The 57671-nt window shown below is 47.1% G+C and carries 50 protein-coding genes (2 of these 50 cut by a window edge); 9 read left to right on the plus strand and 41 right to left on the minus strand.

From position 1 onward, the window contains the following. The 4 genes from ABIE50_RS01500 to ABIE50_RS01515 all read right to left on the minus strand — a co-directional run. Positions 1-1179 carry the 5' portion of a glycoside hydrolase family 125 protein gene (locus ABIE50_RS01500; RefSeq protein WP_209856674.1) on the minus strand. The gene continues 252 nt to the left of window position 1, outside the view, so only the first 1179 of its 1431 coding nucleotides appear in the window; the start codon lies at positions 1177-1179; its stop codon lies off the left edge, out of view. A gap of 63 nt (positions 1180-1242) precedes the next feature. Continuing rightward, positions 1243-3672, minus strand: a complete 2430-nt coding sequence (locus tag ABIE50_RS01505; protein ID WP_209856672.1) for a beta-propeller fold lactonase family protein — start codon at positions 3670-3672, stop codon at positions 1243-1245. Positions 3673-3990: 318 nt separating this feature from the next. Then, positions 3991-7386 carry a methylmalonyl-CoA mutase family protein gene (locus tag ABIE50_RS01510; RefSeq protein ID WP_209856670.1) on the minus strand — a complete coding sequence of 1132 codons (3396 nt, stop codon included), beginning with the start codon at positions 7384-7386 and terminating at the stop codon, positions 3991-3993. 639 nt (positions 7387-8025) lie between these two features. Next, positions 8026-8745 (minus strand): NUDIX hydrolase, encoded by a 720-nt coding sequence (locus tag ABIE50_RS01515; protein ID WP_209856668.1) that lies wholly within the window; start codon positions 8743-8745, stop codon positions 8026-8028. Between the two features lie 165 nt (positions 8746-8910). Here ABIE50_RS01515 and ligA point away from each other — a divergent pair, with 165 nt between their 5' ends. Together ligA and ABIE50_RS01525 are read left to right on the plus strand one after the other, a co-directional pair. Further along, complete coding sequence (gene ligA / locus ABIE50_RS01520) at positions 8911-11019, plus strand: NAD-dependent DNA ligase LigA (RefSeq protein WP_209856666.1); 2109 nt, start codon at positions 8911-8913, stop codon at positions 11017-11019. A gap of 48 nt (positions 11020-11067) precedes the next feature. After that, positions 11068-11505 (plus strand): nucleoside deaminase, encoded by a 438-nt coding sequence (locus tag ABIE50_RS01525; RefSeq protein WP_142684835.1) that lies wholly within the window; start codon positions 11068-11070, stop codon positions 11503-11505. Here ABIE50_RS01525 and ABIE50_RS01530 read toward each other — a convergent pair whose 3' ends face one another. From ABIE50_RS01530 to ABIE50_RS01540, 3 genes are all read right to left on the minus strand, one after another. Beyond that, a complete protein-coding gene (locus ABIE50_RS01530) occupies positions 11506-12435 on the minus strand; it encodes an SPFH domain-containing protein (RefSeq protein ID WP_142684834.1) in 930 nt (309 codons plus the stop codon). A 182-nt stretch (positions 12436-12617) separates the two neighbouring features. Further along, a complete protein-coding gene (locus ABIE50_RS01535; RefSeq protein ID WP_142684833.1) occupies positions 12618-12833 on the minus strand; it encodes a hypothetical protein in 216 nt (71 codons plus the stop codon). A 191-nt stretch (positions 12834-13024) separates the two neighbouring features. After that, positions 13025-13729, minus strand: coding sequence for a LuxR C-terminal-related transcriptional regulator (locus ABIE50_RS01540; RefSeq protein ID WP_142684832.1), 705 nt, complete (start codon positions 13727-13729; stop codon positions 13025-13027). Positions 13730-14002: 273 nt separating this feature from the next. Here ABIE50_RS01540 and ABIE50_RS01545 point away from each other — a divergent pair, with 273 nt between their 5' ends. Further along, positions 14003-14608, plus strand: coding sequence for a superoxide dismutase (locus ABIE50_RS01545; protein WP_142684831.1), 606 nt, complete (start codon positions 14003-14005; stop codon positions 14606-14608). An 82-nt stretch (positions 14609-14690) separates the two neighbouring features. On the opposite strand, the gene ABIE50_RS01550 is transcribed toward ABIE50_RS01545, so the two are convergent. From ABIE50_RS01550 to ABIE50_RS01660, 23 genes are all read right to left on the minus strand, one after another. Next, positions 14691-15473, minus strand: a complete 783-nt coding sequence (locus tag ABIE50_RS01550) for a 3-keto-disaccharide hydrolase (protein WP_209856663.1) — start codon at positions 15471-15473, stop codon at positions 14691-14693. Between the two features lie 17 nt (positions 15474-15490). Further along, positions 15491-16882, minus strand: coding sequence for a Gfo/Idh/MocA family protein (locus ABIE50_RS01555; RefSeq protein ID WP_209856661.1), 1392 nt, complete (start codon positions 16880-16882; stop codon positions 15491-15493). A 197-nt stretch (positions 16883-17079) separates the two neighbouring features. Continuing rightward, a complete protein-coding gene (locus tag ABIE50_RS01560) occupies positions 17080-18753 on the minus strand; it encodes a S41 family peptidase (RefSeq protein WP_209856659.1) in 1674 nt (557 codons plus the stop codon). A gap of 46 nt (positions 18754-18799) precedes the next feature. Continuing rightward, positions 18800-19030 carry a membrane protein insertion efficiency factor YidD gene (gene yidD, locus ABIE50_RS01565; RefSeq protein ID WP_079471177.1) on the minus strand — a complete coding sequence of 77 codons (231 nt, stop codon included), beginning with the start codon at positions 19028-19030 and terminating at the stop codon, positions 18800-18802. A gap of 102 nt (positions 19031-19132) precedes the next feature. Beyond that, positions 19133-19525 (minus strand): ribonuclease P protein component, encoded by a 393-nt coding sequence (locus tag ABIE50_RS01570; protein ID WP_332004983.1) that lies wholly within the window; start codon positions 19523-19525, stop codon positions 19133-19135. Positions 19526-19536: 11 nt separating this feature from the next. Beyond that, on the minus strand, positions 19537-19692 hold the full coding sequence (gene rpmH, locus ABIE50_RS01575) for a 50S ribosomal protein L34 (protein WP_012788729.1): 156 nt from the start codon (positions 19690-19692) through the stop codon (positions 19537-19539). A gap of 180 nt (positions 19693-19872) precedes the next feature. Then, complete coding sequence (locus ABIE50_RS01580) at positions 19873-20382, minus strand: OmpH/Skp family outer membrane protein (protein ID WP_209856657.1); 510 nt, start codon at positions 20380-20382, stop codon at positions 19873-19875. 57 nt (positions 20383-20439) lie between these two features. Further along, positions 20440-20955: an OmpH/Skp family outer membrane protein gene (locus ABIE50_RS01585; protein ID WP_142684825.1), complete on the minus strand. Its 516-nt coding sequence runs from the start codon at positions 20953-20955 to the stop codon at positions 20440-20442. Positions 20956-21020: 65 nt separating this feature from the next. Continuing rightward, entirely contained in the window at positions 21021-23777 is a 2757-nt protein-coding gene (locus ABIE50_RS01590) for a BamA/OMP85 family outer membrane protein (protein WP_209856655.1), read from the minus strand. After that, complete coding sequence (uppS, locus tag ABIE50_RS01595; RefSeq protein WP_142684823.1) at positions 23758-24519, minus strand: undecaprenyl pyrophosphate synthase; 762 nt, start codon at positions 24517-24519, stop codon at positions 23758-23760. Before uppS ends, ABIE50_RS01590 begins: the two co-directional genes overlap by 20 nt. A 215-nt stretch (positions 24520-24734) precedes the next feature. Next, positions 24735-25598: a type IX secretion system protein PorG gene (gene porG, locus ABIE50_RS01600; RefSeq protein WP_209856653.1), complete on the minus strand. Its 864-nt coding sequence runs from the start codon at positions 25596-25598 to the stop codon at positions 24735-24737. 156 nt (positions 25599-25754) lie between these two features. Continuing rightward, on the minus strand, positions 25755-26645 hold the full coding sequence (locus ABIE50_RS01605; protein WP_142684821.1) for an NAD kinase: 891 nt from the start codon (positions 26643-26645) through the stop codon (positions 25755-25757). Between the two features lie 35 nt (positions 26646-26680). Then, complete coding sequence (locus ABIE50_RS01610; protein ID WP_142684820.1) at positions 26681-28093, minus strand: POTRA domain-containing protein; 1413 nt, start codon at positions 28091-28093, stop codon at positions 26681-26683. A gap of 225 nt (positions 28094-28318) precedes the next feature. Beyond that, the gene (locus tag ABIE50_RS01615) at positions 28319-28978 is read right to left on the minus strand and encodes a CBS domain-containing protein (RefSeq protein ID WP_209856651.1); all 660 of its coding nucleotides are present in this window, start codon (positions 28976-28978) and stop codon (positions 28319-28321) included. A gap of 117 nt (positions 28979-29095) precedes the next feature. Then, a complete protein-coding gene (locus ABIE50_RS01620) occupies positions 29096-29872 on the minus strand; it encodes an alpha/beta fold hydrolase (protein WP_142684818.1) in 777 nt (258 codons plus the stop codon). Positions 29873-29943: 71 nt separating this feature from the next. Next, complete coding sequence (locus ABIE50_RS01625; protein WP_209856644.1) at positions 29944-30486, minus strand: CvpA family protein; 543 nt, start codon at positions 30484-30486, stop codon at positions 29944-29946. Between the two features lie 107 nt (positions 30487-30593). After that, a complete protein-coding gene (locus tag ABIE50_RS01630; RefSeq protein ID WP_209856642.1) occupies positions 30594-31046 on the minus strand; it encodes a GatB/YqeY domain-containing protein in 453 nt (150 codons plus the stop codon). Between the two features lie 18 nt (positions 31047-31064). Further along, the gene (gene gldC, locus ABIE50_RS01635; protein ID WP_142684815.1) at positions 31065-31418 is read right to left on the minus strand and encodes a gliding motility protein GldC; all 354 of its coding nucleotides are present in this window, start codon (positions 31416-31418) and stop codon (positions 31065-31067) included. Between the two features lie 29 nt (positions 31419-31447). Continuing rightward, positions 31448-32587, minus strand: coding sequence for a glycosyltransferase family 4 protein (locus tag ABIE50_RS01640; protein WP_209856640.1), 1140 nt, complete (start codon positions 32585-32587; stop codon positions 31448-31450). A gap of 75 nt (positions 32588-32662) precedes the next feature. Continuing rightward, positions 32663-33094: a hypothetical protein gene (locus ABIE50_RS01645; RefSeq protein ID WP_209856638.1), complete on the minus strand. Its 432-nt coding sequence runs from the start codon at positions 33092-33094 to the stop codon at positions 32663-32665. Between the two features lie 46 nt (positions 33095-33140). Continuing rightward, positions 33141-34262, minus strand: coding sequence for an ABC transporter permease (locus ABIE50_RS01650; protein WP_209857136.1), 1122 nt, complete (start codon positions 34260-34262; stop codon positions 33141-33143). A 21-nt stretch (positions 34263-34283) separates the two neighbouring features. Next, positions 34284-35426 (minus strand): glycosyltransferase, encoded by a 1143-nt coding sequence (locus ABIE50_RS01655; protein WP_209856637.1) that lies wholly within the window; start codon positions 35424-35426, stop codon positions 34284-34286. Between the two features lie 5 nt (positions 35427-35431). Beyond that, a complete protein-coding gene (locus ABIE50_RS01660; protein WP_209856635.1) occupies positions 35432-36208 on the minus strand; it encodes an alpha/beta fold hydrolase in 777 nt (258 codons plus the stop codon). Between the two features lie 480 nt (positions 36209-36688). Between ABIE50_RS01660 and ABIE50_RS01665 the strand changes: the two genes are divergently transcribed. Next, entirely contained in the window at positions 36689-38482 is a 1794-nt protein-coding gene (locus ABIE50_RS01665) for an acyl-CoA dehydrogenase FadE (protein ID WP_209856634.1), read from the plus strand. Positions 38483-38610: 128 nt separating this feature from the next. Then, complete coding sequence (locus ABIE50_RS01670) at positions 38611-40359, plus strand: N-acetylmuramoyl-L-alanine amidase (protein ID WP_209856633.1); 1749 nt, start codon at positions 38611-38613, stop codon at positions 40357-40359. A 233-nt stretch (positions 40360-40592) separates the two neighbouring features. Here ABIE50_RS01670 and ABIE50_RS01675 read toward each other — a convergent pair whose 3' ends face one another. Beyond that, the gene (locus ABIE50_RS01675; RefSeq protein WP_354027838.1) at positions 40593-42797 is read right to left on the minus strand and encodes a M28 family metallopeptidase; all 2205 of its coding nucleotides are present in this window, start codon (positions 42795-42797) and stop codon (positions 40593-40595) included. A gap of 236 nt (positions 42798-43033) precedes the next feature. Here ABIE50_RS01675 and ABIE50_RS01680 point away from each other — a divergent pair, with 236 nt between their 5' ends. Further along, a complete protein-coding gene (locus ABIE50_RS01680) occupies positions 43034-43378 on the plus strand; it encodes a carboxymuconolactone decarboxylase family protein (protein ID WP_209856631.1) in 345 nt (114 codons plus the stop codon). A 67-nt stretch (positions 43379-43445) separates the two neighbouring features. Continuing rightward, positions 43446-44486, plus strand: a complete 1041-nt coding sequence (locus ABIE50_RS01685) for a 2-oxoacid:ferredoxin oxidoreductase subunit beta (RefSeq protein ID WP_209856629.1) — start codon at positions 43446-43448, stop codon at positions 44484-44486. A gap of 69 nt (positions 44487-44555) precedes the next feature. Here ABIE50_RS01685 and ABIE50_RS01690 read toward each other — a convergent pair whose 3' ends face one another. Further along, positions 44556-45194 (minus strand): LysE family translocator, encoded by a 639-nt coding sequence (locus ABIE50_RS01690; RefSeq protein ID WP_209856627.1) that lies wholly within the window; start codon positions 45192-45194, stop codon positions 44556-44558. A gap of 29 nt (positions 45195-45223) precedes the next feature. Further along, the gene (locus ABIE50_RS01695; RefSeq protein ID WP_142684804.1) at positions 45224-46762 is read right to left on the minus strand and encodes a GH3 family acyl-acid amido synthetase; all 1539 of its coding nucleotides are present in this window, start codon (positions 46760-46762) and stop codon (positions 45224-45226) included. A gap of 179 nt (positions 46763-46941) precedes the next feature. On the opposite strand from ABIE50_RS01695, the gene ABIE50_RS01700 reads away from it, so the two are divergent. Beyond that, positions 46942-47712: an inositol monophosphatase family protein gene (locus ABIE50_RS01700; protein ID WP_209856625.1), complete on the plus strand. Its 771-nt coding sequence runs from the start codon at positions 46942-46944 to the stop codon at positions 47710-47712. Between the two features lie 10 nt (positions 47713-47722). Beyond that, positions 47723-48757, plus strand: coding sequence for a thiamine-phosphate kinase (gene thiL / locus ABIE50_RS01705; protein WP_142684802.1), 1035 nt, complete (start codon positions 47723-47725; stop codon positions 48755-48757). Between the two features lie 204 nt (positions 48758-48961). Here thiL and ABIE50_RS01710 read toward each other — a convergent pair whose 3' ends face one another. The 8 genes from ABIE50_RS01710 to ABIE50_RS01745 form a co-directional block, all read right to left on the minus strand. Then, the gene (locus tag ABIE50_RS01710) at positions 48962-50641 is read right to left on the minus strand and encodes an ArnT family glycosyltransferase (RefSeq protein WP_209856623.1); all 1680 of its coding nucleotides are present in this window, start codon (positions 50639-50641) and stop codon (positions 48962-48964) included. Between the two features lie 40 nt (positions 50642-50681). Further along, on the minus strand, positions 50682-51779 hold the full coding sequence (gene nagA, locus ABIE50_RS01715) for an N-acetylglucosamine-6-phosphate deacetylase (RefSeq protein ID WP_209856621.1): 1098 nt from the start codon (positions 51777-51779) through the stop codon (positions 50682-50684). A 20-nt stretch (positions 51780-51799) separates the two neighbouring features. Beyond that, positions 51800-52189, minus strand: a complete 390-nt coding sequence (gene gloA2 / locus ABIE50_RS01720; protein WP_185937163.1) for an SMU1112c/YaeR family gloxylase I-like metalloprotein — start codon at positions 52187-52189, stop codon at positions 51800-51802. 35 nt (positions 52190-52224) lie between these two features. Continuing rightward, positions 52225-53028 carry an amidohydrolase gene (locus ABIE50_RS01725; protein WP_142684798.1) on the minus strand — a complete coding sequence of 268 codons (804 nt, stop codon included), beginning with the start codon at positions 53026-53028 and terminating at the stop codon, positions 52225-52227. 65 nt (positions 53029-53093) lie between these two features. Next, entirely contained in the window at positions 53094-53552 is a 459-nt protein-coding gene (locus ABIE50_RS01730; RefSeq protein WP_209856619.1) for a regulatory protein RecX, read from the minus strand. A gap of 5 nt (positions 53553-53557) precedes the next feature. Next, positions 53558-55885, minus strand: coding sequence for an ATP-dependent helicase (locus ABIE50_RS01735; protein WP_209856618.1), 2328 nt, complete (start codon positions 55883-55885; stop codon positions 53558-53560). A 285-nt stretch (positions 55886-56170) separates the two neighbouring features. Continuing rightward, positions 56171-57241 carry a fatty acid desaturase family protein gene (locus ABIE50_RS01740; RefSeq protein WP_209856616.1) on the minus strand — a complete coding sequence of 357 codons (1071 nt, stop codon included), beginning with the start codon at positions 57239-57241 and terminating at the stop codon, positions 56171-56173. Positions 57242-57627: 386 nt separating this feature from the next. After that, positions 57628-57671 carry the final stretch of an RNA polymerase sigma factor gene (locus ABIE50_RS01745; protein ID WP_209856614.1) on the minus strand. It continues 457 nt past the right edge of the window, so the window shows 44 of its 501 coding nt (coding positions 458-501); its start codon lies off the right edge, out of view; the stop codon is at positions 57628-57630.

Raw genomic sequence — 57671 nt, forward strand, 5'->3', positions numbered from 1 at the left:
ACCGGTATGCGGGCTGCCTACGCCATCGCCATACTTGCCACGGTAGAACCAGGGCTGGAAATTGCTCCATACAAAGTGACGGGAAGCCTGGTACAAAGGATCATCAATGCCGGTATATCCCAGGTAAGGAATAGACAGCAGGCTGGGCACATTGGTATCATCAAGGAACAAACGGTTGCCGAAGCCGTCCACTTCAAAGCCATACATCATACCCAGTTTTGGATGTTCCACAATAGCATGCGCTTTAATAGCGCGGTCTACCTCGTCTGCCAGTTGTGTGCACTCGTGCGCAAAGGCCGTATCCTTATAGATCACCTCACTGATTTCTGCCAGCTGACGCAGGGATACCACGGCAAACATATTGGAAGGGATCAGGAAAGGAAACACCGTGGCGTCATCAGAAGGACGGAAGATAGATACGATCAGGCCTACCGGTGAAATGGGATTACCCCAGCCTCCGTTGGCAACGGTATCGGACTGTATGGGGGAATTCCGCTGAAATTTGTAAGGACCGTGGCCATCTTTACGTTGCTGTTCCTTAAATGTTTTCACGATCAGCTGGGCTGCCTGCCTGTATTTATCATCAAAAGGCGTGTTATCGCCGCTGATCTTCCAGTAATTATAGGATAAACGTACGGGGTAGCACAGCGAATCAATTTCCCATTTACGCTCATGCAGCTCAGGCTTCATGGTGGTCAGATCCTTATCCCATTCGCTACCGGTAGGACCTTCATTAAAGGCGTTGGCATACGGATCAATGAGGATGCATTTCGTTTGCCGGTTGATAACACCTACCACCATTTCTTTCAGTTTGGCATCATCCTTTACCAGTGGCAGATAAGGCCATACCTGGGCTGAGGAATCGCGCAGCCACATGGCATTGATATCACCGGTGATCACGAACGTATCGGGCCGGCCGTTTTCTTTTTTAAAGTTAACCGTTGTATCGAGCGTATTAGGGAAACAGTTTTCGAACAGCCATCCCAGTTTGGTATCAGCGATCTGGGATTTCACCTTTACAATTGTTTTTTCCACCGCTTCGCTGGTAAATTTCCGCTTTGCCAGGGGCGGGCGTTGGGAGGTATACCCATTCCAGCCAAATACTGTTTTGGGCAATCCAAGCCCAACTACGCCTGCTACCAGGGCGCTGTTCTTAAGAAAATCTCTCCTTGCAACCATAACGTTTTTGAATTTAGGAAACCCTAAAATAGAAAAGTTTTATGGATTTGCTTAAACGATTTATCAATCATCGTCATCTTCCCCGGCAGACAGCTTCACAAAAGCGCTTCTCCTGGGCGCGGGCATCACCGCCTGTTCACCATGAATGGCTTTCCATACTACTTCGTTCAGCTCCAGGTCCGGTACCCGGTCTTCATGCGCCAGGTCAAAATTTGCCGAACGCCGGGCGCTTTCATTCCAGGCGGTATTTCTTTCATTAATATCTGTATTCGCAGGCAAAGTCTCGTAAGGCCGCAGATCCGGTGTAGCAGAAAATAATTCCCACATAGGAGTGGCTGCAGCATCGTACTGGCTCATTGGCGGTAACCCCAGGATGAGCTCCATGGTACGCAGCATCCCGGAAGTGGAATACATGTTATGATTCACTGTATTTCTTTTCACATACGGACTGATCACATAAGCGGGGGAACGGTGTGCGTCCACATGATCAGGTCCGTTTTGGGCATCATCTTCCAGAATAAAAATAGCGCTCTCTTTCCATATCCTGCTGTGGGTGATATATTCTACCAGCCGGCCTACAGCCAGGTCGTTATCGGCCACAGCTGCATAGGGGGAGTAAGCTCCCTTCCGCATACCGCTGGTATGATCATTTCCCAAACGGATAGTGTTAAAATGCGGCACTGCATCAATGGCCAGCAATGAATCAAAATCGCGCTGCCAGATCTCCTGCCGCTTTACGTCCTGTATAGACAGGTCGAACGAAGGATAGCCGGCACAGAAATTATTCTCCAGCGATTTCAGCGTGGCCTTTCCCTTACCGGCAAATTCACCATAGGTGCGGTAACTCACGCCTGCACGCTGGCAGTAATCCCATATAAAACCCTTTGCCGGGTAAGCTACTTTACGGCTTCCCTCATAATCATAAGTGCCTCCACGGCCGCCATAACTGGTAGGCCAGGTCTTTTCCACGTAATCAGTGGCATAGGCTGCCATGCTCCAGTTATGTCCGTCGGCGCTTACTTCAGCATCTACATAAAAATTATCCAACAACACAAAATCATTGGCTAAACGATGCTGGTTAGGAGTAATGCGCGCGGGAAAAATACATAAACTACTGTCGCCATTACCTCCCGGCATATCGCCCAATACCTGGTCGTAGGTGCGGTTTTCCTTGATAATATAAAATACATACCTGATAGGCGATGCCTGACCCATAACCTGCGGAATGGGGTTGCCTGCTTCTCCCGGTGCATGTTGCTCTTTCTCTTTGGTATAGGGTGTATTCTCATACACCTGTTTGGACCAGCGACCCAACAGCTCTTCACCGGGCTCATTGAATACCGATAACGTTCCCCTGAACAAACCGGCAATATACTGTACCGGCCTGTCTTTACGCGTATTCGCTTCATGGGAGCCACTTTCATCTTTCCGGCTTACCGGGTTTGGGCCCTCAGGATTAGCCATAGATGTGAAGCCTTTACCATTGGCCACAAATATTTTTTTGCCGGTCGTTCTAACACAGGTAGGATACCATCCTACGGGAATAAACCCTTCCGACCGGCTCTTACCAGGTACTTCCACATCAAAAACAGCCAGGCAGTTGTTATCGGCGTTGGCAATGTAAAGTGTTTTGTTATTGGCAGACAATGCAAGCCCATTGGTAGTGGAGCCGGTCGGCGCGCCAGGATACAGGGCCGTTTGCAGCGATTCGATCACCCGCTGCCGTGCAGTGCTGATAACAGATACCGAATTGTCGTTGGCATTGGCCACATATAAATATTTCCCGTTGGCAGACAAAATCATTTCGTTAGGATGACTACCCGTTTTAATGGTGTTTATAATTTTATTTGATGCAATATCAAACACGGCTACCGCATCGCCTCCCCAAAGCGAAATATATAATGTATTCCGGTCCTTAGACAGGGCCACCGTATATGCTTCCGCACCCAGTGCTACTTTGCTGACAACTTTATTGGTGCGCAGATCAATAATATATAAACTGTTATCTTCCTTTGTAGCTACGTATAGCCGGTTACGTGAGTAATCGATGGTCATCCCGGTAGGACAAATCTTTTCTTTGGGCCAGGCCAATCCCAGCCGGATACTGTCTGTTACCTTTAATTTATTATTGATGACAGCATACTGCCATATCACGTTATCGTTAGCACCGGAAGCATACAGTTTCTTTTCATCTTTACTGAAGGCCAGTCCCAACCAGGATTTGGGGATGCTCACTTCATCCAGCACCGTCTCTTTCCCGGCGTCTATCAGCTGTATCGTTTGTTTGCTTTGCCCGTTATTGGTAACCGCGATCAATTTCTGCGATGGAGACACCACCATATTCAATGGTAAATCGCCTAATGGCAACGAATGCCCCACCGGTGTTAACGCCCAGCCGTTAGGCAATAACACCCGCCTGGACATCGTATCTGTGGTTTGGGCATTTGCCCGCAAAATGCCCAGCAAGGCCAAACCAATTAATATTTTTCTCATAGTAATTCCGGTAAGTGAAGCTATAAAAATAAGGCGGACATCTCCCGGCAGGTAGCCATATTCAAATGGTAATACTAAAATAATACAAAAGCCTGTACCGGTTGTGGAGTTTTTATACGCTGCGCCTTCGGCGCGCGGGTTTTGTCTTGGGACACTGATTACGCTGATTTTGATGATTTCATTGATGTTTTTTTTAAAATATTTAAGGGAGATAAAAACGAATTCGTTTCTATCTCCCTTAATTTTTAAACACTTAAAAAAACATCAATGAAATCATCAAAATCAGCGTAATCAGTGTCCCAAGACAAAATCCGCGTACTACATATTCCTCCTGTACTGCCCGCCTACTTCATACAACGCGTGCGTGATCTGTCCTAATGAACAATGCTTCACTGTTTCCATCAGCTCCGCAAAGAGATTGCCGTTGCTTACCGCCACCTGCTGCAGCTGACGAAGGGCTGCCGCGCTCTTCTGCTGGTGCCTTTGCTGGAAGGCTTCGAGGGTATGTATCTGGAATTCTTTTTCTTCAGCGGTGGAGCGGATCACTTCTGCCGGGATAATGGTAGGCGATCCGTTTTTATTCAGGAAAGTATTTACACCTACAATAGGGAATTCGCCGGTATGCTTCAACGATTCGTAGTAAAGGCTCTCCTCCTGTATCTTATTACGCTGGTACATCCTTTCCATAGCGCCCAATACTCCTCCGCGTTCGGTGATGCGGTTGAATTCAGCCAATACGGCTTCTTCTACCAGGTCGGTAAGCTCTTCTATGAAGAATGAGCCCTGCACCGGGTTTTCATTTTTAGCAGTGCCCAGTTCCCGGTTAATGATCAGCTGTATAGCCATGGCCCTTCTCACGCTTTCTTCGGTGGGCGTGGTAATGGCTTCATCATAAGCGTTGGTGTGCAGGGAATTGCAGTTATCATAGATCGCGTACAGCGCCTGCAGCGTGGTACGGATATCATTGAAATCAATTTCCTGCGCATGTAAACTGCGGCCGGAAGTCTGAATATGATATTTAAGTTTCTGAGAGCGGTCGTTCCCTTTGTATTTATACTTGATGGCCTTGGCCCATATACGGCGGGCAACACGTCCTATCACCGCATATTCAGGGTCCATGCCGTTGCTGAAGAAAAAAGACAGGTTAGGTGCAAAATCATCGATGTTCATACCACGGCTCAGGTAATACTCTACATAGGTAAAACCATTGGCCAGTGTAAACGCCAGCTGCGTAATAGGATTGGCGCCGGCTTCCGCGATATGGTAACCGGAAATACTTACAGAATAGAAATTGCGGACCTTTTGTGTAATGAAATATTCCTGTACATCGCCCATCAGTTTTAATGCAAATTCTGTAGAGAAGATACAGGTGTTCTGCGCCTGGTCTTCCTTCAGGATATCCGCCTGCACAGTGCCCCGCACCGTACTGAGGGCATGTGCCTTGATCTTTTCATATACGTCTTTATCCAGTACCTCTTCTCCCGAAATTCCCAGCAGCTCCAAACCCAGGCCATCATTCCCTGCAGGCAGGCTGCCGTTATAATGCGGCAACGGATGATCTTTAAATTTGGTACTGATAAGCGCCTTTACTTTTTCTGTAAGTCCCTGCTCCCTGATATATTTCTCACATTGCTGATCAATGGCAGCGTTCATGAAAAACGCCAGTAATATTGGCGCAGGACCATTAATGGTCATAGATACCGATGTTTTCGGATCACAGAGATCAAACCCGCTGTATAACTTCTTGGCATCATCCACGGTGGCGATGCTTACACCGGAGTTACCTACTTTACCGTATATGTCCGGGCGCAGCGCAGGATCTTCCCCATAGAGGGTAACGCTGTCGAATGCGGTAGACAGGCGCTTTGCCGGCTGATCGAGCGATACGTAGTGAAAGCGTTTGTTGGTCCGTTCAGGGCCGCCTTCACCGGCAAACATACGGGTGGGATCTTCTCCTTCCCGTTTCAGCGGGAACACACCTGCTGCATACGGAAATTCACCGGGCAGGTTTTCGGTGAGCTGCCAGCGGAGAATATCGCCCCAGTCTTTGTACTTAGGCAGCGACACCTTCGGAATACGGCTATGGCTGAGGCTCTCGCTGTACAGTGGCAGTTTAATTACTTTGTCCCTCACCTGGAACTCGTAAAAATCCGCCGTATATTTTTTCACCAGTGCAGGCCAGTCTTCCACCAGTTTTTTACATTCAGGATGCAATGATTTTTCCAGGTGGGCCTTTATATCGGACAATGCGGCGGCCGATGCCGGCTGCAGCGCCATTACGCCTTCCACCTGGTACAATTGCGTTGCCAGCTTACATTGTTCATCTACCCATTTGCTGTAATCAGTAATGGCTTCTGCAATTTCCGCGAGGTAGCGTACCCTGGCGGGAGGAATGATCTGTGATTTGGTGGAAGTGGACTTAACGCTTTCATGGCCCATAGGTCCGAAACTGGCGCCGGTTTTCTCTTCCACTTTTTCCATCACCTTTTCAAACAGCAGGTTAATACCGGCATCATTGAACTGGGAAGCAATGGAGCCTACTACAGGCAATTCTTCTTCCTTAGCGTTCCAGAGATTATGGTTACGCTTATACTGTTTGCGTACATCATGCAGGGCATCCAGGGCGCCGGCTTTGTCAAACTTATTGATGGCGATCACATCTGCATAATCGAGCATGTTGATCTTTTCCAGCTGGGAAGCCGCACCATATTCCGGTGTCATCACATACAGCGATACATCACAATAGTCGGTGATAGCGGTATCGCTCTGGCCTATCCCGGATGTTTCCAGGATAATAAAATCATACGCTGCCAGTTTACAGATGTCGATAGCTTCCTGGATATGTTCGCTGATGGCTTTATCACTTTCGCGGGTAGCCAGTGAGCGCATGTATGCACGCGGATGATGAATGGAGTTCATCCGGATCCTGTCGCCCAGCAAGGCGCCGCCGGTCTTCTTTTTGGAGGGGTCTACCGAAATTACGGCCACGGTTTTATCGGTGGTATGATTCAGGTAGCGGCGCACCAGTTCATCGGTTACACTGCTTTTACCCGCGCCCCCTGTTCCGGTAATGCCCAGTACGGGAGATCTTTCCGGGTCTGCTGCCGTATGGGTAATACGGGCGCCGGCAGTTTCATCTACGGCAACAGCGGTCCTTGTCTTCTGCCCGCTGAGAAGGGATACCGGCATATCGTTTTCAGCCAAACTGATAGCCCTGGCAATCACCTTTGGGTTTTTATCTGCCTGCAGCCGGGAAATATTCTCCTCACCGGCAGATAATGGTTTAACCGCTGTATCACATTGGCGGATGAGGTCTTCGATCATTCCTTCCAGGCCCATTTGCCGGCCGTCGTCCGGGGAATAGAGGCGCGCAATGCCGTAAGCATGCAGTTCTGCTATTTCCACCGGGAGAATAGTTCCACCGCCCCCGCCGAATATCCTGATATGGCCGCAGCCTTTCTCCTGGAGCAGGTCGTACATATACTTAAAGAATTCCACATGGCCTCCCTGGTAGGAGGTAACGGCAATACCCTGCGCATCTTCCTGGATGGCACAGTCTACAATTTCTGCCGCAGAGCGGTTATGCCCCAGGTGAATCACTTCGGCGCCTTTTGCCTGCATAATGCGCCGCATAATATTGATGGCGGCATCATGCCCGTCGAACAAAGCTGCTGCTGTTACAATGCGAACCTTATGTTGTGGTGTATAAGACATATCAATTACCGGATTTTGACCAGGGCTCCATGCTTCCTGCATGAAAACCACGAAGAATGCAAGTTACGGAAAAACCAGCTGAAATGCCGGCATAGCGCGGGTTTAAACAGAATTAGAATTGATTGAACAGGTTCCTGATCTTATTGCAAATTTTTTAACTGATCCCCAATCGGGTTAGTATTTCCTTAAAACGACTTTCCCCTGTGCATCACCTGCACAAGGGAAAGCGTAAAGTAAGACACAAGGCATTAATGCTTAGCAGTCTTATGATTCATAACGTGGAACTATAAAATCAAACGAGTGATAAATGATTTATAGTTTTTCAAGCTTGTTAAATGGAATTTTCTACATACGGTAATAAAACAAACGAAAAATGTTTTTGGCGAACGAGTTAAATTTTGGTTTTATAACTGGTAATAGTTTGCTTCTTAGGATGTGTATATCTTACACAATCTTACTTAAATTTTTGTTAAAAAAAAACTTTTTTTTCTTTTTAGATAGAAAATTAACACAGCCATTTTCCGGTATACATACATCTTCGCAAATCCTTCTTGGTAAAGGATTTCCGTCTCATTTAAATTAACAGGAACAGGGGAGATTTAAAAAGTAAGGGAGAAAAAAATATTATACTGACCATTTCTAAAAGCCTATCCCGAGATACCGCTTCTTTCTCTGATCATATTTATCAAAATTAAATTTATAGAGCTTTGCCGGACGATGTGGTACATCTTCTTCCTCTTCATTCAGATCCATCAGCAGATCCATCGACAAAAACTTCTTCCTGAAATTACGACGGTCCAGCTCCATATCCAGGATAGCTTCATACAGGTTCTGCAATTCGCGCAGCGAAAACTTGCGGGGCAACAGGTTGAAACCAATAGGCTGTACCAGCACCTGCTGCTTTAGCCGCTCATGACAGGTGTCCAGGATCTGCTTATGGTCAAACGCCATTTCATGCAGCTCCTTTACGCTATGCCAGTGCAGCTCATTATTACTCATCTTCAGTTCCACATGTTCAATGTTCACCAGTGAATAATAAGCTACGGTGATCACTCTCCCCGCAGGGTGGCGCTCTACTGCACCGAAAGTCTGCACCTGCTCCATATACACATTGTCGAGCCCCGTACGAGCTTTCAGCACCCGGTAGGCTGCTTCATCCAGCTCTTCCTCCGGCCTTACTATATCGCCCAGCAGCGACCATTTGCCCTTGAATTCCTTGAGATCTGATTCTATCAGCAGTACTTTCAGCTCATCATTGTTGAAGCCGAAAATAACACAGTCGACCGATATGGCTACCTTGAAATAGTCCTGTATTTCAACAAGGTGTGTGTTGAGGTTCTTGGTGTACATAGACATCATAAAGACGTGGAATTACAGTAAACGTCAGTTTTTCGAATAACGCGCGGAACTATATTCAAATGAAAGAAAAAAATATCACATTTAAAACAAAGTGACCGGATTTTTTTGAAGACATATCCCTAACCTGAAAGATAAGTTTAAATTTACGGCTCAGTTATATCAATTATGTACACAAAGGAGATAGAAATAGCCCTGGCACAGCTGGCCAAACAATTGCTCAGCCACCTGCAGCAGCAGAAACTGCTGCAATCCATTGATGAAACCCTGGATGCCCTTCGCCGTGTAATCAGCTATAACGACTGGCGCTACTACGTGGAAAGTGAGCCCGTGATCAGCGACTATGAATACGACCAGTTATTTGCCTGGCTGAAAAAACTGGAACAGGAACATCCCGACCTCGTTACTTCCGACTCGCCCACTCAGCGGGTAGCCCAGGGCCTCACCAAAGAATTTGTGACGGTACCACACCTGGTGCCTATGCTCAGCCTGGAAAACTCTTACAATGCTGACGACCTGCTTGATTGGGACCGCAAAGCAAGGGAAAGCGCTGGTCTTGCTGAAATTGAATACTGCATTGAACCCAAGTTCGACGGCGCCAGTATTTCACTTATCTATGAAGACGACCGGCTTACACGCGGCGCCACCCGCGGCGATGGCGTTGCCGGGGAAGACATCACCACCAACATTAAACAGATCCGCTCTATTCCGCTATCGGCCTCTTTTTCAAAGTATGGCATACATCAGATAGAAATACGCGGGGAAGTGCTCATCAATAAAAACACCTTCAAAGCATTCAACGATAAACGTATTGCAGATAACCTGCCCCCCCTGGCGAACCCGCGCAATGCAGCCTCCGGTTCATTACGGATGGTAGATCCCAACGAGGTAGCCAAACGCGGACTGGAAGCATTCCTCTACCATATGAGCTATCATAACATGAACCCGGGGAAAACAGAACCGGACGTGCTCAAAACACATAGCGGCACCCTGGAACTATTGTCTACATTAGGCTTCCGCAGCCCCGCCAGAGAAAAGAAAGTGGTAAAAGGCATACAGAACGTGATCGACTACGTGCTGAAATTTGAAACAGAACGCGATAACCTGCCCTATGAAATAGATGGCATGGTGATCAAGGTAAATGACTATGACCTGCAGGACCGGCTGGGTATGACCACCCATCACCCGCGCTGGGCCATCGCCTATAAATTTAAAGCCCGGCAGGCTACCAGTAAACTCCGCAGCGTGGAGTTCCAGGTGGGCCGTACCGGCTCCATCACACCGGTAGCAAAGATTGACCCGGTACCCATTGGCGGCGTAACCGTAGGATCCATTTCCCTTTTCAATGAAGAAGTAATTAAAGAGAAAGACCTGAAACTGGGAGATACCGTATTGGTGGAAAGAGCTGGAGACGTAATCCCTTACATCGTGAAATCAGTAGCCGACCTGCGGGACGGCAGCGAGCAGGAGATCATTTTCCCGGTACGATGCCCCGTATGCCACGATAAGCTCGTAAAGCCGGAAACAGAAAGCGTTTGGCGCTGTACCAACATCAATTGCGAAGCGCAGGTAGTGGAAAGAATGATCCACTTTGTAAGCAAAGATGCCATGGACATCAAAAGCTTCGGCGAAAGCAATGTCCGCAAATTCTTTTCATTAGGACTCCTTAAAGACATACCCGGCATCTATGAACTGGATTTCGAAAAGATTGGTGCACTGGAAGGCTTCGGCAAAAAATCGCTGACCAACCTCCAGTCGGCCATTGAACAATCCAAAACACAGCCGCTGCACCGCCTCATCTTCGGGTTGGGCATCCGCTACGTGGGGGAAACTACCGCCAAAACACTGGCCAATGCAGTGAATCATATTATGGATCTGCAAAACTGGACAGAAGAACAGATCCTTGCCCTGGAAGATATCGGGCCCAAAGTGGCCGGCTCCATCCGCCTGTTCTTCGCCAACAACGACAATATCCAGATGCTGAACAGGCTGGCAGCGCTGGGCATCAGCATGACCAACACCAAAAAGGAAACGCATGCTTCGGGTAACCTCAACGGGCAAACGTTTTTATTTACCGGTACCCTGCATAAACTGAAACGCAGCGAAGCGGAGGAAATGGTGGAACAGGAAGGCGGCAAAATAATGAGCGGCGTAAGCAGCAAGCTCAACTACCTGGTAGTAGGCGATGATGCGGGCAGCAAACTGGAAAAAGCAAAAAAAATCAATACTATCAAGATCTTGTCGGAAGATGATTTTCTGGCAATGATCAACAAATAATTATCAGCCCCGGCCTGTATGTGCCGGGGCTGACCACCAACAATTGTTATGACGGACGAACATTTTATGCGGCAGGCGATGCAGGAAGCACGCAAGGCCTTTGAAGACGGGGAAGTGCCTATTGGTGCAGTGGTAGTACTGAACAACCGCATCATTGGCCGTGGATATAATCATGTAGAAAGATTGAATGATTGTACCGCACATGCAGAAATGATTGCGCTAACGGCAGCCTTTAATACACTGGGAAGTAAATACCTGATGGAGGCAACATTGTATGTAACAGTGGAGCCCTGCCTGATGTGCGCCGGCGCACTTTACTGGAGTAAGATAGGCAGGATCGTATATGCAGCGCCGGATGATAAGAACAGTTACCGGAGAGCTACCGGCGACCGGTCCCCGTTTCATCCGAAAACAAAACTGGAGGCCGGCCCCTGCAGCGAAGAAAGTTTACAGTTGATGAAAACCTTTTTTGAACAAAGGAGATAATTATTTTTTGGTGGAATCCATCAGCTTATTCATACCCATCATCTGCTTCATGGTATGATCCATCCCTTCGGAAGAACCATCCAAGAAGATGACGTTCCCTTTTGAATTTTCAGCGAAGTGCTTAATGGCTTCCGTCCACATGGAGAAGAGGATCACCGAGGTATCGAGGTTGGCCTGCTGCATTTCTTTGGCAGCCATGCTCATACCTTTGGCCACTTCCTCCCGGAACAGGGCCACACCCATACCACGCAGCTGGGCAGCCTGGCGCTCGGCTTCCGCCGCAATTTTGATGGCGTTACCATCTGCTTCCGCCGCTTTGGTTTTAGTGATCAGCAATGCCTGTCCTTCGTTTTCAGCAGCCGCTTTCAGGTTATTGGAAGCCACTACCTGAGCCATCGACTTCATAATCACTTCATCAAAAGTGATGTCGTTCATCTGCAGGTCCAGCAGATGGAAACCCCATTCCTCAAGGGTTTTATCGATCTGTTCCTTTACGTGCTCGGTGATGTCTTTACGCAGTCCCAGCACTTCCGCCTGCCGCTTGGTAGCTACAAAACCACGGATGGAGCCTTCAATGGTACGCACCAGCGCCTGCATAAAACTTCTTTCATCCATAAATTTGAACGCCACATTCTTCAGCGTTTCTTCTTCCTGGTTCCACACAGCATACAACAGCATCGCTTTGAAATACACATTGGCCTGATCTATGGTGATGGCCTGGAATTCCAGCTCTACAGACCTGTTCTGGATAGATACCCTTTTAAACACTTTCTCAATAATGGGTATTTTCCAGTTCAGCCCGGGGAAAAGCACCCGGTTATATTTACCGAAGATGGTGGTAACAGCAATGTTTCCCTGCTGTACAGTTACAAACGATGACAGTATAACCACTAAGGCCAGCACTATCAAAACGATCAAGATAACATTCATAGACTGAGTGTTTAGGTAGGGTTTAGACGCATAAATATAACGAAATAAAGCTAACAGGCAGATGCGGGCACAGTTTTCCCTGCAGATATATAAATGAAGAATAAGAATGGATGAAACTGAACTAAAGTACAACCAATGGATGATGATATAAGAAGCCTGGCAAGTGTACTCTTATATTCTTTTTATATTCTTTGTTTCCTTCTGAAATATATAAATACGTCGTCCAGTTCTATTTGTTTCAACTGGTAAGCCAGTCGCGTTCTCAGGTCTTCCGTTTCGTCTTTAATTCTTCTGTATTGATCTTTCAGAATTTCGTAACGGGCCACAATTTCCTCTGCAGTTGCAGATTCCTCCAGTTGTAAGATGTCAAATGCTCTTTCCTCGGTTATCATAGTCATAGGAGTGTTTCAGATAGTAATTCATACCGGTTGTTTAAAAAACACATTTAATATTAATCCACTAAATTAGTTGAGTTTGAAAAACAAGCAAATACCCAATGTTGGGTATTTTTTAAATGTTTAGCAACTTTTAGCAGATATTTTACAACCGGTTGTTTTCCCATTAAACACTGGTTACCAGGAAAGTGTATTTATTCAAATCCAATCTTACGGGCAATGGCCACCAGTTCCGATGTATTGCGCACCTTTAATTTCAGCCTGATATTTTTCCGGTGGGTTTCTACGGTATAACGGCTAAGGCTCAACGATTGTGCAATTTCCTTGTTGTTCAGCCCTTTCACGGCCATGCCCAGCACATCTTTTTCGCGGGGAGTCAGTTTATTGAGAAGGGTTTCATTCTGCCGGCGCATGATAGCGCTCAATGCTTCAGACAATTGCACATCGGTGTCAATGGCATTGGTAAGATCAAGGAACGCGCAGATAATTTCCACTACCCTTCCGTTCCTGTCGTGGGTGAACGGCACTTCCAGGCCAAGCAGCCACCGGTAATCGATTTCACCTTTTTTGCGGATACGGGCCAGGCCGCCAAACTGCGCTTTATTATTAATGAAAGATTGCTGTGCTACTGCAGCCAGTTTAAAATCTTCCGGATGCATGATATGCCGGAAAAATTCCATGCCCATTCCCGTTACCTCATCGGCAGAAAAACCAACTGTTTCCGCGAGGCGGTCATTACACCAGGTCACGGATTTAGTACTGTTATCATAACTGTAAATCATGGCGGGTACATGATGTAAAACGCTCTCCAACCAATGGATACGATTTCTTAAATGCTCATTTTCCTTCTGTAAGGCATTGAGGGAAAAATGTAGCCCCGAGTCCGAGCCTGTCTGCATACTATTTAGTTTTAAACAAACAACAGGTAAACAACCACCAGTCACACCTGAAAAAAAATTCTGAAGTTACTCCTTAGTTAAACCAGGTACCTGTAAATATAAAATAATTTTCCATGTGATCAAGACCAGCACACGGCTGATTTTCCCAATTTACAGTCATCCACCGGTAAGTATACCTTAACTTAATAATTAAATGTCTAAATTTTAACGGATTGGCAGTAAATTTGGCGACTATCAAGAAATCATATTTTAAAACCCATAAAAATCTAAGTTATGGCATTTACACTTCCGAGCTTACCCTACGCAACTGATGCGTTAGAGCCGAATTTCGATAAACTGACAATGGAAATTCATCATGGTAAGCACCACCAGGCTTATGTAGACAATCTGAACAAAGCAGTAGCAGGCACAGAAAATGAGAACAAATCGCTGGAAGAGCTGGTAGCCAATGCTGGTAAAATCAGCCCGGCTGTAAGAAACAATGGCGGTGGACACTGGAATCACAGTTTCTTCTGGACCAGCCTGGCGCCTAATGCCGGCGGTGCTCCAACCGGTAAACTGGCAGATGCTATCAACAGCACTTTTGGTTCTTTTGAAGCATTCCAGGAAAAATTCAACAATGCCGGCGCTACCCGCTTCGGCTCTGGTTGGGCATGGTTAACTGTAAAGGATGGCAAACTGGAAGTTTCTTCCACACCTAACCAGGATAACCCACTCATGGATGTTGCTGAAGTAAAAGGTACGCCTATCCTCGGTGTAGACGTATGGGAACATGCTTACTACCTGAAATACCAGAACCGTCGTCCGGAATACCTGAAAGCATTCTGGAATGTGATCGACTGGAACGCTATCAGCAAACGCTACGAAGCAGCTTTATAAGCATTCGCCGGTTCAATGAACTGCATAAAAAAATCCCGTCAGGTAAACCTTGACGGGATTTTTTATAAGCTGGACCAATTGTTTACAGCTCTTTGATCTTTAAGTTTTTGAACCATATTTCGCTGCCATGGTCCTGCAATGCAATATGGCCTTTCTTTGACAGGCCATAACCTTTGGCATCTTTCCATTTGCCTTCGGCTTTATGCTGCTTCCACTCAGGCGTCCACAGCTCATAGTCTGCTGTCTTCTTCCCGTTCAGCCAATGCTCTACATGACCCTTGTTTACAATGATCTTTGTAGTATTCCATTCGCCAACAGGATTGGCGGCATCCACTAATGGAGGATTCATGGCATAATTGGCGCCAGTAAGTTGCCAGGGCTCCAGCTTCTCCGGGAAATTCTTATCATCAATGATCTGGTATTCCGGCCCGCTCAGCTGAGGGGTTTCAAATTCTTCCGTTACCATATACATAATACCGCTATTGCCTTGCGGCGACAACTTCCAGTCGGCAGTCAGTTCAAAATTCTCAAACTGTTTATCAGTGATCAGGTTGCCCCGCACATCCGACTTGTCTGTTTTATGCCCCAGGCAATGCAGGATCCCTTTCTCCGCTACCCAGGAATCTGCCGGCTTGTTTTTGTAGATACGCCAGCCTTCCAGGGTATGGCCATTAAACAACAGTTGCCAGCCCTCCGCTTTTTCCGCTTCAGTTAAAACCGCACCGGTAGAATCTGCAAGCGCAGTACTTACCACAGAATCCATTACTGCAACGGCGTTGGCTCTTTCGCTGTGTGTGGTACCACCTCCGCAAGACATGGCCGCAATACTGAATACCGACAAGGCAGGTATCAAAAGGTGCTTCATAATGTACCCGGTTTAAATTACTTATTCACCAATTTCAGATTCTTCGGATCCCAGTGGATGATCTTGTTATCAAAATAGCTTTCGTTGCACAACAGTGCCGGCGCTGCTGCACGGAACCCGAAGGTAGGATCTTCCGCTACTTTACCGTTGGTACGCATGGCGTTAAACAGGTTATAGAAGTGATCGAAATGTGCACCTTTGTAACCTTTCTCTGCTTCATAGATCATTTTTTCAGGATCCAGCATGTTCGCACGGTGATAGGCATACGATTTTCCGTTATTGGAAGCAGCAGCATTTGCGGCAGCCAGCGGATCGTTTTCATCTACCTGTACGTTGTTGCGGAACAGGGTCACCCTATCCCACTCTACGGTCATGGAGCCTTCGCTACCCACCATACGGAGGTAATTGGTACCGCCGGTACCATCTACAAAGTTTACGCGGAGAGACAGGTTAAACGCAGGGTGAATCTCAGTTTCAGGATAATCAAACATACCCAGCATAATATCAGGTACTTCCCTTCCGTCTTTCCAGTAACGCAAGCCACCGGTAGCCATTATTTTATTGGGCCCCAGGGAACCGGTTACCAGGTGCAGGCTGGAAAACAGGTGAACAAACAGGTCGCCGGAAACGCCGGTGCCATAATCCCTGTAATTACGCCAGCGGAAGAAACGCAGCGGGTCAAAATCACGTTTGGGTGCATTCTTAAGATAGGCGGTCCAGTCAACCGTTTTGGGAGAAGCATCCGCAGGAATAGGATACTGCCATGCGCCGGTGGGCGACATACGGGCCCAGAAGCCTTCTGCATAGTTCAGTTTACCAATGGCGCCGTCTTTCAGGAGCTGCCTGGCTTTTTCATTACCCAGTGAGCTCATACCCTGGCTGCCCACCTGGTATACCACTTTTCCGTTACGTTGCTGTGCTTCCACTACTGCGGGGCCTTCACTGATATCGTGTACCATTGGCTTTTCGCAGTAAACGGATTTGCCTTTGTTCATGGCAGCCACAGAAATATCCTTATGCCAGAAGTCAGGCACTGCAATGATCACCGCATCAATATCTTTTCTATCCAGGATCTCCTGGTAGCTGCGGGTAGTGTAAATATCATTACCCCATTTCTTTTTTGCATCCGTCAAACGGCCATCATATAAATCACAGGCGGCTATCAGTTTTACGCCCGGCACAGTGATCGCGGTATTGGCATCCGCTGTTCCCATGCCGCCGGCGCCTATCAGCGCTATCTGTATCTGGTCGTTGGCACTGTATTTTTCTTTCAGACGGGAAAGTGACTGGATGTTTCTTTGTTTGTCAGCTGCGGTCAGGATATTTGGCAGCAAGGATGCGCCCACTACTCCTTTGGCAAATTTACTGATGAAACTCCGGCGAGAGTCTTCATTGGAATTTACTGGCATGATAACCCATTTAATTTGAGAAATGATATAAGTTTATTATTCACTGGAACTCTCAAAATATAATTATTCTCCCGGAATTCATAATTTATATGAGAATCGGGAAAGGAGAACAATAAAGCCTGCAAACAAATCCCGGACGGCGCCGGAGCTTATTTACAGGCTTCATTAAAAATAACTGATACCGGGGAATCTGGCTGTTACTTTACTGCGGTAAGCAGTTGTTTATATTTTGACGGGTTATGCAGCAGATCCGCCGCCGTGTTTACCTCGTTATCCCATTCCAGCGACTTGATGATACGGCCTCTCTGCAGGTAATACCGGTTTACGATTTCTTCTTCCAGTAACCTTTTTATTTCTGTTTTATTCTTCAGCAGGTCCTGTTTTTTATCGTGCTTCATTTTTGTTTCCAATGTTTCCAGCTCTTTGGCAACGGCATCATAGTACTTCTCTTTTTTTGCTGTGCTTTTGAAAGAGTCGAGGGCCTCCTCGCTGCGTGTTTTATAGCTGTAATCCTTATTATCGAGATAACGCACAAAATCTTCGAAGTCGCTCTCCGAGAGAGCGAAAGACCCTGCAGCAGCTATTTTCGGGTGATTGTAATAATAGCTGGTGGCGTAATCAAAGATGAATTGTTTGCGGAGAAGCGTGATAGCAACCTGGCTGATGTAGGTAGGGTCTACCTTTGCATCCGGTTCAATACCGCCGCCATCTTTTACAGCACGACCGCCTGCGGTGGTAAATGACTTACGCAGGGAATCCGGTACATAATCCACACTGCCGTCGTCGTTGCGGTGCGAATAATCGATGGCCTGGATACAGCGGCCACTTGGCGTATAATATTTGGCAGTAGTTACTTTCAGTTTGGTATTATAGGGCAGCTGACGGGTGGTTTGCACCAGTCCTTTTCCATAAGAGCGCTGTCCTATTACCAGTCCTCGATCGAGGTCCTGGATGCTGCCTGCTACTATTTCAGCGGCAGAGGCAGAAGAGTGATTGGTAAGCACTGTTAACGGGATATGCAGATCCACCGGTTGTTCGGTGGTTTCATAATTGCGGTCCCAGTTCTTTACTTTTCCTTTGGTACTTACGATGAGTTTATTTTTATCAACAAAAATGTTAGCTACCACAACGGCTTCATCCAGTAATCCGCCCGGGTTGCCGCGCAGGTCCAGTATCATTCCTTTTAAGGCGGGGTTGGCCCGCTTCAGCTGTTCCACCGCCTGGCGTACCATAGCGCCGCTGTTTTCAGTGAACTGGGTCATTTTAATATAGCCGATATCATTTTTCACGATGCCGGCATAGCTTACTGCTCTAACATTAATCTCTTCACGGATGATCTTTTTAGGGGTTTCCACGCCGGTTACCGGGTTGCGGAACACCATATCCAGCGGAGTGCCGGCTGCGCCTTTCAGTTGCCTGCTGATATCTTCCTGGGCTACATTTTTGCTGGATTTGCCATCCATGCTCACAATGATATCGCCAGGTTTTACGCCGGCCCTGTCCATGGGGCTGCCTTCGTATACATCAGTGATAGCGGTCCATTCGCCGTTGGTATTGATGGAAGCGCCTACTCCACCGTATTTGCCGGTAGCCATGAATTTAAGGTCGTCCAGGTTTTCTTCGGAAACAAAATCAGTAAAGGGATCTGTTTCCTCCAGCATGGCCTCAATGCCTTTCCGCATTACCTTTTCAGGGGGAAGATCATCTACATAGTAAGTATTCAGCTCCCGGTAGAAAGCGGCAAATATGTCCAGGTTCTTGGCTATCTGGAAGTATTTATCGTTTTCATTGAAAGCGAAGATACCCGCAGTGGTGATGATCAACAGCAATGCTGCTGCCAGTTTCTTTCTTTTATTGAAAAATGCACGCATGCAACGAATGTATAAGATGAATGATGTTAGTTGGCAATGTTGATGGTTATGGTACCGGGTCATATCCATGGCCGCCCCAGGGGTGGCAGGACAAGATACGCTTTATGGTGAGATAGCCACCTTTAAACGGGCCATATTTTTTAAATGCTTCCAGCCCGTATTGCGAGCAGGTAGGCGTATAGCGGCATTTACTGCCCAGGAGGGGCGAAATAAACCATTGATAAATTTTTATCAGGAAGATAAAAGGGAAACTCAGCCAGCGCACAACACGGTTCATAAGCAGCTTTGGGCAGTCAGCTTTTTAGCCAGAAAAATAACGGCCCATGCAACGGAATGTTGAATGCCGGTTCGCTGCTATCAGCCAAAGCTAACTGCGGTGCTAAACGCTGGTTTGCAGCTTCTTTAAAATTACCGAAATTTTGTCTTTCAGGGTAGAAAAATCAGCGATTTTTTTGTCGGTATAGATGAGGAAAACAGCGAGCTGTCTTGATTCCGACCGGAGATGATCGTACAGCTCCTGTTTTTGCAGGCGCCAGGCTTCGCGGCCCAGGCGTTTAATGCGGTTCCGGTCTACTGCATGGGGAAACCGGCGGGTAGTGGCGCTAAAGCCTACCTGCACGGGATATTTACCCGCTTCTTTCAGCGGCATATAAACAACCCGGTAGGGAAAAACAGAAAACGCTTTTCCTTCACGAAAAAGCGTTTCAATAAGTTTTCTGCTTTTTAACCTTTCTTCCTTGCTAAAAGAATAAGTTTTTATGGCAAATAGTATTTAGCTACTAATTATTTCAGCTTACGCTCGTCAGAAACAGTCAGCTTCTTACGACCTTTTGCTCTACGGGAAGCCAATACCTTACGGCCATTAGCAGTTTCCATTCTCTTTCTGAAGCCGTGAACGCTCTTTCTGCGTCTGTTATGCGGTTGAAAAGTACGTTTCATTTCTTTTTTTTGTTTTTACCTGTACTATACTAAAACTCCCGGATTAAAGGATTGTGTTTTTTAAAACGGAAGGCAAAGGTAGCAGAAAATTTTTGAAAAGCAAATTAAAATACCAATTCTTAAATGTAAAAGTGGAATGCAGCTTTCACTACATTCCACTTTTAATATTAGGAATATTAATTATTTAATACCCAGTTTAGTCTTTACAGCAGCCAGGATATCATCTGCAGCCGGGGAAACCAGCAGCATACCAGCAGAACTGTCGATTACGTAGTTGTAACCTTTTTCCTTTGCTACATCTTCAATAGCCTTACGGGCTTTATCGTAGATGGGTTTCAGCAGTTCCTGCTGTTTAGCCTGTACTTTCTGTTCAGCACCTTCACGGTAATCCTGAATACGTTTCTGGGCATCCTGGATTTCACGGCCTTTGATTTCCTTCATATTGTCGGTCATAGTGGCCGCTTTATCATCAAATTCTTTCATTTTCTTCGTATACTCATCTACCAGTGCTTTCCCATCACCTTCCAGTCCCTGTGCAAAAGTTTGCAGATCAGTTTCTGCCTTCTTGGCTTCCGGCATACTGGCTACCAGCGCCTGTGCATTGATATGCGCTACTTTGGATTGTGCCATTGCATTCACGCTGAACAAACCGGTAACCGCCACAAAAGCAATAATTACGTACTTCTTCATGATGTTGTCTGTGTTTAAAAAAATTTTAATACTTATAGTTAAAAAATAGGTACAGAGTTACTTCTTTACACCCAAAGATTTCAAAATTTCTTCGCTTTTATCCAGTTTGGGATCAGAAAAAATAACGGTGGCGCCGGCCGCCTTATCTAGTACAAAGTCATACATCCTGCTGGCAGAAAGCTTTTGCACAGCATTGTAGATCCTGTCCTGGATCGGCTTTACCAGTTCTTCCCTTTTCTTGAAAAGATCGCCTTCGTAACCGAAACGCTTCTTCTGCAAATCCTTTGCCTCTTTTTCACGGGCTACTATCTCATCCTCCCTTTTACGCTTCAGTTCTTCTGTGAGCATTACCTGTTCTGCCTGATACGACTTGTACATCTTATCCACTTCCTGGAACTTGGCATCAATCTCTTTCTGCCATTGCTCTGCAACTGCATCCAGTTTCTTCTGCGATTCCTTGTACTCCGGGATGCTTTCCAGGATATATTTTGTATCTATCACGCAATAGCGCTGTGCACTTGCTGCACCGCCCATAGCCAGCACAATAGCGGCTGTAATAAATAATTTCTTCATGCTACAATAATTTTTTCGCAAAACCTAATGACGGTTAAACTTGCAATATATAATTATTTTCCACATTATTCTGGTTCGAAGCCAAGCATAAACGTAAACTTAGCAGCGTCTTTCAAACCACCACCCGGTTGGAGACGGTCAAACCCGATACCATAGTCAAATCCGAGCAATCCAAACATCGGCAGATAAAAACGCATACCAATACCGGCAGAACGGCGTAATCTGAACGGATTGTACTCATTCAGGTCCTTATAACCATTGGCTGCTTCCAGGAAAGCCAAACCAAAGATGGTAGAGCTGGGATTCAAACTGAACGGGTAGCGCAGTTCCATCACATATTTATTGAATACGGTGAAGCCGGAATAGTTGGCAGGCTGACCGTTTTCAGGATTGATGCTCGGATCGGAGGTATAATACACCGGGTAACCTCTCTGGGAGATGATATCGCGGTCGTAGATCGCAAAGTTACTCAAACCATCACCACCCATTTCAAACCGGCCAAAAGGCGACAGGGTTGTACGGTTGTTGTAGCGGCCAATGTAACCAAATTTCGCGGCTACTTTCAATACGAAAGTTTTATTGTCGCTACCCATTGGGCGGCTCAAAGGCACATACCACTCTGCATTGAAGCGGTATTTCTGGTACTCAATGAATTTAAACTGCTCGGAAGCCGGCTCCTTGGAGTAATCCTTGTCGGGATTAAACAGGGAGTATGGCGGCGTATACTGCGCAGATACCATGAAGTTGGAACCACTGCGCGGGAAGATCTGCTGATCCACAGAAGAACGGGACAGTGTCAGCTTGATGTTCACGTTATTGGAAGTACCGCTTTCAAACCCGGGAATACCGAAGTAGTTATAGTTTTTCAGTTTATACTGCTGATAGTTTACTGAATAGATCAATGTGAAATAATCGTCCGGCCATTTCAGCTGTTTACCCAGTGATACGGAAGCACCCAGCACCTTGAAGTGACCATTCGTTGAAGTGGTAGTGTCGCCGGGAAGCTTGTAATAATCATTATAAGCGTAAGGATTCTGGTAGCTGCTGTAAAGGCTTACAGAAAACTGGTTCCTTTTCTTACCTCCCAGCCATGGCTCAGTGAAAGAGAAGTTATAGGAGCGGTAAGCCTTACCGTTGGAGGATACACGAACAGACAGTTTCTGTCCGTCGCCGCTAGGCAGCGGATCCCAGGTTTCTTTCCTGAAGATATTACGCAGCGAGAAGTTATTGAACGTAACCCCGAGCGTACCGGTTAAACCGATATAACCACCCCAACCGGCAGACAGTTCCAGCTGGTCGTTCGCTTTTTCTTCCACGGTATAATCAATATCCACGGTACCATCCTGTACATTGGGCACAGGGTTCATACCAATCTTTTCAGGGTTGAAGAAGCCGAGATTGGCAATTTCACGGTTGGAACGGATCAGGTCCTGCCGACTGAACTTCTCACCCGGAATGGTGCGGAGCTCACGACGGATCACGTGCTCGTTGGTTTTTTCGTTACCGGCTATACGAACTTCCTTGATGGTAGCCTGCGGCCCTTCACGCAAACGGATCTCGTAATCAATGGTATCGCCACGGATACCGATTTCCACCGGATCGATCTGGAAGAACAGGTAGCCATAGTCCATGTAGTAGCCGCTGATATCGCCGCCTTCCTGCGACATTTGCTTACCGATCCTTTTTTCCAGCAGTTCCAGGTTATAGATATCTCCTTTTTTGATGCCCAGGATGCGGGTCAGCACAGAGTCGGAATAACGGGTATTTCCTTTCCAGGTAATATCACCGAAATAATATTTTTTTCCCTCGGAGATCTGCATGTCCACATTCAGGTTCTGTGAATGGGTTTTGTAAGTGGTATCCCTCACGATCACCGCATCGCGGTAACCCCTGGAGTTATAGAGACCGATCACTTTACCTTTATCTTCGAGGTATTTATTTTCGTTGAATTTTGCAGAGCTGAACAGCTTAAAGCGGAAATAAGGGTCCAGTTTCTCAAATGCGCGGGTGGGCTGCAGGAAGCCATATGTTTGCCAGAAATCGTCCGGCTGCGCCAGGGAGTCCACATATACGTGTTCCATGTCAGGATGAAGCGTAAAGCGGGACTTTTCCTTGGTCCCTTTCATCTTCTTCTTGATCTTGGAGTCGGCTATATTTTCGTTGCCTACGATATTGATATCCTGGATACGTACTTTACTGCCTTTGGTAACATTAAAGATGAGGTGTTTGGAGTTTACCTGCCCGGTATCACTTCTTTCCTCGATCTTAACGGTAGCATTTCCGAATCCTTTATCTGCATAAAATTTATGTACAACACCGATCACGTTTTGTTTCAGGGCTTGTGTGATCACATTTCCCTTACGCAAACCGGCTTTGGTGGTGATATCATCTGCTTCTGTTTTTTTGATTCCCTTAAAAGCGAATGTAGACATACGGGGCATTTCCGTTAGTCCTATTTCCAGCCAGATCTTGTTGTCTTCTATTTTGGTTACATAAATGGTTACGTCGGCAAAGAGCCTTTGTGACCATAAGCTCTGAATTGCCTTTGTGAACTGGTCGCCACCCGGATAAGTAACTTTATCACCCACATTGAGGCCTGAGAGCGACAACAGCAGTGATTTATCCAGGTATTGGGTACCGGCAACGGTGATTTCGGCAATTTCATACTGTTGCGGGACGCCTGTGTTAATAGGAGAAACGGCCGGCGGATTAGCAGGCGGCTGCGTTGGAGGCACGGTATCTTTTTGCTGAGCGGATACACGAATGCCTGCACTGCAACATAATGCTATAGCCAGAAGGCCCTTAGGAAATAATTTCTTCATTCTGCTGAATTTGTTCGCTTGTTTTGCCAAAGCGCCGTTCTCTGGTCTGGTAATTTAAGATGGCTTGGTAAAGATGTTCATTGCGGAAGTCCGGCCACCGGGTATCTGTAAAATACAGTTCCGCATAGGCCAGCTGATATAGTAGGAAGTTACTGATCCTGCATTCTCCACTGGTACGAATCATTAATTCAGGGTCCGGCAGGCCGGCTGTACAGAGATATTTTTCCCATATTTCAGGCGTTACAGCTGCCGGGTCCAGGGCTCCATTTTTCGCATCCAGGGCTATTTTTCTGGCTGCATTCACGATTTCCCACCTTGCACTGTAGCTGAGAGCCATAATGAGATTGAGGCCGGTATTCTGGCTGGTTAGGGCAATGGCCTCCTCCATTTCCCGCTGGCATTGGGGAGGCAGCATTTCCATGTCGCCAATTACGCTCAGCCGGATATTATTTTTTGATAACGTATTCACTTCCATGCGGATAGTGTTTACGAGTAGTTCCATAATGCCATTAACTTCATAAACGGGGCGGTCCCAGTTTTCGGTAGAAAACGCGTATAGGGTCAGATAACCTATCCCAAGCTCTGCACAGGTCGTCACTATGTTACGCACACTTTCCACCCCTTCGTGGTGCCCGTACAGCCTGTCTTGTCCCCGCTCTTTTGCCCAACGGCCGTTCCCGTCCATAATAATGGCTATATGGCGCGGCAACCGTTGTAAGTCCAATTTTTCCTTCAAGCTCATTTGTGTCAGGCGTATTATAACAGATTATAACAGATCTACTAAAAGGGTGCAAAGATACAAAAATAGAGTAATGACTTTTTTGGCAAAGCCTAAGAAGGTGTTTTAACGTAGTTTTAACAGCGAAATCAATACCAGTGGGGATTTAAGCAAATTCGGAGACTTATCATGGCGGTTGGCAGGTACGGAAAGCCCACCCGCAGAAAGTATTTTTTATTTTAGAATTTACAGTTGTAGGAAGTAAAAAGAATACTGATCGTTAATTCAATGGTAACGAACTGGTCTTTATCCCGGCTGTTTCCCCGCTCCCGCCCTATCACCCCGATAGGACTGCCTTTCACGGAAGACCTGTCCTGCAGCTGCGCCGCCACAGTGGGCTGCCCGTTTGGAAGCGCCGGAAAAGCAGCGGGGCCGGCGTAAGTAGTGCTTACATCGTCCAGGTAATCCGTTTGCGTAAACCGGTACAGGGCTTCCAGGCCCACATTCACTTTTTTAGAAATATTATACTTAAAACCGCCGCCGATCAGCCAGGCATACGAAACCAGGCTATAAGGCTTCCTTTCAGGATACAGGGCTGTTCCCTGCCCTTCAGTACCCAGCGGCTGCAAAAAATATTTAACCCCATCAAGATAAGCATAGGGGTTATAATGGAAAATACTTGCCCCTCCGGTCAGGTAAGGTGAGAAACGCTCATATAAACTGCCGGGCTCAAAGCGGAAAAAATTAAAATCCCCCTGGAGCGACAATTCAAACAGGTTTGTATTAAAACTAAGGTTCCGCCGTTGCTGGAATTCGTTCTTACTGTACACATCAGAATAACCCAGCTGCATAAACCGGGCATGGGCGCGCAGGCCCACGTAATCGTTCATGTATTTGCGGTAATAAATGCCCACAGCGGGTTTCAGGGTGTTTAAAGCTCCCCGGGTGTTCAGGTCTCCGAAATACTGCGCCCCACCCACAGAAAAACCCAGCTCACCCACATACTCCAGCTCATTCTGCGCAGCAGCACGTCCGGCAACCAAACAACCTGCCGATACCAGCAATAAAAAGACGATATATTGGGAATATAGAAGTTTCAGCATAAATCAGTTCTACTTAAACGCTAAAATGCCGGATTTATTTAATGTATAGCTGATCATTATGCTTACTTATTTGGCGGGTGCATGCTTCACGGGGCATAATTAATATTACAATCAGCAGACAATATATTTGTAAATGTAACAATATATTTTACAATTCTATATTTTAATCATATTCCGGGCATCAATTCCCCAGAGTAATTTGTTACGGAGGGTATGCAGGAAGTTGCTGTCGTCCAACCGGAGCAGGCTCAGTTTGAACTGTTCTTTCTTTATAGCCAGCTGTACCCGGTTATCAATGGTTTCCATACGGCTGTCGAGAGTACAGAGAAACTGGTCGCTGCGGCCTTCCACTTCAAAGGAAATGATGTTATCATTGGGTACAATAATAGGCCTTACGTTCAGGTTATGAGGCGCTACGGGCGTGATCACAAAATTGCCCGCGTCCGGGAACACGATGGGGCCGCCACAGCTGAGGGAATAACCTGTAGACCCGGTGGGAGTGGCCACAATCAGTCCGTCTGCCCAGTAAGTGTTCAGGAATTCCCCGTTCAGGTAAGTATGGATCTTCACCATTGCCGAGGTATCCTTTTTATGGATCGTAAATTCATTGAGGGCGTAAGGAACATCGCCAAACAAGGGAATGTTGGCGTCCAGATGGAGCAGCGACCGCTGGTCTACCACGTAAGTGCGGTTCAGCAACGCCTGTACCAGTGCATGGATCTCATCCTTACCAATACTGGCCAGGAAGCCCAGGCGGCCGAAATTGATCCCTATAACCGGGATATTGGTATCACGCACGTAACAAACGGTATCCAGCAAAGTGCCGTCCCCGCCAAGGCTCACCAGGAAGTCGATCTTTCCCGGCAGGTCTTCCGCGCAGGAAAACAGCGTTGGTGCGTTGTCGAAAGGAATGTGTTGCTGCAGGGTATGATAAAAAGGCTCATAGATGATGGCTGTTATCTCTGCCCGCTTTAATTCCTCCAGCAATAAGCGGATGTTTGAAATATCTTCTGTAATAAATCCCCTGCTATAAAGTGCTACCTGCATAATTTTTTAAGCTTTTAACGATCGGCTCTGAAGACCTACATATCCACGCTCGTGTGTAAAAATAGTCCTTTTTGCCCTAACTGGTTAAAGCTGTATTCGATCCGAAGGCAGGTATCATAGAAGGAAACAATGTCGAGCCCGATCCCCCCGGTATAAAGGAAGCGGTTATTCAGGAAGCTGTTGCCGGGAAATTTATTATAGGCGTAACCTCCGTCGCCAAAGGCTTTGGCAAAGATGCGCACGGGAACGGTATTAAATTTTTTCGGAACAATGGGAAGCTTTACTTTAAAAGAAATAAGTTCCTGCCGGAGGGTGGATTTGAGAATGGCGAAGCTGGTACCGTCTATTACATAATATTCCAGTCCGCGCAGGTAATCATCCCGGTAACCCAGCGCCTGCTGGTTAATATACGGCTGATCGTTAGAGAGTTTTGCCGCGCTGCGGATACCCAGTGCTGCAAAGGTTTTGGGGCGCAGCTGCCAGTATTTGGCCATATTGAGCCGGAAATGCACATCATCCACATCATTCCATGGCCCTACTCCTTTTTTGCCCACTTCTGCCAGAAGCCGGAATCCTTTGAGAGGATATACCCAGCTATCTGCCTTAATATAGGTGAAACGGTAGGTGATATCGATGAAACGTACATTGGTGCGGCCTTTCCCCAGGTAATTAGGATTAATGATAGCTACAGAATCGGCTATTTTCTCATAATTATAATTTACAAACACCTGGTGCCGGGCATTAATGGCCCTGCGGTAGCTGTAGTTGAGCCCCACAAGATATACCTGCCGCAGGAAATCATCTTTCCTGAAAAACTGCTGTTTGTTGTTGCTGGTGCTGTCGTTCACCTCACGGTTACGGTTATAGGATGCGATGATGCCGAGGCCATGACGGAAATGTTTATCGATATAAGGCACATTGTACTGCAGTGCGAACCGTTGGGTGTAGCCAAACTGTATGGCGGCGTTCAATTCATCATTACGGCCGGTCAGGTTTTCCTGGGTACCGCTTACACCGAGGTTGATACGGCTAAGGCTGTGGTTCTTTTCTACCCACCACTGGTTGAAATTACGGTCTGCCAGTTTGAAAATGGGATAGGCAAAGGTGTACCAGCGTTCCCATACTTCAAATACCAGGTCGGCTTCATTACCGGTCCAGTTTTTAACATTGGCAGTGGCATTGAGGAAAAGGGAGGTATTGAGCAGTTGTTTGCGTCTTTCTTCAAGGGTGTTGGCAAGGTCCCGCAGGTAGATGGTATCTCCCGGCACAGTGCTTATTTCCCGGAGGATGATGGAAGTCCGGGTTTTCTTATTACCGGAAACAAGGATATTACGCACTACCAGGTAGCTGGTATCCGTTACGGGCGCCGACTGGCCTTCTGCATTTTCCGGTATCACAATCCCCAACAGGCATACGAGGGCCAGCAGGTAATAACAGCATTTCAGCATGTAGGTCCTTGAAATGTTTTAAAAGTGTTGACAATACTCAAATATAACAGATTTTGTCCTGGAACACTGATTACGCTGATTTTGATGATTATTAGATTTTTTATAAATTATTAAGGGAGATAGAGCGAATAGTTCGCTTATATCTCCCTTAACTGTTATTAAAAAAATAAAAATCAAACTAATCATCAAAATCAGCGTAATCAGTGTTCCAGGACAAAATCCGCGTTACATACCGATGTAGTTCATCAGCAGGTCGTAGTTTTTCTTCAGCGCTTCTTCTTCCGGTTCTTCAGCGAAGATGTATTTGATCACATAATTGAAGCGTTCAAAAGTGGCTACAAGGCCCTGCAGTTCCTGGCGGTTTGTTTTGAGTACTACTTCCAGCCTGCCGGTAACAGGATTGGTGATGGTGTTTACACTCAGGAGCGTAACATCGTTTGATTCGGCAATACGGGCAATTTCACTGAGGGCATAATCGCGTGGGTCTACTTCAAAGGCCACGATACCGCCGGGCTCCTTCACGCCGTTATATCTTGCCAAAGCTGCAAGGAGGTTATCCTTGGTAATGATACCGAGGTATTCGCTTTCCTTGTTCACTACCGGGAGGGCAGACAATTTAAAATCGTAAAAAAGTTTAAGTGCTTCAAAGAGATGAGCATATTCCATGACAGCCGGGCGGGTACTGCTGTACTCCATAGATTCCAGGGGTACATCCGGATCCTCGATATCCATAATATCGTCTTCCTCCACCAGGGCCAGGTATTTGCTATCTACTACCATTGGCAGCTGCGTCAGATGGTATTCGTTCATCAGGCGCAGCGCCTTTGTTCCTGAATCCGAGGGATGCAGAACAGGTACTGAAGATATGAGTTCTCTGGCGATCATGTTAGCGTATTCTGATACAATAATAGTAAAGAATATGCCAACAGAAAAAGAAATTACATGTACGCGAAATCACTGCGCCTGTGAGCACAGTTGCAGAGCTGCCTTAAGAGTGCCGGTTTAACTGGCAGGTTGAAGCTTTAGTTTCTCCAGGAAAGCGTGCAGGATCTTATTGAATTCTTCCGGTACCTCCATCATGGGAGCATGTCCGCACTTATCAATAAACTGCAGTTCAGAATTAGGTATCAGTTTTTTAAATTCTTCGCCAACCATAGGAGGTGTAACCGTATCATTCTGGCCCCATATCAATAAGGTTGGTTGCTGGATATCTTTCAGTTCATCTCCAAGGTTGTGGCGGATGGCTGATTTCGCCAGTGTGATGATCTTGATCACTTTCAGGCGGTTGTTCACTATCTCAAACATTTCGTCTACCAGTTCTTTGGTAGCTATTTTCGGATCGTAGAAAGTAAGTTCTGCTTTTTTGCGGATGTACTCATAGTCGCCGCGTTTAGGATAGGTTTCGCCCATTCCGTTTTCGAACAGGCCTGAGCTGCCGGTAAGGATCAGGGATTTTACGGGTGCTTCAGGGTGTTTCAACAGGTATACAAGGGCCACGTGACCTCCAAGTGAATTGCCCAGCAGGTGCACATTTTTGTATCCCCTGGCCTCAATAAACTTATGTACGTATTTGGCCAGGCCGCCTACCGATGTTTCCAGGATGTTTAAATCGTACAGGGGTAACATCGGGATCACAACCTTGTTATATTGCCGGAAATATTCAATCATGTGCGAGAAATTGCTCAAAGCACCAAAAAGTCCATGCAATAATACCAGCGGTTCTCCTTCTCCTTCTTCTATAAAATTAAACTTACCCTGTGTTTTGATTTCGTAATCCATTGCCAAATCTTGAAAGTCAATTTTACGCTAAAATAATTCTTTTTATTAATCTAAATAATCTTTGGAACGAGTTATCCAGGTTGAATATGCCGGGCTGCCTGCTCAAAAAAAGACTGCAATTCGGTGAACATATTCTTAAAAACCGGGATCACACTTCCCATATGATCCAATACCCACGGGCCGATATTCTCTATATAGGGATATACCACAGACTGGAGCTTTGTTTCGGGGCTCAGCCAGTATACCTGGTTAGCCATCCATAGCACTACACTGTAAATTATTATAAATATAACGCTATACAACAGGATTCCGCCGAGTTTATTCAGCCAGCCCAGCATTACCAGTTCCACTAATTTCTGTAATGCGCCGGCCCCTAACCTTACGAGCAGTATTACTCCCAGGAACAGGCATACGAAACAGATCACAGGCAGCCAGCGGGAATGCATTTCCCAATGCTCCTGTACATATAATGCGGTAATTGCGGTTAGTTTCAGAGCTGCCGCCAGTCCCAATACAGCGGCTACCAGAGAAAATAAGGCTACTATCAACCCACGGGTATATCCGCGGTAAATGGCAAAAACCATGATGATAGCAAAAATAATATCTATAGGCATGATAGAAATATAGGGAATCTGGTATTTAACTACCTGATTTTTTTGTTTTCAGGGAGATGCTTATCTGCCCATTGTCCACTTTTCAGCCAGTTAAATACCAGACAGCACTATTTAGTAAGCAGTTCTTTCACCAGGGCGGAAATTGCTTTTCCATCTGCTTTACCGGCCAGTTGTTTGGTGGCAACGCCCATTACCTTACCCATATCAGCGGGTGAGCTGGCGCCGGTGGAAGCGATAATATCAGTAATGGCTGTACGTAATTCTGCTTCATCCATTTGTTTGGGAAGAAAGCGCTCAATCACTGCCAGTTCCTCTTCTTCTTTCACTGCAAGGTCTTCACGGTTCTGGGCACGGAAAATTTCCAGGGAGTCTTTCCTTTGCTTTGCCAGCTTTTGCAGCAGTTTGGATTCATCTGCCTCTGAAAGGTCGCCACTGGCGCCTTCTGCTGTTTTAGCCACAAGGATCGCTGCTTTAATGGCACGCAATGCGCGCAGGTCAGCTTCCTTTTTACCCAGCATCGCAGCTTTGATCTCTGCGTTGATATTTAATTCTAATGACATATGGTTAGGTTTAATGGATTATTTTCCTGCTTCTTCTGCCGCTTGTTTGTCCTGGAATTTCTTAAAGAAATCCTTGGCAAAAGCGCGCATATCGTCGGCCTGGTCTTTATAGGGAGTAGCCCTTCCGTAGGTATCGGCCATCGTCATCATGGTCTGGAAAAAGAAGTCGGCCATTTCATCCACCATCATGTCTTTTGTCCACAGGTCAATACGCAGCGCTGCCTTTTCTGCAGGATCCCAGAAAGATACGATCATACCTTTGGCCTTGATCATCCGTTCGTCTTTGTTGTCTGTAGCGCTCCACTCTATTGATTCGGGCACTTTCTGATCGTCCAGTCCAACCTGGATCTTTATGGTAGATACTTTACTCATGATTTTCAATTAAAGCGCAAAAATAGCCATCATTTGCTGATTTTGGAAAAAGCAGTGCCGGTGAGCTGTTCCCACCACTGTTCCGCAGCATGTTCCCAGCTGCTGAAAGGCTTCGCTGCAGGGACCTTAGCCAGCAAACGGGATCTTAATTGTTCATCTTTATACAAAAGACTCATTTTCTCAGACAGGTCATCCAAACTTGCAGGGTCGGCATATAGTACGGCATCTCCGCCAGCCTCCCTTGCGGCGGCCCCTTCCAGCGCAATCACCGGTACTTCGCACCGGCGGGCGGCATAGATGGGTAAGGCCAGTCCTTCAAACCTCGACGGATATACGAGGGCATAAGCCCCACCGGTAAGCCGGGCAAGCGTTTCTTCATCTGCATCTTCAATACATACCACATCCTGCCGGAACTTATAACTCTGTAAGGCGGTAGCAATTTCTGCTCCTGCAGGGGTTACGCTACCCGCCAGTACCAGCCTGATATTGCTGCGCTGCCGTTTCTTCAGCGCCGAAAATGCTTTCAGTACCGGTATAATATTATTCCGGGGATGCAGGCTGCCTGTTACCAGGAAATATTCCGCTCCTCCTGCAAAGGCCCTTTTCACCGTTTCCCGCTCCTCCCAGTCCAGCGGCCTGTAAAGCTCGCTGATACCTGTTTCCAGCCGGGTCAGTTTATCTTTTACACCGGGCGCATAACGCAGCAGCTCTTCCTCCGCAGCGTTGGACAGTACGGCTATACGCCGTGCCCGGTCCAGGTATTTCGTGATGTTCTTTTTCAGCGACCGCTGTTGTGCAGCCGGCTGTAAACCCGCGTCCCGCAAAAAAGAAAGGTCTCTCAGCAGCAATGCCGCCGGGATCCTGCTGCGTAAAGGAAGCGTGCCATCCAGGCCCAGGAACAAATCCGGCCGGAAAGGCTTCATAGCCCTTACCAGCTGCCATTCCTGCCACCAGTACAGGTGCCAGGGCTTATTCCCTTTCAGCGGCAACACCACGTTGGTTACGTTTGCCGGTACTTTCAGGCCGGCAGGTATTTTTCCATCGAAAAACAATGTGAACTGATGGGCAGGCTGCTGCCGGCACATCGCCAGTATTATTTCCGTTGCCACCTTCCCGGTATCGGCAGGCATGTCCTGTCGTAAACAAGCGGCATTAACAGCAATTTGCATAAACGATTCCTTTGTCTGCGAGCTTGCAAACCTACACAATTTTAGATTCGGGACAGGCGGATTTTAATTGCCCGGCTATTCTGCAGATTTATTGGTGAGATAAAATACCTGCGGAGGGGTTACATTACCGGTGTTTCCCAGGGAAGCCAGCCTGATAGTTACCTCGTATGTTTTCAACGGCTTCAGATGACGGAGCGTTATGGTAAAAGGAGTAGTTTTAATATCGGCTATATCATCCTGCGGCAAAGGAATAAGACCCGTTTCTGTGGCTACATTCAACGTTACCTTTACACCTTTGTCAGGCAGTTTGCTGGTAACATTCACTTTCAGCGCATAAGTGCTGTCCTGTGCCATATTATACTTTCCTACCTGCACATCGGGCAGCTCAAAAGCCAGTGTTTCTTCCTGTGTATTTGGTGCAGGATTATCTTTTTTCTTCTTTTTACAGGAAGAAAAAGTGAGCATTGAAATAGCTAAGAAGGCAGGGAGACAGGTTTTCAATAACATATTTCCAGTTATAGGAGCATGAAATTAGCTTTTTTTAATATACAAATCAAATTTTACTTCTCACATCCAGCGCATCTCTCAGCCCATTGCCTAACAGGTTGAAAGCCAGCACCAAAAGCATAATGGCTATTCCCGGCGCCAGCGCCAGCAGTGGATTATGTGTGATAATGAAATTGTAGTTCTCTTTGATCATCAGTCCCCAGGAAGGTTGTGGCGGCTGCACACCTACTCCCAGGAAACTGAGCCCGGCCTCCACAACAATAGCGGTGGCAAAATTGCCCGCGGCTACTACCATTACCGGCCCCATGATGTTAGGTAAAATATGTTTAACAATGATGCGCACATGCCCGTAACCCAACGCCCTGGCGGCCTCCACATACTCCAGCTCCCGGATGGCCAGTACCTGTCCGCGGATAATACGGGCCACACCTACCCACATGGTAAGTCCTACGGCAATAAACACCTGCCAGAACCCTTTTCCCAGCGCCAGGGTGAGCGCAAATACCAGCAGCAGCGTTGGCATAGACCATACTACGTTCACCAGCCACATCACCACATCATCTGTACGCCCTTTGAAATAACCGGCGATAGCACCCAGCAGCACTCCAATACTGAGGGAAATGACTACGGCGATACAACCTACCCCTAAGCTCACCCGTGTGCCAATCAGCAGCCGGCTCAGGATATCCCGGCCAAATTTATCGGTGCCCAGCCAGTAAGTACGGGAGAAGATCCTTTCCTTCTGTATATTTTCCTGTAATGTTTCTGACGACAGCGGATGATCCGGCGGAGCAGCATACCAGATCTTTGCCAGGGAGTAGGTTTCCTCCCTGCTGGTAGATTCATCTACATAATGCTGTACCACCAGCACGCTGTCCCTGAACTGCCAGGAACGGATGGGGATCCAGGTAAAATCAGATTCCTGCCCGTATAGCAACCGCCGGTAAACAGCTCCTTTTTGTACAGGCTGTTCTTTCCATACCGCCAGCATATGGATCCGGAATCCGGGATGCTGGCCTTCTATTTCCAGCACCATCCTGTTGGCGTTGGGCGTATGATCCGGTGCAATAAAATAGGCGGTAATACTGATAAACACGGCAATGGCGATCACCAGTAAACCGGCCACCGCACCTTTGTTACGGTATAATTTTTTCCAGTAAGGCTGCATATCTGACAAAAGAACCAGGATTTAATTAACCTGCCGGCCTTTCCACTGATAACTGCCAAACTTCCCAAGCCACCCGGCAACAACAATATAAGGAATATGAAATATCTGCCCGGGAATAAACCATAACAGCAGTTCTGTTTTATTAAAAAACTTTGCTACAGGAAGCAGGAAATAAAGTTCAAGGGTTATTTTAAACAGCATGATGATAAGGAACCACGGCCACCATACCGGCAGGAACACCGCTATTACCGCCAGCGACAGCAAACCTGCGTTAAACAGGTATACCAGCAGCAGTACCCAGGTAAGCCTTTTATCTTCATACTTATCGGCCTTCGACGACCAGCGGATCCGCTGGTTCATAAAATCCCTGAAGGTATCTACGGCCAGGGTACGCACTACAGCGTCTTCACATTTCAGGTAACTCACCTTATCAGGATATGCGCTGTAAATTTTATACATCAGCAGCATATCATCGCCGGAAGCAATATTATCGATGCCTGTAAAACCTCCTACTTCCAGGAATGCCTTTTTTTCATAGGCGAGGTTAGCGCCGTTACACATGGTACCGGAGGCCAGTTGCGCCGCAGCGCCGGTGATACCCTGCATGGTCATGAAATCGAGCGATTGCAATCTCTTGAAAAAGTTATGTTCTTTATAGAAGCTCACCGGTGCGGCAATGAATTTAGGTTGATGATGTTCGTAAAACTGCACCAGTGTTTCAATCCAGCGCGGTCCCATTACACAGTCAGCATCTGTGGTTACAATAAGGTCGCCGGTAGCTTTTGAAACAGCGATCTCTATGGCTTTTTTCTTGAAAGAGTTCAGCCGTTCTTCTTCATTGAGATATTGCCTTAATTCCAGCAAATGAACATTTGCTGCCGGGAAATTGCTCACCACAGCAGCAGTATTATCTGTTGAAAAATCATCTATTACAATTATTTCCAGCAGGGCTGGATTATAGGTCTGGCGTTTCAGCGCCTCCAGCAGGGCTGGCAGGTTGGCTGCTTCATTCCGTGCAGGAATGATCACTGTAACGGAAGTATGGCAGGCCGATGGCGCTGCAGGAGAAAACCTTTTCAGGCGCTTCCAGCCCAGGGTATACCACAGCATCAGTATACCATACCCTAAAGCCAACACCAATAGTATAATTACAAAAAGATACATCCAGGTTAAAGATTTGTTTTGATGATAAGCCCCAGCTGATCGGATATCAGCTGATGCCCTTTTTCCATTACCAGTATTTTACAGGGAAAGGAACCATCCGCAAAGCGGGTGCCCAGTACAGGTGGAATTACACGATCGTATTTCCCGAATATCAGGAGAGTTAGAACGTTATATCTGGCTAATAATTGTTTACACTGCTTTTTATCCGGCATCATTCTGCGCAGATTGGTCCATACGTTGTACACCAATTCCCTTTTCCACGGTTCATTCATACGGTGCAACGCAAATTTATATACACTCTGATTCAGCAATCCCAGTTTTCTCCATGTATGTAATAACGTAAAAAACAGCCGTGGATGATATGTATTGTATTTAAACAGCCTGTTTCCGGCTGCAGTTTGAGTAACAAACATATGCCAGGGATTATTTCTCAGCCCATCCCCGGCTGCAAGGATGAGACGGTTGATCCGCCCGGCCATTTTTTCCACCAGGCACAGGGAAAGACGCCCTCCCATACTGTAGCCCAACAGGGAAAAACGTTCCTTTCCATGTTGCTGCAGTATCATTTCCACCAGCGCTGCCAGGTCATTTTTCTCAAAAACGCGGTCCTCCTCCCATCGGGTGCTGCCATGCAGGGGCATATCCAGCGCCACCAGTGTGAAGGTATCGCCAAGTGTAGCGGTTAGCGGGCGAAAATGAGCAGCGCTTTCACCAAAGCCGTGTAAACAGATCAATAGCTCCTCCCCGGCACCTTCCACGGTGCCATGAAACCGGCTTTTCAAATATGACAGATAAAAATCAGGCATAAAGGGGAACAATGATACTGAATAAATGCCTAATGACGATGGAAAGGATTATCCGGGGCAACCAACAGGGCAAGGGATGGATGTTTCCTCCTATACTTATATCATGATTCCTGAAAAGAAGACAATACGCCATATCTAAATAGATACGGGGGATCTCCGGCGCAACTATGGCGCAACTATGGCGTATATATGGTGGAAACCGGGAGTATCCATTCCTTAACTTTTTCTTTCCATAGAATTACCTTGCCAGAAAAATTCCGTTATTAGCTTACAACCTTCCTCCAAACTTATTTATTTTTTGTTAAAAATCCCTTCCTTTTAACAGGAATGCCGCATTTGGCTTACATTCAGTAAGTTAACAGGCAGGTATTAGGGGTATCAGTTTAGCCCTCCCGGTGACCGGTTTTGCTTAATACTTTTTTCAGTAAATTACAGAACCACTAAAAATACAGCAACATGGACGCAACAGTTGAAAATAAGACTGCGCTCAAAGGCGCCGAATTCCTGGTTAAGGAGAGTGCTCCTGAGGAAGTGTTTACTCCCGAAGATTTTTCGGAAGAGCAGCTGATGATTAAAGAGATGGCAGATCAGTTTATCAGTAAAGAGATAACACCGATCGTAGAGCGGATAGATAAACTGGAGGAAGGACTGATGCCCTCGCTGCTGGAAAAAGCCGGCGAACAAGGCTTGCTGGGCGCTTCTTTCCCGGAAGAATACGGTGGTTTGGGTAAAGATTTTGTAACGGCTACCATTATCAACGAGGGACTGGGCGCTGGTCACTCATTCTCCGTTGCCATGGCCGCGCACACCGGTATCGGTTCTTTACCTATCCTTTATTTTGGTACTGCAGAACAGAAACAGAAATATATTCCCAAGCTGGCCACCGGCGAAATGAAAGGCGCCTACGCCCTTACTGAGCCCGATTCCGGCTCCGATGCTTTGGGCGCTAAAACCACCGCCAAATTAACAGAAGACGGCAAGCACTATATACTGAACGGGCAGAAGAGCTGGATCACCAACTCCGGCTTCGCCGATGTGTTTACCGTGTTTGCGAAAATTGACGGCGATAAATTCACCGCCTTTATTGTAGATAAGGGAACACCCGGTTTTACACTTGGTGCAGAAGAACATAAAATGGGGATCAAAGGATCCTCTACCCGGCAGATCTATTTCCAGGATGCCAAAGTGCCCGTTGAAAATGTGCTGGGCGTAATCGGTAAAGGCCATCTCATTGCCTTCAACATCCTGAACATAGGCCGCCTGAAACTTTGCGCCGCCGCATTGGGCGCCGCCAAAAAATGTATCAATACCTCCGTACAATACGCCAATACCCGCACACAGTTTAAACAACCCATTGCCAACTTCGGCGCTATCAAACATAAACTGGCGGAAATGGCTATCCGTACCTGGACTTCGGAATCAGCACTTTTCCGCACTGCACAGCTGATCGATGAAAAAGAAAAGGAACTGCTGGCAGAAGGTAAACCATTCAATGAAGCTTTGCTTGGAGCAGCAGAAGAATATGCTGTAGAATGCGCCATCCTGAAAGTGAACGGCTCCGAAGTATTGGATTATGTGGTGGATGAAGGCGTGCAGATCCATGGCGGTAACGGTTTCAGTGATGAATACATCATTTCAAAAGCCTACCGCGATTCCCGCATCAACCGCATCTTTGAAGGTACCAATGAGATCAACCGGCTGCTTACCCTCGACATGACACTGAAACGTGCCCTGAAAGGAAAACTGGACCTGATGACGCCTGCCATGAACGTAATGAAGGAACTGATGAGCATCCCCGACTTCGGCAACGATGATGAAAGCGCCTTCAGTAAGGAAAAGAAGATGATCGTTAACTTCAAAAAAGCCATCCTCATGGCTGCCGGCGCCGCCGCGCAGAAACTGATGGTAAAGCTGGAAAACGAACAGGAGATCCTGATGGATATTGCCGATATGGCCATTGAAACCTTTGTGGCTGAAAGCGCGCTGCTTCGCCTCATTAAGCTCACCAACAGTAAAGGTGAAAGCGCCGCTTCCCTGCAGGCCGATATTGTACGCACCTTCATTTACGATGCGGCCGACCGGATCAATAAATCCGGTAAAGACGCTATCAATGCGTTTGCGGAAGGCGATGAACAGCGTATGATGCTGCTGGGCCTCAAACGCTTTACCAAAGCAGAACCGTTTAATGCAAAAGATGCCCGCAGAAGAATTGCGGACAAACTGATTGCAGACAATAAATACAGCTGGTAACAACCGGCGTAAAGCAACTGAAAAATGCAGCGGGGTACTTTATTTCGCTGCATTTTTTCTAAATGCTTTTTTCCTATTCCCTTCACCTGCTTATCTTTACCATCTTTCAAAGATATTGATGACAGGGTATGACGCTATCAGCTAAGTTGTTTTCTACATTTCTTGTTGCCATTTGTATCCCCCTTTTTGCAAGCAGCCAGGCAACACTGCGTATCAGTCAACCTTCAAGGGAACAAAATAATGTGAGTACTTCCAGGCAATTTATTGCAGGCCGTACCTGTGTTGGCTGTACAGTAAGGATTAATAACGATACCGTACATGTATACAATACCGGCACCTTTGCTGTAAAATATGAACTGTCTACCGGTAGAAATACCTATTCCGTTACTGCCACTGCCCCTAACGGGGAAACGTATACGAAAAATATCACTTATTACTATAACCAGCCACCCGCCCCTTCGGCTACCAGTATTTTCCGTATAGATTATATGGAGATATCCCCATCGGGAAACCTTCAGCTTTCCGAAGGCGATACATTGCGGATAAAGATGAAAGGCTATCCCGGTCAAAGCGCCAGCTGGTTCAATGATGTACCGCTCAGGGAAATGCCCGTTTCACAAACAGGCGGCGTACCCGGCTATTACAGCGGGATGTATGTGATACAGCCACGCGATTCGCTCCTGAATGGGAAAATTATGGTGCGGCTGCGCAAACAAAGCGGGGAAACGGCTATACTGGGCAGCCCTTACCACTACAGCGTAATGCACAATGAAATACCGTTCACCGGCCGTACTATCGATAATATGACCTACCTCACGGCAAGCCCGCATGGCGACCGGCTGGGGCCGGATAAAATCGGCTACCTTGATAAAGATGTGCTTTTACATATTGTAGGAAGACAGGGCGACTATTACAAAGTAAGGCTCTCCTCCCGCACCACTGCCTTTATTCCTGAACCGCTGGTAGATACCGACATCCCCCAGGAAGAGCTTCCCATAAGCATTGCAGACGATGCCAAAATATGGGGAGATGAAAAATATGACTATGTATCTGTAGCGTTGTCGGATAAACTGCCTTATACCTCAACGCAATTGGTTTCTTCCAGAAAAATTATCATCGATATTCATGGCGCTTATGCAGAAAAGGGACTTAGCACCCTGCTCCAGAACACCAAAGAAATTACATCTGTAGCCTGGGGGCAGCCATCACCGGATGTATGCCGTATGGTGATTTCACTGCAACATGCACCGTGGGGCTACCAGGTGTATTATGACAATAACCGTATCACGGTGAAGGTTAAACGCGTACCGCAAAACCTGTCGCTGAAGAACCTGGTAATAGGTCTCGATCCCGGCCATGGTGGCAGTAATCCCGGCGCCACAGGCCTCACCGGCGCCGTTGAAAAAAACATGACCCTGGTACTTTCCCTGCAACTGAAAACATTACTTGAAAAAGAAGGGGCTACCGTGATCATGTCGCGCACAACGGAAAAGTTTGTTGCGAATGAAGACAGGCTTTCCTTCTTCCGCAGAACTAATCCTGACCTGCTGCTGAGCATTCACCTCAATGCTTCCGGCAATCCTGTTGATGTATATGGCACCGCCACTTACTATAAACAACCTTTCTGTGAACCGCTCAATGCCGCTATCCATGAGCGCTTGCTGCAAACCGGTCTTTACGACTTCGGGAATAATCCGGATTTCAATTTTATTCTTAACAACCCTACCGAATTCCCGGATGCCTTAGTGGAAACCCTTTTCCTCAGCAATCCCGGCGACGAAGAAAAAGTATTGGATCCCGCCTTCCAACGCGAAATTGTAACCGCGATCGTGGAAGGCGTGAAGGACTACCTCCGGGATGCAGGCAGGCAACGTTAGCACCCGCGCCTTCGGCGCGAGTTTTGTCTGACTCAGGATTAAACTGATTAATCATGATTACGCTGATTTGATTTTTTGGGATTTTATAAATGATTTAAAAGATTCAGGGAGATTTAAGCGAATACTTTCGCCTAAATCTCCCTGAATCTTTTAAAATCAAATATGATCAAATCCTGATAATCATGATTAATCAGTTTAATCCTGAGTCAGACAATCTTCGCGCCGAAGGCGCGCTAACGGATATTACCTAAATACGCCGCCAGGCGGCTAACTGCCGCCGCTACTACGCCGATCTGCTCCTGTGCTTCCTTCCAGCGGCGCTGCTCAATGGCTTCCCTTACGCCCGGAATGGTTTTAACACCGTAGCCGGTATAAAATCCGGGAGCGTACAAGGTATGCTTATACCAGTTGCGTGCAGGCAGGCCGGCATCGTTCAACAGCTGTTGCTCTCCCTGGTAAAGGTTCTTGTTGGCGGCAGCAGAGAGGTTTTTCCTGGCCGCCAGCGAAGAGGTGACCGTGTCTAACCCAATGAGGGCATTCTGCAAAGGGGAAAAATCCAGGTATGGCACTTCTGATTTGGGCAGCGGCGGCAGCAGGTGTTTGGCCGTATCTGTGGCCAGCTGGTACTTACGGTCACGGATCAACTGGTTTTCTACAGCTGTAGATTCCCGCAGGCTGCCGGTGAGCTCTGTTAGCTCATTCACATACCCGTTTACCGTTTCATACAATTTGCGGTAGTCGAATGGGAGGGTAACGGTATTGGCTAAACGCAGAACGGTATGACCGGCGGTTTGGGAAAGCGCCACGCCGTAGTTAAAACCGGGATCTTTGAACCGGGTGTAATCGTCGTAAGAATCGTAGATAGAGTGATATTCTCCGCCTGCATCTTCTCCCCCAAAACCCAAATCAAGGGAAGGCACTCCCAGGTGCTGCAGGAAGGAGGAATAGTCGGACCCCGACCCCATGGCGCCAATGGCAATACCTTGTTTGGCCAGCTTTTCCTTTTTCAGTTTTGGCGTAGCCGCTTTCAGCACTTCTGCTGCCTGCCTGCGGGCCAGGATACTCACCCCGGTTTGCGGGTCTGTAATATCGCGGGCCACTTCGTTCACCAGTGTTTCCAGTGCATGGGAGCCGCTGGCGTTCAGGAAGCCACGGCCATTGTTATCGGAGTTGATGTATACTACTGCTTTTTCCTTCAGTTCTGCGGCATGGTCTTCCACCCATTCCGTGGAGCCCAGCAGGCCTGGTTCTTCTCCATCCCAGGCGCAGTAAACCAGTGTACGTTTGGGCTGGTATCCCTGTTTATGCAATGCTCCAATGGCTTTGGCTTCTTCCAGGAGAGCTGCCAGTCCGCTGATGGGATCGGCTGCACCGTTTACCCAGGCGTCGTGATGATTACCACGGATAATCCATTGGTCGGGTTGTTCACTGCCTTTCAGCCTGGCAATTACATTATAGCAGGGGCGTATTTGCCAGTCGAACGATAATTTCAGATGCACCCTGGTTTTGCCACCGCCAATATGATAGGTAAATGGCAATGCGCCTTTCCATTCGTCCGGTGCCACAGGCCCTTCCAGGGATTTGAGCAAGGGAGCGGCATCATGGTAGCTGATGGGCAACACCGGTATTTTCAGCAGGTTGGGGGCCTGCAGGCGATCAAGCCGCTGTGCATTGGCAGTGGCGCCTGTGTTGGGCGTGAGCGGGTCGCCGGGATAGATCACGATATCCATTACAGAGCCACGCTGCACCCCGTACTCATTTTTAAAGGCCCCCTTGGGATACACATCGCCGGCATAGTAACCATCGTCTTTGGGGTCGGAGTAGATAATACAACCGGCGGCGCCGTGCTCCTGTGCTACCTTGGGCTTGCTTCCCCGCCAGGAGCGGCCGTATTTGGCAATTACTATTTTTCCTTTTACGCTGATCCCTGCACGGTCGAGATACTCATAATCTTCCGGGAGGCCATAGTTCACGTATACCAGTTCCCCTTCCACATCCCCATCGGCACTCCAGGCATTATAGGTAGGCAGCTGGCCTTCCTGGCCGGAAGTGGCATCTTCCTTAAGGGCAGGCTCTTTCAGCAGCGCGGTATAGGCAGTGGGCCCTTTAAGCTCCAACACACGTTCCTTTGGAGTGGGGAAAAGCACCTGGTAAGTCACTATTTCAGCATCCCATCCATAGCTTTTGAAGCGTTGCCGGATGTCTTCCGCTACGGCTTTACCCCGCGCAGAGCCGATGTGGTGAGGTTGGGAGGATAATGCTTTAATGGTTTCGCCTATATGGTTGCTGCTTAACTGTTTATCGAAGCGGCTTTCCAGTTCCAGCTGGCGGGTGGCAGCATTGGCATCGTACCCGGTAAGCTTTTTTTCCTGCGCCCGCAGGGGCCCGCCTGCGCACAGAATCAGCGCCAGCAGCAGGGAGAAGTTGGTTGTTGTCATTGTCAGATTGCAGATCTTGTTGAAAAAGAGGGTTTATCTGCTCAATATACAAAAGTCTATCATATCAATAGACTAATTTAAATCCCATTTCAAACCCGGATAACTTTTGGTTATGATCCATAAATATAGGTTATAGGGCAGATAGTCTACTTAACCAGTAGATTAATCTATATTTGTAAATCCTTTCATAGCTTTATTGGGTGAAACGATAAACTAACATCATAAACAGCAGTTATATGGGCAATGCGATCCAGGAGTTTAACGACTACCGTGCCAGGATGAACGAGGTAATACTGGGCAAACAGAATAAAGTGATTAACAGGCTTTTCAACCTGGATACCAATACTTATGCAGAGGGAGCGCTGAGCACCAAAACCAAGGAAATGCTGGGGCTGGTGGCATCTATGGTGCTGCGTTGCGATGATTGTATCAAGTATCATCTTGAAAAATCATATGAGCAGGGCGTTACCACTGAAGAAATGTATGAAATATTCGCGGTGGCCAATATTGTAGGCGGCACTATTGTGATCCCTCATACCCGCCGGGCGGCAGAATTCTGGGAAGAATTACAGGCACAGTGAGCTGATAATTACAGCTATCTATCGTAACTTTACGGACTCTATAATATTTTTATTTTAACTCATACTAATGTCAACAGCAACTATAGCCCCGCAGGCGCCACTTACGTCAAAGGATTTTGTAACGGACCAGGAAGTACGTTGGTGCCCTGGCTGCGGCGACTACTCTATACTTAAGCAGGTACAAACTATTATGCCTTCACTGGGAGTGCCCCGCGAAAACATTGTGATCGTTTCCGGTATCGGTTGTTCCTCACGCTTCCCTTACTATATGAACACTTATGGGATGCACTCTATCCACGGCCGCGCTACGGCGATCGCTTCCGGTTTGAAAGCGGCGCGCCCTGAGCTGAGCGTGTGGATTGTAACTGGCGACGGGGATGGCTTATCCATTGGCGGTAACCATACCATTCACTTGCTGCGCCGTAATTTTGATGTGAACATCATGTTGTTCAATAACCAGATCTACGGTTTAACCAAAGGACAGTACTCTCCTACTTCAGAAGAAAATAAGGTGACCAAATCCACTCCAATGGGCAGTATAGACCATCCTTTTAACCCAATGGCCCTGGCCCTGGGTGCGGATGCTACTTTTATTGCCCGCAGTATGGACCGTGATCCCAAGCACCTGCAGGAAATGCTGAAACGCAGTCATGCGCATAAAGGCGCATCTTTCCTGGAAATATACCAGAACTGCAACATCTTCAATGATGGCGCTTTTGAAGCCTTCACAGAAAAAAGCAGCAAAGCCGATGAAACCATTTTTGTGGAACAAGGCAAGCCGCTGGTATTTGGCGCCAACAAAAATAAAGGTATACGTCTCGATGGCTTAAAGCCGGTAGTAGTGGAACTGGGCAACGGGTATTCAGAAAGCGACCTGTGGATCCATGATGAAAATGATTTCTACAAAGCGCAACTGCTCACCCGTATGTTTGATGATGTGCGTATTGAAGGACATTTACCCCGTCCGTTCGGTATCTTCTACGAGGCTTTCCGTCCTACCTATGAAGATATCATGGGCTACCAGTTAACAGAAGCGCTGGCTAAAAAAGGCCCCGGCGACCTGGACAAATTACTGGCAGGTAGCGAAACCTGGACCATCAAAGGATAATAAACACCTCCAATAAAAGAAAAAGCCTTCCGTATATCACGGAAGGCTTTTTCTTTTATAACCAATATCTTAGTGCCCCATTGCGCCTACATCAAATAATACTTTATACAGTAACACCACCCCGAAAATGATCATACTTGCCCCTGCAATACGGTTCAGCCATTCTACATTGGTAAGCGTCAGTTTATGACGGATCTTATCAGATACAAACACTTTCAGGATATCTGCAGACAATACCAGGCTTAGGCAAACCGCGTACATAATGATCCGGTGACCGGCCGTGGTAGCGCTGTTGGCCACACAAACCCCCAGCCAGAAAATGATAACTCCCGGGTTCAGTGTATTCATCAAAAAACCGGCAAGCCATATTTTGAGATAGTCGTGGGTGCGGAACATCTCCGGTTTTTCATCCCCGGTACTGATCTTTACTTTTTTAAACAACAGTCCGTAAACGCCCATCCCTATCAGTAAAAAGCCGCCTACAATACCGATGGATCTTTTGTATTCTTCCAGGCCGCTGATAAAAGATGTAGCCAGGTTACCTGTGAGCACAAATATGATATCGCTGAAAGACACGCCCAGTGCGAAACTGATCCCTGCCTTAAAGCCGTTATTGATGCTGTATTTAATAATCGCGAATATTACCGGGCCTACCGATAAAGAAAGAAATAATCCAAGCCCCAGTCCCGCTACAATTGATGCTATCATGCGTATAATTTCCGTGTCACAGGTGCAACTTAACTCTTAACGGTTTTCCCGGCAAGAAATTTCTCCCAGTCTTTCAGTTTTTCACCTTTCATTACACGGGGAAACTTATTCATAGCGCCTTCCTTGCCTTTGCAACGGAGGTAATCTATAAACGCATCATTTGGTAATATCTCCACAAATACTTCCTTCAGGGCGGCAGAACGTTCTACGGCATAATCATCATTTACCTCTGCAAGGGTTTGATCGATGATTTCGCGTACTTTTTCTGCATCCACACCCGGTGTATCCGTACCTACATACCAACGGTGCGCAAACAGGTTCTGATAAGGGAAACCGGCTACGGTAAACTCACGGATGGTGATTCCCATTTTTTTCTGAACGTTATCAATGGCTTTGTTCATGTTGTCGATACTCATATGCTCCCCGCAAAGACTGAGGAACTGTTTGGTACGGCCAACAATCACTATTTCATGTTCCTTTACGGAAGTGAATTTCACTACATCGCCGATCAGGTAGCGCCATGCACCTGCGCAGGTAGACAGCATCACGGCATATTCCACATCTTCCACCACCTCATGGATCATGTAAGATTTAGGGTTGGGCTTTACTTCTCCTTCTGCGTCGAAGTTCTCTTCATTGAAAGGAATGAATTCATAGAAGATACCTGCGTTCAGCACCAGCTTAATGCCTTTGGTACCCGGCCTTGCCTGGAAACCAAAAGACCCTTCGGAAGCCATATAGGTTTCTATAAACGCAATGGGCTTTCCGAGCAGCTTCTGGAAGCTATCGCGGTAAGGCTCAAAAGATACGCCCCCATGAATGTATACCGCCAGGTTTGGCCATATTTCATGGATATTTTTAACACCGTGATATTTGATGATTTCTTCCAGTACGATCTGTACCCAGGCCGGCACACCACAAACGGTGCCCACATCCCAGTCTTTAGCCTTGCGCACAATTAACTTGATACGCTGCTCCCAGTTCGGTTTACGGGAAATTTTGCCACCAGGCTTGTAAAACCGGCGGAACCATTTCGGGATATTTTTGGCCTGGATGCCGCTCATATCGCCTTCATAGTAATCGCCTTTTTCAAATAAGGAAGTAGTACCGCCCAGCATGAGGATGCCTTTTTCAAAAGAGCGTGGCGGGATATTAAAGTTGGCCATTGAATACAGCTGCTTCACCCCTACTTTCTTCACTGTTCTGAGCATGGCCTTGGTAACGGGTATATGTTTGCTGGCTGATTCTGAAGTACCGGAGCTGAGCGCAAAGTACTTGATCTTCTCCGGCCAGCTTACGTTCGCTTCACCTTCCAGGCAGCGGTACCACCATTCCGCATGCATTTTGGTATAGTTATGCACAGGTACTTTTTCCCGGTAATGCGCTATAAAATTGGCACTGTCCAATACTTCCTGAAATTGGTAGTGGCGACCAAACTCCGTATCCTTGGCCTTCTCCAGCAAACGATGCAGCACCTGCAGCTGGTATTGGCGAGGTGTTCCTAATTTAAATGTGAACTTCTTCCTGATGCGTAGTGACCTGGAAATAAGATTACCTATAATGGCCATTAACTTTCCCTCTCTTTAATTGAACTACAAAAATAAGTGGAATCCTGAATATAAGTTGACTGATAATTCGGAATTACAGATTATGTGGTAACATTAAGTCATCTATATATACAAAATGTCAAAAATATGTAGGTTATAATTCGCAATTCATAATTCGTAATTCGTATTACCTTTGCGGCATGTTAAAAACAACTTTACTCAAAGCTACTGAAGCCAGCGGAAAAATACTGCAACAATATTTCAACGGTCCTTTCGAGGTGAGCAGTAAAAGTACGGTTAATGACCTGGTAACGGAAGTGGATAAAAAATCTGAAACCGCTATCATCAACATTATCAGGGAAACTTATCCAGATCATTTTATCCTGAGTGAGGAAGTAGGTGAAATAAAAACAGATTCTTCCGTAAAATGGATCATTGATCCCATAGATGGTACTGTTAACTACGCCAATGGTATTCCCATCTGTTGTGTATCCATAGGCGTGGAAAAAGACGGGGAAATGGTGCTGGGAGCGGTTTACAATCCCTTTATGAATGAATTGTTCGTAGCAGAAAAAGGCCAGGGCGCAACCCTGAACGGCAAGCCGATCCATGTTTCCACCAAAGCAGATGTATCGAAATCCTGCCTGGTAACAGGTTTTCCTTACCAGTGGCAGGACATGCCCAATAATCCGTTGAAAGTATTTGAACGTATAATTAAAGAAGGCATTCCCCTTCGCCGGCTGGGCTCAGCAGCCATAGATCTTTGCTGGGTGGCCTGCGGCCGCTTCGATGGCTTTTATGAACATCATCTACAGGCATGGGATTCTGCTGCCGGTTATCTCATCGTGGAAGAAGCAGGTGGAAAAGTAACCGACTTTTCAGGCAACCGGTTCTCACCCTACCAAAAGAAGATACTGGCCACCAACGGTCATATCCATAGCGCATTACTAGATCTTGTTAACGGTAAATAAGTTTGTGAAGATGGAACAGGAAAGAACAGAAATACAGGACCTGGGAGAATTCGGATTAATCGACTATCTCACCAGGAATATAGAAATACAAAACGCCAGTACCGTATTGGGCGTAGGCGATGATGCCGCGGTTATTGACCACTTCGGTAAACAAACCGTGATCAGCACAGATATGCTGGTAGAGGGCATCCACTTTGACCTGATGTATACCCCGCTGAAACACCTGGGATATAAATCGGTGGTAGTAAACCTGTCAGACATCTACGCGATGAATGCCACGCCCACTCAAATCACCGTAAGCATAGCCTTCTCCAACCGCTTCTCCCTGGAAGCGCTGAACGAATTTTATGAAGGCGTATACGCGGCCTGCGAAAAATACGGGGTAGACCTGATCGGTGGCGATACCAGCAATTCGCAGAAAGGGTTTATTATCAGTGTTACGGCCATTGGTGAAGTAACACCCGACCAGTTCGTAAAACGGTCTACAGCCGAAAAAGGCGACCTGCTCTGCGTTACCGGCGACCTGGGCGCTGCCTACCTGGGCCTTACCCTCCTGGAAAGGGAAAAGAAGATCTACCTGGAAAGCCCGGGCGTAAAACCCGACCTGGAAAACCAGACGTATATCATTGGCCGCCAGCTGAAACCCGAAGCCCGTAAAGATATTATTGAATTCCTGCAACAGGAAGACATTAAGCCTTCGGCGATGATGGATGTAAGCGATGGCCTCAGCTCTGAAATACTGCATATCGCCAAGCAAAGTAACCTGGGCGTTGTGCTGTATGAAGAAAAGATCCCCATTGCCCAGGAGAGCAGGGAAATAGCCATGAAATTTGGCCTGGACCCTACCGCCTGTGCGCTCAGTGGCGGGGAAGACTACGAACTGCTGTTTACCATGAAGCAGGCCGACTACGACAAAATTGTGCTCAATGAGCAGATCAGCGTGATCGGTTACATGACCGAAATTACCGAAGGAGCGCATATCCTCACCAAAGGAGGCAACAAATTCAAACTGGTAGCGCAAGGCTGGAATGCTTTCCAGCAGTAATGCAGCGAGGGTTGTCTGACTCAGGATTAAACTGATTAATCATGATTACGCTGATTTGATTACTTTAGATTAAAAGGATTTGGGGAGATTTAAGCGAATCGCTTATATCTCCCCAAATCCTTTTAATCATTTATCAAACCCAAAAAATAAAATCCGGATAATCATGATTAATCAGTTTAATCCTGAGTCAGACAAAATCCGCGTTTACTTCTCCACAACCACCGGTATCACGGGACTGTTGTGGGTTGGCGGGAGGTCGCCGGCGAATACGCAGAACTTAAGCTGGTATTTGCCCGGCTTATCGGGCATCACCACTTCCAGGTTGATGAGGCGCCGGAGCACAGCCCTTTCCAGCGTCATAGAAGATTTTACCGGTGGCAGCGCTTCGTCTTTAGCCATAAATCCATAACCCAGTACCGGTTCATTGGTCCTGTCCAGCCGGATAGGCTGGTGGTAATTATTAGTGGGTTGCAGGATCACATTCACGTGTTCCCCGCGTTTTGCCCGGATGCTTTTCAGCGCAGGCTTCAGCTGTATCAGTGAATAAGAGTAATAATCAGATTGAATGTAATAATCCCATGTTCCATAAACGGTTTTCAGGCTGTCTGTAATGGGGATCCCTGTACCGGGATCAGATACTACCATTACAGGCCTGCCCCAGAGCTGGGTTTCCGTATCCCAGAAATTATACTGGCTTCTGCGGGCATAGCGGCTGTTGAGACTATAAGAAAGCTGCCCGGTGTAAAACATATATTTCGATGGCCGCTGGTAGCTGTTCACAAATACCACAGGTTTGCCCTGCGCTCTTGCGGCCACCTGTGATGTCCATTCTTTGTTATGGTGAATTTCAGGTCTTATTTCTACTCCAGGCATAAAATCCCATACCATGTATACCCGTGTTACCAGTACCAGCAACAGGGTAACCGGCAACGTATACAACAACCATTTATGCGACCAGCCTTTCCTTACAATCGCCTGGTGCGCCAGTATCACTACCGGCGTAAAAAGCATTACGGTCCAGTTGGCCTCTACCCTGCCTTTGAAAGTACTGAGCAGGAAAAAGGACAGTACGCCTATCACACAAAACTTCAGGGCGCGCTCAAAAGAATTGGTGATGGGGCTGCGGAAAGCGTAGTACAGTATGAGCCAGCCAAGAAGAGGGCCGAATAGTAATAACTGCCCGCCCAGGTAATCCAGCGAATAACTGATATCATAGGAAGATGCGTTCCTGTCTACCAGGTGATACTGCAGCGAAGGAAAGCCATGGGTATACTGCCAGTAAATATGCGGCAGGAATAGCACCGTGGTGAGTATACAGGCTACATAAAACTTGAAAACCTTTAACAGGTTTATGTTTGACAACAGTGTAAAGAATACCAGCAGGATGCCGTGGTATTTACTGTAAAACATCAATGCCATAGAAAGGCCCAGCAACAGGGTATTTTTCCAGGTTTGCTCATTTATGAAATTGCGGTAAACCCAGAAATATACTGCGGCAAAGAAGATAAGGGGCAAGTCCGGCACTGCCAGTATACCACCTATCTGCATAGCGCCCATGGATCCTACCAGCAGGTAGAAGAGCTTATTATCCCTTGAAGCAACCAGCCTGGCTGTAATCCAGAGGGTGAGCGTATTCACTATTACAATGAGCAGTCTTACGCCCAGTTCATTATGAAAGATCCCGTATCCGATTTTAATGAACAGTGCAATCATGGGCGGGTGATCAAAGTAACCCCAATCCATATGACGGGAATACACCCAGTAATAGGCTTCATCATCCCACAACTCGGAGAAGCAGGCCTGCAGGAGGCCCAGCACCAGCCAGGAGAGCAGGAACAGGTTTCTATACTGGTCTTTTTTCAGAAAGCGGATTAGTGCGCTCATGCGGATATACAGTATTATTAATCCTGCGAAGATAGGGCTATTAACAGTATACTGTAGTTTCCCAGTTAGAGGCGATGGCTACCAATGTGGCATCATACCCTACCGCAATACGCCCGGATACGTGCTCACGGCCAATTGCACGGGCCGGATAAAGTGATGCCATGCGTAAAGCTTCTTCCAGGGGAATACCCACCTGCTCCACACAATTGCGGACAGCTTTGGTCATAGTGAGCCGTGAGCCCGACAAAACACCCGTGGCACTCACATAGCGGTCTGTCTCTTTAATATATACATAGCCGCCTTCTTTATTTTCCTCTACGGCATCTGTGATCAGGAACAGGCGCTCTTTCATGATCTTCTTACTGATCCTGATGGAGGCAAAGTCCACATGAACACCATCTGCTACTATACTGGCAGATACGCGCGGGTGATCATAGATAGCGCCAACCAGGCCCGGGGCACGGCTTTCCAGGGGTGACATGGCATTAAAGAGATGGGTAGCATGGTGAATACCGGCATCAAATGCCGTATAGGCCTGTGCGTATGTAGCGTTGCTATGGCCCGCAAATATCACGATACCGGCGGCTTCCAGCTGCCTTACCAGTTCCGGATCGCAGCATTCCGGCGCCAGGGTCATTATCTTCACCACATCGCGGCCATTTTCCAGGATCCAGTTAATATCTTCCTGTGTGGGGGCATGAATATATTGTTCCAGGTGCGCGCCTTTTTTCTTAGGGTTGATAAAAGGCCCTTCCAGGTGTAAACCCAATACGCCCTGGCCTCCCTGTTCCCAGTAGGCTCTTACCGCCTTCATGGCTTCCAGCATAATTTCCGGGCTGATAGTAGCCACTGTGGGCATAATCCAGGCAGCGCCGCCACCTTTGCTGTAAGCCACTGTAGCTGCCAGTGAAGTAACCGACGGGTACATGGAAAATACCTGGCTGTTGCCACCATAAATCTGGAGGTCTATAAAAGCAGGAGCCAGCAGGGCGCCTTTCAGGTCTGTTTCGCTACCGGTGGCTTTCCAATCCGAGGAGGGAACAATACTGGTAATTTTCCCATCCTGTGTAATCACTGCATGATCATCCAATATCTCTTCCCCGGTAAATATCCGGGCGTTGATGTAGGCAACAGACATAACAATAAATTTTACAGGCGTTAAATGACTTCGTATAACTCAAGCGGCAGACCGTCGGGATCTGCAAAAAAAGTAAACCGTTGGCCGGTATGGGGATCTGTTCGAAGGGGCTCTGTATTTACCCCCTTTTGCTGTAACCGGGCTACAACGGCTTCAATATCGGCCACTGCAAAAGCCAGGTGGCGAAGCCCGCAGGCTTCCGGGTGGCTGGGCCGCGGCGGCGGGTCCGGGAAGGAAAACAGTTCAATAATATACTGGTTGCCCAGTGCCAGGTCCAGTTTCCAGGAGTCCCGCTCTTCCCGGTATACCTCACGTATTACCTGCAGGCCCAGCACATCGGTATAAAATGCTTTACTCCTGGAGTAGTTCGCACAAATAACCGCGATGTGATGGACTGCCTGTAATAACATATCAATATTTTACTGCTGATCAGAATGGTGTGCAATTATCCCTTTGGAACAAATGTAAAGGCATCGGCATCTTTCAGGAAAGGAATATTTTTCCTTACTTCCTCCAGCCGCTCACGTTGAAGGGTATACGTAAAAATGTCTTCGTCGTGTGATTTGCGGTAAATGATTTCTCCCATCGGATCAATGAGACTGGTTTCCCCGCTGTGATAGATATTGTTACCATCATTGCCTACCCGGTTTACCCCGATGGCAAATACCTGGTTTTCAATGGCGCGGGCCTGTAACAGGGTGGTCCAGGCAGTTTTGCGCCGTTCCGGCCAGTTGGCCACATATACCAGCACATCGTAGGCCGCTTCGTTGGTATCCGGCTGGATGCTGTTGCGCGCCCATACGGGGAAGCGCATATCGTAACAGATATTCAGGTTAATCTTCCAGCCTTTTACCTGGGCTATAAGACGTTTATTTCCGGGAGTATAATGTTCGTGCTCTCCTGCATAACCGAACAGGTGGCGCTTATCGTAGGTGCCATAGGTGCCGTTGGGCAGCATCCATATAAGGCGGTTCAGGTATTCGCCGTTTTCTTTAATGATCAGGCTGCCGGTGATAATAATATTCTTTTCAGCCGCCTTCTTCCTCATCCACTGCACTGCTGTTCCATCCATTGTTTCAGCCAGGCGTTCAGATTCCATGCTAAAGCCTGTACTGAACATCTCGGGTAAAAATACCACTTCAGTCTTTTCCTTAATGCTGTTGATTTTCTCATCAAACATACGCAGGTTGGCTTCCTTGTCTTCCCAGTGCAATTGGCTTTGTATGAGTGTTACTTTCAGATCTGACATTGTCGGTTATTGTGGTCACAAAATTACGGCCTGACGGGTTAGAAACTTTTCAAATTATTGCCCGCTTAGGCCTCGTTCTTTGCAATTTGTTCAAGCGCATCGTTGATAAGCTCCGGTTCAAAGCCTTTTTGCAGGAGGTGCTGCATGGTTTTATACTTACGTTTCATGGCCGTTTCCCCTTTGAGCGACAGGTACTTCTTCTCTACCAGTTTATGAAGTACGGCGATATAATCATCTTCATCAATTTCCTCCATTCCTTTTTTGATGCAGTAAGCAGATACCTGTTTCTGCTTCAGCTCCATCATGATCTTTTTGCGCCCCCACTGCTTGATACGGAACTTACCGCCTGCATAGGCTTTGGCAAACCTTTCCTCGTTGAGGAAATTATCTGCTATCAGCTCTGCAATGGCTTCCTCCACTTCTTCCCCTCTCAGGCCCAGTTCCAGGCATTTATACTTTGTTTCCTGGTGGCTCCTCTCCTGGTACGCACAAAACTGCCGGAGCTTTAGTATGGCGGTTTTCATGTTATTTATCTTACTATTCTCAACTTGGCGTAGTTCAGCATAATTTTCTTCTCACCACCGCCTTTAGGGAAGTTGATAGTAGCAATCCTGTTATTGGGCGCGCCTTCCAATGCGGCGATGGTGCCAAATCCGAATTTCTGGTGCTCCACCTGCATACCGGGCTCCATGCCGGCCGGATCATCCGGGGTGAAATCGGCTGAGGGCACATGGGTGGTAGCCGGAGAAAACGTTGGTTTGGCAGCAGGCTTCTGGGTTACCGGCTGTGATGGCTGTGATGGCGACTTTTTCCGGTCGAACATATTGTTCGTATTGCTCCACCCTATATTGCCTCCCCCGCCAAAAGCGTTGCGGACACTGCCTCCGCCGGCATAGCTGCGGTCAATGAACTTTTCCGGCATTTCTTCCAGGAAACGGCTTGGCTCATTTTGTACCAGGTTGCCAAAACGGTAACGGCTGTTGGCGTAGGTAAGCCATAAGCGGGCCTTGGCGCGTGTAATGGCCACATAGAACAGCCGTCTTTCTTCTTCCAGCTCTTCCCGGGTGTTGATAGACATACCGCTGGGGAACAGGGTTTCTTCCAGGCCCACGGTGAATACCACCGGGAACTCCAGCCCTTTCGCCGCATGGATGGTCATCAGCTTCACTACATCGCTGTTTTCATCATTACCCTGATCGGCATCCGTGAGGAGGGTGATCTGCTGGAGATATGAGCCCATGCTTTTATCGAGCAGCTCCCCTTCTTCATCGGGAGTTTCGGTAAATTCCTTGATAGAGTTTAAGAGCTCCTGCACGTTCTCATAACGGGCAAGCCCCTCCGTAGTTTTATCGTTAAACAGTTCTTTTACAATGTTGGTAGATTTGCCTACAGCAACCGCCACATCATAGGCGTTGTGCGAGGAGAGCATTGCCTGGAAACTTTTGATCATGATCACAAAAGCTTCTATCGCTTCCAGGGTACCGCCTTTAAACCCGAATTCCCTTGCCCTTTCCAGCACTTCCCACATCGTAAGATTATGCTCATTGCTGAGCACAATGGTTTTTTCGATGGTGGTTTTACCGATGCCGCGTACGGGATAGTTAATGATCCTTTTCAGGCTTTCCTCATCGCGGGTATTCATGGTAACGCGGAGATAGGCCACGTAATCTTTGATCTCCTTACGCTGATAAAACGACAGTCCACCGAAAATGCGGTACGGAATGGCTTTACGGCGAAGGCTTTCCTCAAAGGAGCGGCTCTGGGCGTTGGTACGGTAAAGGATAACGAAGTCGCGGTTATCATAGTGGTTCCGCAGTTTTTGTTCTGCAATGGTATCAGCTACAAATTTACCTTCTTCATTGTCTGTCATGGTGCGTACCAGTTTAATGGTATCGCCTTCCGTGTTATCTGTCCAGAGGTTCTTTTCAATCTGTCCTTTGTTATGTGCAATTACCTCATTGGCTACATTCAGGATGGACTTGGTACTGCGGTAGTTCTGTTCCAGTTTTACCACTTTCACATCGTCGTAGTCTTTTTCAAACTGGAGGATATTTTCGATAGTGGCGCCCCGGAAGGAATAGATGCTCTGGGCATCATCTCCCACTACGCAGATATTTTCATTAACCGCCCCCAGCAATTTGATGATCTCGTACTGGGCGGGGTTGGTATCCTGGTACTCATCGATCATGATGTACTTGAACTTGTGCTGGTATTTATGCAGTACTTCCGGGAATGTTTTGAGGAGCACATACATTTTAAACAGCAGGTCATCGAAGTCCATAGCGCCGTTCTTAAACGTGCGTTTGGCGTACATATCATATATTTTGCCGATCAGCGGCCTGTTGGCGCGCATATCTTCCTGTTGCACCAGGTTGTCCAGCTGGTATTCTTCCGGTCCCATGAGGCTGTTTTTGGCAGCCGAGATGCGGTTGTATACGAAGTTGGGTTTATAGTGTTTATCGTCGAGATTCAGTTCGTTGATAATAGTTTTGATAACGCTTTTGGCATCGTCGGTATCATAGATGGTAAAGTCGTTGGGATAGCCGAGCCGGTGTGCTTCTGCACGCAGGAGGCGGGCAAATACGGAGTGGAAGGTACCTATGTAAAGGTTCCGGGCTTCGCTGCCGCCGAGGATCTTTTCCACGCGTTCTTTCATTTCCCGTGCAGCCTTATTGGTAAAAGTGAGGGATAAAATATTAAACGCATCCACGCCGTTCCGCATCAGGTGTGCAATACGGGTGGTAAGCACCTTGGTTTTTCCCGAACCGGCGCCTGCTACAATCATCAAAGGGCCGTTGATATGTGTTACTGCTTCCCGCTGTTGTTCGTTAAGCTCGTCTAAATAATTTGCCTTCATCACGACTGCTGTTTATAGATTTTCTGAAGTGTGTAAAAGTACGAAAAAGGAATAGAATCGCCTTCGGCGATTTAAATTGTCTTGGAGCAGGATTACGCTGATTTTACTGATTTATTTGATTTTATTTTTTGGATTTATAAATAATTAAGGGAGATATAAGCGGATATTTTCGCTCTTATCTCCCTTAATCTTATAAAAAATCAAAATTGATCAAATCCGATAAATCAGTAAAATCAGCGTAATCCTGCTCCAAGACAATTTAAATCGCCGAAGGCGATCCATCCGCTAAGGTTTAGCGCCGAGCGCCTTCATAAAGCGGAAATGGGACACCACCGCTCCCTGCATGGTAGGGATGCTGTTGTAAGTAAGATTATGTTCTGCGCATTTGGCTGCCACTATTTTACTGAGAGCCGGGTAATGCACATGGCTGATCCTTGGGAACAGGTGATGTTCTACCTGGTAATTGAGGCCACCTACGAGCCAGGAAATAATTTTATGCCCTGGTGCGAAGTTGGAAGTGGTTTTGATCTGGTGAATGGCCCATTCGTTTTCAATCAGCCTGGCATCCTCGCCAACTGCTTCAAATTCGGTTTCTTCCACTACGTGCGCCAGCTGGAATACGATGGCCAGGGTGAAGCCCATTACCATGTGCATAACAGCGAAGCCGATGGCCCAGGCCTGCCAGCCAAGCAAAAGGATGGGAAGCACGATATAGAAAGCAATATATAATACTTTACTGCCCCAGAACACCATATGGTCGGTCAGTTTCATGGGTTGCAGCGGTGTGGTATATACTTTACGGCTGAGGTATTTCACAAAGTCCATGATAAATACCCATGCGAAAGAAGAAATAGCGTATATCAGTATTACGTAAATATGCTGGATCCGATGCATAGGCACCCATTTCTGGGAGCTGCACTGCCGCATGAGCGGGCTTTTGGCAATATCATCATCCAAACCGTCTACGTTGGTATAGGTGTGATGGATGATATTATGCTTCTGTTTCCAGATAAAGGCGTTGCCTCCCAAAGCGTTAAGAGAGAGACCTAGCGCATCGTTCACCCTGCTGTTGGTGGAATAGCTGCCATGACAGGCATCGTGCATCACATTAAACCCGATACTTGCCAGCACAAACCCAAGCAATGCGCATAAAGTTACCGAGAGTACTACCGGCATCGATATAAACAGCACGGCCATATACAGGGCAATTGCCACGGGAATGAGGACGGCTGTTTTGACATATAGTTTCCAGTTACCGGTTTTCCGGATGTTGTTTGCTTTGAAATAGTCCTCTACAGCGGATTTCAGCGCCGGAAAGAATAGTGCATTCTTGTTGTTGAAAGTAACTTTTGGCATAAAAAAAATAAGCATTGTTGTTGCCGGGCGTACAGAAAAGTTGTAGTGGAACCGGGAAAAAATTGAAAGTATACGCTAATAAACGGTTTAAAACTGGTTTTTATATACTCCGGGGAGTAATATGCAGTTATTTAACAAAGATTTGTGCTTATAGCGGTAGAGGGATGACAATTAGGGGAGAAAGGGATAACAAAAGTCTGCAAACAGGCATACAGCAGTGACCTCTTCACCTGTTGGAGCTGGATACAGACACTACAGGTGTAAAAGCAGTTTTAGCCTGCTACCGGTTCATAGTCGCTTTTGCAGCGGCTTCAATGGTCATACTGAGGGTTCGCAGACTTCTGTTCCCGGAAGCCTGGTGGTGCTATTGATTGATCAATTTGCTGTTAATGCCGTGTAATACGGGTTTTCAGCATCTTTCTCGCAAAGT

Source organism: Chitinophaga sp. OAE865, from assembly GCF_040546735.1.
Classification (GTDB): Bacteria; Bacteroidota; Bacteroidia; order Chitinophagales; family Chitinophagaceae; genus Chitinophaga; species Chitinophaga polysaccharea_A.

Bases quoted from the DNA above. Each gene is read 5' to 3' on its own strand.
- ABIE50_RS01505 (WP_209856672.1), bottom strand. From the start codon at position 3,672: ATGAGAAAAATATTAATTGGTTTGGCCTTGCTGGGCATTTTGCGGGCA.
- ABIE50_RS01510 (WP_209856670.1), bottom strand. From the start codon at position 7,386: ATGTCTTATACACCACAACATAAGGTTCGCATTGTAACAGCAGCAGCT.
- ABIE50_RS01515 (WP_209856668.1), bottom strand. From the start codon at position 8,745: ATGATGTCTATGTACACCAAGAACCTCAACACACACCTTGTTGAAATA.
- ligA (WP_209856666.1), top strand. From the start codon at position 8,911: ATGTACACAAAGGAGATAGAAATAGCCCTGGCACAGCTGGCCAAACAA.
- ABIE50_RS01525 (WP_142684835.1), top strand. From the start codon at position 11,068: ATGACGGACGAACATTTTATGCGGCAGGCGATGCAGGAAGCACGCAAG.
- ABIE50_RS01530 (WP_142684834.1), bottom strand. From the start codon at position 12,435: ATGAATGTTATCTTGATCGTTTTGATAGTGCTGGCCTTAGTGGTTATA.
- ABIE50_RS01535 (WP_142684833.1), bottom strand. From the start codon at position 12,833: ATGACTATGATAACCGAGGAAAGAGCATTTGACATCTTACAACTGGAG.
- ABIE50_RS01540 (WP_142684832.1), bottom strand. From the start codon at position 13,729: ATGCAGACAGGCTCGGACTCGGGGCTACATTTTTCCCTCAATGCCTTA.
- ABIE50_RS01545 (WP_142684831.1), top strand. From the start codon at position 14,003: ATGGCATTTACACTTCCGAGCTTACCCTACGCAACTGATGCGTTAGAG.
- ABIE50_RS01550 (WP_209856663.1), bottom strand. From the start codon at position 15,473: ATGAAGCACCTTTTGATACCTGCCTTGTCGGTATTCAGTATTGCGGCC.
- ABIE50_RS01555 (WP_209856661.1), bottom strand. From the start codon at position 16,882: ATGCCAGTAAATTCCAATGAAGACTCTCGCCGGAGTTTCATCAGTAAA.
- ABIE50_RS01560 (WP_209856659.1), bottom strand. From the start codon at position 18,753: ATGCGTGCATTTTTCAATAAAAGAAAGAAACTGGCAGCAGCATTGCTG.
- yidD (WP_079471177.1), bottom strand. From the start codon at position 19,030: ATGAACCGTGTTGTGCGCTGGCTGAGTTTCCCTTTTATCTTCCTGATA.
- rpmH (WP_012788729.1), bottom strand. From the start codon at position 19,692: ATGAAACGTACTTTTCAACCGCATAACAGACGCAGAAAGAGCGTTCAC.
- ABIE50_RS01580 (WP_209856657.1), bottom strand. From the start codon at position 20,382: ATGAAGAAGTACGTAATTATTGCTTTTGTGGCGGTTACCGGTTTGTTC.
- ABIE50_RS01585 (WP_142684825.1), bottom strand. From the start codon at position 20,955: ATGAAGAAATTATTTATTACAGCCGCTATTGTGCTGGCTATGGGCGGT.
- ABIE50_RS01590 (WP_209856655.1), bottom strand. From the start codon at position 23,777: ATGAAGAAATTATTTCCTAAGGGCCTTCTGGCTATAGCATTATGTTGC.
- uppS (WP_142684823.1), bottom strand. From the start codon at position 24,519: ATGAGCTTGAAGGAAAAATTGGACTTACAACGGTTGCCGCGCCATATA.
- porG (WP_209856653.1), bottom strand. From the start codon at position 25,598: ATGCTGAAACTTCTATATTCCCAATATATCGTCTTTTTATTGCTGGTA.
- ABIE50_RS01605 (WP_142684821.1), bottom strand. From the start codon at position 26,645: ATGCAGGTAGCACTTTATAGCAGGGGATTTATTACAGAAGATATTTCA.
- ABIE50_RS01610 (WP_142684820.1), bottom strand. From the start codon at position 28,093: ATGCTGAAATGCTGTTATTACCTGCTGGCCCTCGTATGCCTGTTGGGG.
- ABIE50_RS01615 (WP_209856651.1), bottom strand. From the start codon at position 28,978: ATGATCGCCAGAGAACTCATATCTTCAGTACCTGTTCTGCATCCCTCG.
- ABIE50_RS01620 (WP_142684818.1), bottom strand. From the start codon at position 29,872: ATGGATTACGAAATCAAAACACAGGGTAAGTTTAATTTTATAGAAGAA.
- ABIE50_RS01625 (WP_209856644.1), bottom strand. From the start codon at position 30,486: ATGCCTATAGATATTATTTTTGCTATCATCATGGTTTTTGCCATTTAC.
- ABIE50_RS01630 (WP_209856642.1), bottom strand. From the start codon at position 31,046: ATGTCATTAGAATTAAATATCAACGCAGAGATCAAAGCTGCGATGCTG.
- gldC (WP_142684815.1), bottom strand. From the start codon at position 31,418: ATGAGTAAAGTATCTACCATAAAGATCCAGGTTGGACTGGACGATCAG.
- ABIE50_RS01640 (WP_209856640.1), bottom strand. From the start codon at position 32,587: ATGCAAATTGCTGTTAATGCCGCTTGTTTACGACAGGACATGCCTGCC.
- ABIE50_RS01645 (WP_209856638.1), bottom strand. From the start codon at position 33,094: ATGTTATTGAAAACCTGTCTCCCTGCCTTCTTAGCTATTTCAATGCTC.
- ABIE50_RS01650 (WP_209857136.1), bottom strand. From the start codon at position 34,262: ATGCAGCCTTACTGGAAAAAATTATACCGTAACAAAGGTGCGGTGGCC.
- ABIE50_RS01655 (WP_209856637.1), bottom strand. From the start codon at position 35,426: ATGTATCTTTTTGTAATTATACTATTGGTGTTGGCTTTAGGGTATGGT.
- ABIE50_RS01665 (WP_209856634.1), top strand. From the start codon at position 36,689: ATGGACGCAACAGTTGAAAATAAGACTGCGCTCAAAGGCGCCGAATTC.
- ABIE50_RS01670 (WP_209856633.1), top strand. From the start codon at position 38,611: ATGACGCTATCAGCTAAGTTGTTTTCTACATTTCTTGTTGCCATTTGT.
- ABIE50_RS01675 (WP_354027838.1), bottom strand. From the start codon at position 42,797: ATGACAACAACCAACTTCTCCCTGCTGCTGGCGCTGATTCTGTGCGCA.
- ABIE50_RS01680 (WP_209856631.1), top strand. From the start codon at position 43,034: ATGGGCAATGCGATCCAGGAGTTTAACGACTACCGTGCCAGGATGAAC.
- ABIE50_RS01685 (WP_209856629.1), top strand. From the start codon at position 43,446: ATGTCAACAGCAACTATAGCCCCGCAGGCGCCACTTACGTCAAAGGAT.
- ABIE50_RS01690 (WP_209856627.1), bottom strand. From the start codon at position 45,194: ATGATAGCATCAATTGTAGCGGGACTGGGGCTTGGATTATTTCTTTCT.
- ABIE50_RS01695 (WP_142684804.1), bottom strand. From the start codon at position 46,762: ATGGCCATTATAGGTAATCTTATTTCCAGGTCACTACGCATCAGGAAG.
- ABIE50_RS01700 (WP_209856625.1), top strand. From the start codon at position 46,942: ATGTTAAAAACAACTTTACTCAAAGCTACTGAAGCCAGCGGAAAAATA.
- thiL (WP_142684802.1), top strand. From the start codon at position 47,723: ATGGAACAGGAAAGAACAGAAATACAGGACCTGGGAGAATTCGGATTA.
- ABIE50_RS01710 (WP_209856623.1), bottom strand. From the start codon at position 50,641: ATGAGCGCACTAATCCGCTTTCTGAAAAAAGACCAGTATAGAAACCTG.
- nagA (WP_209856621.1), bottom strand. From the start codon at position 51,779: ATGTCTGTTGCCTACATCAACGCCCGGATATTTACCGGGGAAGAGATA.
- gloA2 (WP_185937163.1), bottom strand. From the start codon at position 52,189: ATGTTATTACAGGCAGTCCATCACATCGCGGTTATTTGTGCGAACTAC.
- ABIE50_RS01725 (WP_142684798.1), bottom strand. From the start codon at position 53,028: ATGTCAGATCTGAAAGTAACACTCATACAAAGCCAATTGCACTGGGAA.
- ABIE50_RS01730 (WP_209856619.1), bottom strand. From the start codon at position 53,552: ATGAAAACCGCCATACTAAAGCTCCGGCAGTTTTGTGCGTACCAGGAG.
- ABIE50_RS01735 (WP_209856618.1), bottom strand. From the start codon at position 55,885: ATGAAGGCAAATTATTTAGACGAGCTTAACGAACAACAGCGGGAAGCA.
- ABIE50_RS01740 (WP_209856616.1), bottom strand. From the start codon at position 57,241: ATGCCAAAAGTTACTTTCAACAACAAGAATGCACTATTCTTTCCGGCG.